We start from the raw sequence: 53,478 nt of genomic DNA, 5'->3' as shown, positions 1-53,478 counted from the left end.
AGGTCGCGCGCACTGCTATCGTTGTCGGTGAGAGAGCGAGACGGGGAGCGACGTCGACCGACGAACCAGTACGTGGACCGCGTTCGCGGCCGCGTCGACCCCCCGGTTCCGCGACCCGCGGGTATTTATCTCGGATACCCCCTTCTCGACCCGTGGAACACGTTCGCATCGACGACGTCGACAACGCCGTCCAGCCCGCGGCGGTGATGCGCAGCCTCACGGACGCGCTCGGCTGTACCGACCTGGCGGTCAACTACTACGAACTCGCCCCCGGCGACTCGTTCGCGTTCGCGTACCACAGCCACGAGGTCCAGGAAGAGGTGTTCCTCGTCCTCTCGGGCACCGCGACGTGGGAGACGGAGGCGGGCGAGGTCGAAGTCGGCCCGATGGAGGCGATTCGCTTCCCGCCCGGGGAGCGCCAGCGCGGGTGGAACCGAGCGCCGTCCGGCGCGGACGGGGACGGGGAGCGGGTGCGCGCGCTGGCGCTCGGCGCGCCGCTCGCGTACGGCGGCGGGGAGAAGTTCGACGACTGTCCCGACTGCGGGGAGACGGTCCACGTCGACGTGACGTCGCCCGACGACGAGGAGGACGCACGCGCGACGGTCTGTGCGGAGTGCGGAACCGAACTCGCCCGCTGGGCGCCGGGTCCCGACGGCGAGAACGAGTGGGTCGACTGAGGCGACGGGGCCCCGCAGCCTCGCGGGGTTCTAGTTCTCGGGCGTCTCACACGTCGACCCACGGCCGGGTTCGGCGTCCCACGTCCGTCTCGGCCAGTCACGCGTCCCGCTCTCGTTCCCGCTCACGGTCGCGCTCTGCCGCCCGCCGCTCGGCGTCCAACCGGGCGTCGTCGGCCGACTCGGTGCGCAGGAGCGCGTCAACTCGGGACTCGAACTCCTCCTCGTCGATGTCGCCGCGCGCGTAGCGGTCCCGCAGGGTCGCGAGCGCCCCGTCGGTCGTCTCGACCGGTGGGACGCGTTCGTGTTCGCCACCCTCCGTCTCCCGTTCGTCGCGCGACTCGTACCACCTCGTCAGGGCGATGGCCGCCGGGAGCACGCCGGCGAACCCGACCGCGAAGACCACCCAGAAGGACTCCACGCCCGCGAACAGCAGTGCGAACGCGACGAGGAGTACGAGCGCGGTGACGACGCCGCCGACGGCCTGCTGGAGCGGCGTCGTCCCGTCGTCCGCGTCGCCGCCGTCGGTCGCGTACGCCGGGTCGCGTTCGTCGCCTCGAGCCGTCGCGTCCATGCGAGGAGGGACGAAGCCGAACGGGAAGAACCTACGCCGCGAGTGCGTCGCGTCCCCGGGGTCGTTCTACCGGGTGGTATAGCAGGGGCTCGGCCGCCGGCAGTCGCGGGGAACGCGTCGCTCGAAACGGCTTCGCCTACGGGCTCAGCCGTTGCCGGTCTCGCGGGAACAGGACGGCCTCGCGGATGTTCTCCAGTCCGAGGACGGTCATGACGAGTCGCTCCGCCCCCATCCCCCAGCCGGCGTGGGGCGGCATGCCGTACCGGAACATCTCCGTGTAGTACTCGAACTCCTCGGGGTCGAGCCCCTGCTGTTCGAACCCCGCGATGAGCCGGTCGTGACGGTGTTCGCGCTGCCCGCCCGAGACGAGTTCCATCCGCGGGTGCATCATGTCGAAGCCGGTGGAGAGTTCCTCGTCGTCGTCGTGGTCCTTGATGTAGAACGGCTTGATCTCGCTGGGCCAGTCGGTGATGAAGTAGTGTTCGCCCACGGACTGACCGAGCGCGTGCTCGGCCTCCGTCGAGAGGTCGTCGCCCCAGACGAGGTGGGTGTCGAGTTCGCCGGTCGCGTTCACCCGTTCGATGGCCTCCTCGTAGCTGAGCCGCGGGAACTCCCCCTCGGGGACGGCGAACTCCTCGGCGAGCCCCAGCGCTTCGAGTTGGTCCGTGCAGTTCTCCGCGACGGTCTCGTAGGCGCTCCTCGTGACGGCCTCGGCGGCGTCCATCGCCTCCGTGTGGTCACAGAACGCCCCCTCGAAGTCGATGGACGTCGCCTCGTTGAGGTGACGCGGCGTGTTGTGCTCTTCGGCGCGGAAGATGGGGCCGATCTCGAACACGCGTTCGAGCCCGGACCCGGCCAGCAGCTGCTTGAACAGCTGCGGGCTCTGGTTCATGAACGCCTCGCGGCCGAAGTAGGTGATGGGGAACAGCTCCGTGCCGCCCTCGGTCCCGGTGGCGACGATCTTCGGCGTGTTGATCTCCGTGCAGTTCAGGTCGCGGAACGTCTCGCGGGCGGCGCGCAGCACCTCCGCACGAATCTCGAAGACGGCCTTCACGTCGTCCTTCCGGAGGTCGAGCGTGCGGTTGTCGAGGCGGGTGGGGAGCTCCGCGTCCACCTTCCCCGAGGGGTCGAGCGGGAGTTCGGGGTCGGCCGCCGCGAGCACCTCGACCGAGTCGGGAACGACCTCGACGCCGGTGGGGGCGCGCGGCTCCTCCGTCACGGACCCGGTCACCGAGAGGACCGACTCGCGGTGGGCGTCGAGCCCCGTCGAGACGAGGTCGTCGTCCATCTCGTCCTTCTCGAACTTCACCTGGATGCGGCCGCTGGTGTCGCGTAGGATGAGGAACGCGATGCCCCCGAGGTCGCGCGTCTCGTGGACCCAGCCGGCGACGGTGACCTCGTCGCCCGGCTCGGCGTCGGCCGTGTACGTTCTGTCTCGCATACGCGACCGGTCCGGGTCGCGGGGCTTAAAGTCGGTCGATTCGCGTTACCGCGGCTCCCGAACGCTTTTGCCGAGCGGGCGGCGGGCGCGCGGAGAGACGGGAGAGGGGGAGTCAGGCGCGAGAGACCGACGGGTCGGCCGCGGCTCGGAGTTACGCGTCTGCCAGTTCCGCGTGGGCGTCCTTCACGCCCTCGACGGTCTCGCGGACCGCCGCGCAGCCCTCGTCGTGGAGCAGGTCACCCACCACGATGGTGTCGGCGTGTCTCCCCATCTCGTGGGCGGAGTCGTAGCCGTGGATGCCGCCGCCGTAGAACAGGGTGGCGTCGTCGAGCGCGTCCTGGGCGGCCTGCACCGTCTCGGTGTCGCCGAACGTGCCCGAGTACTCCACGTAGACTATCTCCTGCCCGAACATCTTCTCGGCGACGCGGGCGTACGCCGCCACGTCGTCGGCCGCGAGGTCGCAGTCCGCCTCCGTCAGAGTGGCCGCGGACGCGTCGGGGTTGAGCACGATGTACGCCTCCGGGTGGGTGCGCTCCCAGTCGAGACCGCCCGCGATGCGGACCCACTCCTTGTGCGCGCCGGTGATCCAGAACTGGTCGCCCGCGTTGAACACCGTGGGGATGAGGTAGCCGTCGAGCGCGTCGTCCTCCACGACCACACCGGGGTTCGACGGCTCCTGGTACAGTGGGACGTCGTGTTCGCGGCAGGCGTCGATGACGCGCTGCATCTTCTCGGCGGTGATGTCGAGGGTGCCACCCACTTCGATGGCGTCCGTGCCCGTCTCACAGACGTCTTCGAACGTCTCGTCCCCGTGCAGGTCCTTGTCCGGGTCCACCTTCAGGATGTGGTCCCACTCCTCCCACGGTGCGCTCATGCGTGGGTACGGTAGGTCAGTGGAATCGTAAAAAGGGCGCGGATTGGGGGTCCGCGGTCGGCGACTGTGCGCCGGAACCCACGGTCCCGGGTACAGACAACGAGGACGGTCGGCCAGCGAGACGCTCAGTCCGCCTTCGCCTGCCAGTCCCGCACCGTATCGGGACCGACGCCGTCCACCTTCCCGGCCACGTCGTCCGGTTCGGCGTCCTTCAGGGAGTCTACGTCATCGATGCCCGCTCCCTTCAGTTTCTCGGCGGTCTTCTCGCCGATGCCCTCGATAGCCTCCAGGTCGGACCCGGCCTGCCGGGCCTGGTACTCCCGGTAGTTACAGATGGGACAGCCGAGTTCCCACGGCTCCTCGTCGTCGCCCGTGTGGACGACGAGGTGGGGCAGGTCGTGCTCCTCGCACGTCTCGTCGGTTATCTCTATCTCGCCGCGCCGGGGGAGCGGGAGCGAGTACTCGCAGTCCGGGTAGCGCGTACAGCCCACGAGCCGCGCGCCCGACCGCAGGTGTTTGATGGCGAGTTCCCCCCCGTGTTCCTCGCCGCACTCGGGACACGCCCCGATGACGACGTCCGCCTCGTCGTCGGCCTCGTCGGCCTTGCACTGCGGACAGCCGTGGACGAACGTCTTGCGCCCGGCGAGCATCTTCACGTGGAGCAGGCCGTGCTCCTCGCACTCCTCTTCGAGCAGGAGCGGCTTGCCCGTCGAGGGGAGCGGCAGGGTGTACTCGCAGTCGGGGTAGCCGTCGCAGCCGACGAAGTACGAGCCGTGGCGGGACTTGCGGACGAGCAGGTCCTCGCCGCACTCGGGGCACGGGCCGAGGCGCTTGTCGGCCTTCAGCGACGTCTGGAGCATGTCGCCCACCTCCTCGCGCGACTCGGTGAGGCCCTCGAAGACGGCGGTCAGCATCTCGCGCGACTCGTCGGCCACCTCGTCGAGCGTCGCCTCTCCGCGCGCGATGGCCTGCATGTCCGCCTCCAGTTGGGCGGTCATCTCGTCGCTCACGATGCGGTCGGCGAACCGCTCGCTCGCCTCGACCACCGCCTCCGCGAGTTTGGTGGGCCGCGGCGGGTCGCTCTCGATGTACCCCCGGTCGTACAGCTTCTGGATGACGTCGTGTCGCGTCGCCTTCGTCCCGATACCCATCTCCTCCATCGTCTCGATGAGCCGCGACTGGCCGTACCGCCGCGGGGGCTGGGTCTGCTTCTCGGCGAGTTCCGTGTCGACGACGGCGAGTTCCTCCCCCTCGTTCACGTCGGGGACGAAGCTCTCGTTGGTCGAGAAGTACGGGTAGACGGCGTGGTACCCCTCCTCGACGAGCCGCTTCCCGTTCGACTTCAGGGTCAGGGATCCGTCGTCGGGACCGGCGCCGTCCGCGGCGACTTCGGTCACGACGCGGAGGTGTTCCCACTCGGCGTCGGGCGCGACCGTCGCGAAGAAGCGCCGCACGACGAGTTCGTACACATCCCACTCGTCCTCCGAGAGGTCCGACGCCGACGGGAGCTCTCCGGTGGGGTGGATGGGCGGGTGGTCGGTCGTCTCCTCGTCGCCCTCCGTGGGGTCGATGTCGTCCAGTTCCAAGAGGGACTCCGCGTCCTCCCCGAACCGCGAGTTCGCCGCGAGGTCCGAGAGCAACTCGCGTTCGTCGAGGTCCTCCGGGTAGACCGTGTTGTCGGTCCGCGGGTAGGTGACGTAGCCCGCGGTGTAGAGGTCCTCCGCGATGCTCATCGCGCGCTGGGCCGAGTACCCCAGCGAGGAGGCCGCGCGGATGAACTGCGTGGTGTTGAACGGCGCGGGCGGTTCGTCCGTCCGGGAGCGCCGTCGGACCGACGAGACGGTGGCGGTCGTCGCCTCCCGCAGAACCGCGTACACGGCGTCGGCGGTGTCGCCGTCCCAGACGCGTTCGGCCTCGGTGCCGTCGTCGTCCTCGTAGAAGTACTGCGCCTCGAACGCGTCCCCGTCGCCGGCACCCGACTTCAGGAGGTCCGCGAACAGCTCCCAGTAGTCCTCGGGGTCGAACGCCTGAATCTCGCGCTCGCGGTCGACGATGAGCTTCAGCGTCGGCCCCTGCACCCGGCCGACGGAGATGAAGTCGTCGCCGAGCTGGCGCGCGGACAGCGAGAGGAACCGCGTGAGCGCCGCGCCCCACACCAGGTCGATTATCTGTCGGGCCTCGCCCGCCGCCGCGAGGTCGAAGTCGATGTCGTCGGGGTTCTCGAACGCCTCGGTCACCTCGCGCTCGGTGATGGAGGAGAAGCGCACCCGCTCGACGGGGACGTCCTCGTTGGCCTCGCGGACGAGTTCGTACGCCTCCTTCCCGATGAGTTCGCCCTCGCGGTCGTAGTCGGTGGCGACGACGACCCGGTCGGCCTCTCGCGCGAGCAGACGGAGGGCGCGGACGATGTTCTCCTGCGTGGGCCGCTTCTGGACCGGCGCGTCGATGAGTTCGACCGGCTCCACGTCGCGCCAGTCGTCGTACTCGGCGGGGAAGTCGACGCCGACGACGTGCCCGGAGAGCCCGATACACCGGGTCCCCCCCAGCGGTAGACGTTGACCCCGGCCCGGCGCTCGGAGTCGTACGACCCGCCCGAGAGGATGTCGGAGATGCGCCGCGCGGCGTTGTCCTTCTCCGTGATGATGAGGTCCATTCGTCGGCAGGTGGTAGGCCGATACTCCATCTAAAGGTTTCGCGCTCGGGCGCCGCTACCCGAACCGCCCGTCCGGATGGATATAGAGCGCTCCGGAGTTAATTTCGAGGCCGAACGACTGATTGCGGCCGGCGCCGAGGCGGCACACATGCCCGACCCGACGACGGCCACGGTGGTGGCCGTCACCGACGGCGACACGCTCGACGTCGAACTCCCGGACGGCCGGACCGAGACGGTGCGCGTGCTCGGCATCGACACGCCCGAGACGACGGACAACGTCGAGGCCGAGCGCCGGCGGGAGTGGGAGGGAATCGAGTCGCTCGACTACCTCGGCCGCTGGGGCGACCGGGCGAGCGAGTTCGCCCGCGAGCGACTCGCCGACGCGACCGTCACGCTGGAGACGGACCCGAACGAGCCGTCGCGCGACCAGTTCGACCGCCTGCTCCGGTACGTGCGCTACGACGCCGAGTCGGGAGGTGAAGGCGGCGAGAGCGGCGGAGGCGACTGCTCGGACGGAACCGGCGGGTCGGGAGGTTCAGGGGAGAGTGAGCGCGACACCGTCTACAACCGACTGGCGGTCGAGGCGGGCTACGCGCGGGTGTACGGCTCCGGGTTCGCCCGCCACGACGACTACCGCGCCGTCGAGACGAGCGCGCGCGCCGCGGGTCGGGGGGTCTGGGCGCGGAGCGACTTCCCGGCGACGCCCGAGATACGCGACCGGCCGGTCGAGCGGCTGTTCGTCCCACGGACGGCGAGCGTCCACACGGCGTCCGGGCCGCTCGCCGCCGATCGCGTCCCGGTGTTCGCCGGACCGGACGCGACGCAAGTGCTGACCGAGGGGACGGCGTACGACGACCGCGTCCCGCTGGTCGGCGTCGACCGGGAGACCCGGGTCGCGGTGGTTGGCGGGCCGCTGGTCGACGAGTCGTACGAGCAGGCGGAGGGGTTCCCGGTCGACACCAGCGGGTTCGGCAACTTTCCGTTCCTCACGAACCTGTTCGCGTCCCTGAGCGACCGCGACGGGCCGGTCGTTGTCGACGGCGGCCACGGCCAGTTCGCCGCCGACTACGCCCTCTCGACGGAGGACATGGCGTACTACCTCCGCTACCTGGCGGGGCAGGACGTCCGACACGAGCAGGTGAACGAGCCCGCGACCGGAGACGGACTGTCCGCGGGACGCGCGCTGGTCGTCACGACCCCGGCCGAGGCGTTCACCGACGCCGAACTGGCGGCCGTCGAGTCGTTCCGGGACGCCGGCGGGGCGGTACTCCTCGTCGGGCACGCCGCCGACGGGATGCCCGATGCGGCGCGCGAGCACCTGAACGCGGTGGCGGCGGCGCTCGGGTCGGACCTCAGACTGAACGGCGACAGCGTGACCGACGAGTCGGACCCGCTCGACGGGGACCCCGCGCTCCCGGTCACGTCGTCGTTCGGCGACGGGTTCGACCTGTTCGGCGCGTACACGCCGGACGAGGGGACCGAGCCGCCGCTCTCCATCGTGGCGGTCGACCCGAGCGCCGAGGAGGGAACGCCGGCGACGGCCGAACGGGTCGTCGTGGCGAACGCCGGCGACCGGCCGCTCGACGTGAGCGGGTGGCGACTCGCGGACGAGGCCGGTCACGAGTACCGCTTCCCGGAGGGGCTGACCCTCCCCGCGGGAGCGCGCACGGCGGTCCACTCGGGGAGCGGCGAGACCGCCGTCGAGGTGTACTGGGGGCGGGACGCGCCCGTCTGGAACGACGCGGGCGACGTCGTCAGCGTGTACGACGACGGCGGGTCGCTCGTCGCAGAGCGGGCGTACGGGGACGCCGAGTGACGGGGAGCGGCGCGCGGGTACGGTCGACCCGACCCGCCGACCGACTCACTCCCGCTGGGGCACCTGGTCGGCGACCTTGTGGAACCGCCAGCGGTCGTAGAGCAGGTCGACGTCGTCGCCGTCCACTCGGAACGTGGCCGGCTCCCGGTTACCCGCGTCGTCGAGCGCGTAGAACGCGTGCGGGTCGTCGTCGGTCGGCACGAGCGGCGTCGCGTCGCCCCCGAGTGCGCCGCCCGTCTCGAGCCGGAGCGTCCCCCCGTCGCGCGCGACGACCGCCCGCTTGATGCCGCGGTAGGCGGCGTACTCGCCGGTCAGACGGTCGAACCGGCGGCGGCGCTCGAAGAACGGCACCGCCTCGAACGGGTCCTCGCCGAGGGCGGCCGCGAACACGCCCTGTCCGAGCGACGCCAGCGGGTAGTCGGGCGAACTGTTCGCCGCGACGGCGACGCCGACCCCCTCGGCCGGACAGAAGCCGGCGTAGGCGCTGGAGACGGCGACCGACCCGGAGTGGCCGACGAGGGAGCGCCCGCACGTCTCGCGGGTACGCCAGCCGTAGCCGTACGGTCCGGCGGGCGTCTCGACGCTGCCCTCGTGCATCTCGTGCGCGGCGGCGGCGCTCACCACCTCGGTTCCCTCGAACCGACCCTCGTTCAGGTGCATCCGGAGGTAGTCGGCGAGGTGTTCGACGGACGCGAGCACGCCCCCCGCGGCGAAGCTCCGCTCGCGGGAGGGGAGCGACGCCGCGACGACGTCCCCCTCCTCGTGGAGGTACGGCGTCATGTGGTCGTCGTCCATCGCGAACCGCGACTCGTCGAACGTCGCGCGGTGCATCCCGAGCGGTTCGAACACGTGTTCGTCGACGTACGCCGCGAACGGCTTGCCCGTACAGCTCTCGACGACGCTCCCGAGCAGGACGTAGCCGGCGTTGCAGTAGGCGAACCGCTCGCCGGGCGGCGCGACCCGTTCGTCGGCGGCGTTCTCGACGTGCGCGCGGAGGTCGGCGTCGCTCGACAGCGCGATGGTGTCCGTCCGGCGACGGAGCCGTCGGCCGATGAGTGCCTCGCTCGACCCGAGCGACGGCAGCCCGGACGAGTGGGTCAGGAGGTGGCGGAGCCGTATCGGCTCGTCGAACCGGTCGTCGCCGAGGTCGAGAGCGAGGTAGTCGGTGACGGGGTCGTCGACCGACAGCATGCCCGCCTCGCGCAACTGCACGATGGCGAGCGCGGTGAACGACTTCGTGACCGAGCCGACGCCGTACAGCGTCTCCGGCGTCGTCGGTCGGTTGCCCGCCAGGTCCCGTGCCCCGAACCCCTCGGCGTACGCGAGGGCGTCGTCTTCGACCACCGCCACGCTCACGCCCGGCAGGCGGTCCCGACGCATCGTCGTCCGCACGAGGTCCCCGACGGTCGCCTCGCTGGTCGCGTCCATGGCGCCCGGACGGACGCCGCCGGGAAGAAGGCACCTGCCGCGCGGTGGCGCCGCGCGTCGCTCGTGCTGTTCGCGGCGCGTCTCGCCGTCTCGTAGCCGCCCGGGTCGTCCGGGTACGGGTGCCGAAACCCCGACCGTTTTACCGTCCGGGACCTCCCCTCGCGTATGCCCGAGACCGACGCCGACCTGTACGGCATGACGTGGGAGGACGCCGGCGAGGAACTCGCCGACGCCGACGCCGCCGTCCTCCCGACCGGGAGCCTCGAACAGCACTCGCTCCACCTGCCGCTGTCGGTGGACACGCTCCGCTCGGACCACCTGACGGCCGAACTCGTGGACGCCGCGCCGGACCACGGCCTCTCGCTCGTCCGCCTGCCCCCGCTCCCGTACGGCTACTCCGAACACCACATGACGTTCCCGGGCACGGTGACACTCTCGCAGGACACGTACAAGGGCGTCCTCGTCGACGTCGGCCAGTCGCTCGCGGCCCACGACGTGGAGCGGCTCGTGTTCGTAAACTGTCACGGCGGGAACACGGACGCGCTCAGCCTCGCCTCGGACCGCCTCAACCGCGACACCGACCTCACGGCGCACGTGGTCCACTGGACGAACTTCGCGCGCGAGGAACTCGAGGATCGGTTCGGCGAGGGGTGGGGCCACGCCGGCGACCACGAGACGAGCGTCGTCGAACTGTTCCGCCCGGACCTCGTGAAGACCGACGAGAAGGAGCCGCAGACGGTGAAAGAGCGGGCGGAGACGCGCTCGTACACGTACTTCAGCGACGTGACCGAACAAGGAGGGCTGGGTGACCCGACCAACTCCGACCCCGAGGCGATGGAGGACATCGTCGAGAGCACCACCGAGCGCATCCTCGACGCGCTGACGAGCGACATCGAGAACGGCTGGTGAGCGGGACGCCGGGTCCGGCGCCGGTTCTACGGGACACCGGGACGCACCCACACACCGGCCCCGACGTTAACCACACGGTCCCCGAGGTGCCCGTATGACCGGCGACCCACACCCGACTCCACCGGAACTGTACGACCTCCGGTACGCGGACGCCGAGCGGGGCGACGCGCCGTTCTACGTGGAACAGGCGCGCGAGGCCGACGGCCCGACGCTCGAACTCGCCTGCGGCACCGGCCGGGTCCACCTCGAACTCCTCCAGGCGGGCGTCGACGCGGACGGCGTGGACGTCGACGCCGACTCGCTCGCCCGCCTGCGCGAGAAGGCGCGAGCGGAGGGGCTGTCGCCCTCGGTGCGCGAGGGCGACATGACCGCCCTCGACGCGGACCGCGCCTACGGGCTCGTACTCTGTCCGTTCAACGCGCTCCAGCACGCGACGACGCTCGCCGACCTGCGCGCGACGCTCGCGGGCGTCCACGACGCGCTGGCGCCCGGGGGCCGGTTCGTCTTCGACACCTTCGTCCCCCGGTTCGACGTGATACGCGAGACGTACGGCGAGTGGGAGGAGGCGGGCGTCGAGTACGAGGGCCGCGAGTGCGCCGTCCGGACCCGGAGCCGCGTCACGAACCAGGTCGAGCAACTGTTCGCCGTCGAGACGGAACTCCGGACGCCCACGGGTGACGTGGTCCGCCGCGAGGAGCACGAACTGGCCATGCTCCCGAGACGGCTGGTCCGCCTGCTCGCGGACGAATCGCCGTTCGCGTCCGCCTCGGTCGCCGGCGGGTTCGACGGACGGCCCATCGAGGCGGGCGACCACACGCAGGTGTGGACGCTGGAGAAGGCGGCGGACGACTGCGAACGTCGGGACCGTCGCGCGTAACCCGGCCGAACGGAGCGGGGAGGACGAACGGGGGACGGGCCGGTGGTCGGCCCGGGGTGGCGTTTTACGTCCTCCCGGGCCGACTCTCACCGCGATGGAGGGCGTCCTCTGGTATCTGTTCGCCAGTTCACGGGGCGGCCCCAGCCGGGTCCGCATCCTGCGCGCCCTCGACGACCGGCCTCGGAACCCGAACGAACTGGCGACGGCCCTGGACCTCGACTACTCGACCGTCCGCCACCACCTGGACGTCCTCCAGCGGAACAACGTCGTCGAACGGAGCGGCGACGAGTACGCGGCGGCCTACCTCGTCACCGACCAGGTGCGCCAGCACTGGGACGTGGTCGAGCGCATCCTCGCCACCGTCGACGTGGACGGACCCTGAGTTGGGACGAACCTTGGAACAGAACTAACCCCACGCGGACGAACTGGAAACGGATGGCGCTGTGGCTCGACGCCGCCCGCGTGGCGGCCGGGGTGAACGTCCTGCTGCTCTTGGCTCTGGGAAGCGTCTGGCTCCGAAGCTACCGCCGCTACGGCGCCCGCCACACGCTGACGCTGCTGGTGGTCGCCGGGTTCCTGCTGGTGGAGAACGCCCTCTGGGTCTACTTCTACGTGTTCCACGAGGCGTTCGTCGGCTGGTTCGTCGCCGCCGGCACCGAGGTACAGGTCGGGCTCACTCTGCTGTGCGGACTGGAACTCGTCGCGCTCGCGTTCCTCTCGTATCTCACCTGGCAGTAGCCTCCCGGACCGTCGGCCCCGCACCGACTGTGTACCCACACCCCGGTTCCGGACGAATTTGGGACGAAGCTCGGAAAACTCTCTTTCCCGCCCCCGAGAAACGTGTTGACATGGCACACACGAGACGCCAGTTCGTCAGAGCGACCGCCGGGGGCGCGTTCGTCGGCGCGCTCGCCGGCGGTAGCGGGTCGGGCGGCGGGTCGACTCCGACGGAGACACCGGAGTCGACGGCCACCGAGACACCGACCGACACGGAGACGGCGACCGACACGGAGACGGCGACGGACGCCGGCACGGAGACGGCGACCGACACGGAGACGGCGACGGACGCCGGCACGGAGACGGCGACGAGCACCGGAACCGACACCGCCGCGACAGTGGCGGTTCGCTCGCTCGACTCCCTCGGCGACGTGCTCGTCGACGCCGAGGGGATGACGCTGTACATGTTCGACAGCGACGAGCGAGGTTCCGGCGCGAGCACCTGCACGGGCGGCTGTCTGGACACCTGGCCGGCGCTCACGGTCGAGGAGGAAGCGACGGCCGGTACCGGCGTGACGGCGTCGCTCTCGACGTTCGAACGCGAGGACGGGACCGTCCAAGTGGCCGCGAACGGCTGGCCGCTGTACTACTACGCCGGCGACCAACAGCCCGGCGACGCGGCCGGCCAGGCGGTCGGCGACGTCTGGTGGGTGGTGCGCCCGGACGGGACGCCGTTCCGGGGTGGGACGGGGACCGACACCGAGACCTCGTCGTACTGAGCCCCGCTGACGCGCCCTCCGAACCGTGTGGCCGTGCGGCGAACCCGGCGGGTCCGACGGGGCCGGAACGCTCGGGCGCGGTCAGACGTGTTCGTCGAGGAACGCCGCGATGGCCTCGAACTCCTCGATGAGGTTCTCGCGCGAGGTGGTGTGGTGGCCCTCGTCGTCGAACACGAGTTGCTCGACGGGGACCCCCCGCTCGCGGACCGCCTCGACCACCTGTTCGGCCTCTCCCACGGGTACCCGCGGGTCGTTCGCGCCGTGTTGGACGAAGAGGGGACACCGGACCTCGTCGATGTGGCTGAGCGGCGACACCTCCTTGAGGAACTCGTAGTCGTCCTCCAGCGAGCCGTACTCCGCCTCGCGGTGGCTACGCCGCCACTCGCCGGTGTTCTCGAGGAAGGTCGTGAAGTCGGCGATGCCCACGAAGTCCACCGCGGCCGCCCAGAGGTCGGGGTACTCGGTGATGGCCGCGAGCACCATGAACCCGCCGTACGAGCGGCCGTACGCGACGGCGCGCCCCTCGTCGACGCCGGGTTCGTCGGCCAGCCACTCGACGGCGGCGGCGATGTCCGCGACGGAGTCCATCCGCCTCTCCACGTCGTCGAGGTGGGCGTACGCCTTGCCGTACCCCGACGACCCCCGCACGTTCGGTTCGAGGACGGCGTACCCCCGGTTCAGGAAGAACTGCTTCGTCGGGTAGAACCACGGCCGGCGCTGGTGTTCGGGACCGCCGTGGATGTCGACGATGACCGGGACTGGGCCTCCGGCGTCCGCGTCCGCCGGGAGCGTCCAGTAGGCGGGTATCTCGCGTCCGTCGAACGTCTCGTAGTGGACGGTCTCGGGCGCGCGGAACGAGTCGGCCGGGAGGCCGTTCGTCCCGACGGGCGTCCACTCCGTCGCGTCGGTGTCGCCGAACGCGCAGACGTGGACGCCGTACGGGTCGGTCGGCGCGGTGTGGGTGTACGCGACCCGCTCGGCGTCCGGACCGAACGCGAACCCCTCGGCGATGCCGTCCACGTCGGGCGCCGGTTCCTCGGTGAATCCGGTACCGTCGAGCGTCCCCGCGGTGACCGACGCGTAGCCGCCCTCGTTGTGCGCGAGGACCGCCCGGCCCGTCGCGCGGTCGGACGCGAACGCGTCGACGTCCCACGCGTCGGTCCCGGGTCGGCCGGGCGCGTCGCCGTCGTCGCCGACGACCGGGTCCAGCGAGCCCGAGTCGAGGTCGAACCGCCCGACGTACGCCGTGTCGCTCCCGCGGTTCGTCACGCAGTACAGCCCGCCGTCGCCGTCGAAGTGGACGTGCGAGTACGTCGCCTCCTCGTCGCCCGAGAGCGTCCGCGCCTCGCCCGAGTCGAGGTCGAACAGCGACAGTTCCACGTCGTAGCTGGAGTGGGGCTTCGAGAGGGCGAGCCGTCGCCCCTCGGGGCCGAACGCCTCGACGTTGAGCCAGCCGCCCGGTCCCTCGCGGACCGGTTCGGGGTCGCCCGGGCCGTCGCCCACCGTCTGGACGTAGACGTCGAAGCGACCACCCTCCTCGCGGTTGGCGGTGTACGCGACGCGCTCTCCTTCGGGTCCCCACGCCCCCCACGCGTGCTTCGAGTCGAGGTCGTTCGTCAGCGGCGTCTCCGAACCCGTCTCGAGGTCGTAGTGGAACAGTTGGTCGCGCTCGTCGCTCCCGCGGTCCATCCCGAAGACGAACGCCTCGTCCGTCGGGGAGGCGGCGACGACCGAGACGCGCTCCTCGTGAGGGGTGAGCCGCTCGGGCCACGCGCCCGCGTCGTCGACCGTCCACACCTGCGGCGTCCCGGAGGTGTCCGCGAGGAACAGGAGGCGGCCGTCGGGCGTGAACGTCGGCGAGTCGACGTGGTCGACCGCGAGGTAGCGGGCCACGCCGTACTCGGTGGTGTCGGTCATGTCCCCACGCGGGGCGGCGCGGGCTAAAGGGTTGGCCACGCGGCGAGGTGCGAGCCGGCGGGCGGGGGACGACAGCGGGCTACGGGTCGGGCGAGGGAGTGGCCGTCTCCGTCGCCGGGGGGAGGAGGGGCCGGAATCACAGCGCCGCGAACCGTTCGAGGAACGCCGCGCTCGTCCGGACGCCGTTCTCGAAGCAGGTCACGTCGAGGTGTTCGTTCGGGGAGTGGTTCCCCTGGTCGGGGTTCGCGTACGGGACGACGAGCACCGGCACGTCCGCGAGCGCCTCGACGTCGCGGAAGAACGCCGCCGGGAGCGACCCCCCCAGCACCGGCAGTTCGACCGGGTCGGCGTCCCACACGGCCGCGAGCGCCTCGCGCACCGGGGCGGCGGCGGGCGCGTCGACGGGCGTCTTCATCGGCGGGAACGTCCCGCCCATCGTCACCTCGACGTCGGGGTGGACGGACGACACGTGTTCGCGGACGCGCTCGAACACCGTCTCGCCGTCCTGCCCGGGGACGAGCCGGCAGTCGCACTTGGCGGTCGCCTCGCAGGGGATGACCGTCTTTCCACCCTCGCCCTGGTAGCCCGAGTCGAGGCCGTTCACCGTGAGCGTCGGTTCGAGCAGGAGCCGCTCGTAGTACGGTCTCTCGGTCGCGAGGTAGGTGAGTCCGAGTTCCTCGCGGACGGCGTCCCCGTCGTCCGGGAGCGCCGCGACCAGGTCGCGGTCCGCGTCGCTCACCGCGACGTCGTCGTGGAAGCCGTCGACGGTCACCTCGCCGCCGTCGACCATCGACGCCAGCACCTCGGCGAGTTCCGTCGCGGCGTTGGGCACCGGCCCACCGAAGTTGCCCGAGTGGAGGTCGGCGTTCGCCGTCCGGAGGTCGAGTTGGAACGAGACGATGCCCCGGTTGCCGTACGCGATGGTCGGCCGCCCGGAGCGGTGCTGCGGTCCGTCGGCGACGTACACCAGGTCCGCGTCGGCCACCTCGGGCGCGCCGCCGTCGAGGTACGCCCGTAGCCCCTGACTCCCGCTCTCCTCGCCCCCCTCGACGAGCGCCTTCACGTTCACCTCGGGGAGCGCGCCGGCGCGCGAGAGCGCGTCGACGGCGAACGCGTGGCAGGCGAACTGGCCCTTGTTGTCGCCCGCGCCGCGGGCGTAGATGGCGCCGTCGCGGACCGTCGGCTCGAACGCCGGCGACGCCCACGCCTCGGTGTCCTCGGCCGGCTGGACGTCGTAGTGGCCGTAGAACACCACCGTCGGGGCCGACTCGGGGTCGGCCGCGAGGCGCTCGGCGTACACCAGCGGGTACCGCTCCGTCTCGATGCGGCGCGCGTCGAGGCCGTGGTCCGCGAAGAAGTCGCGGACCGCGTCGGCGCCTCCCTCCATCCCCTCGCCGGTCGTGCTGACGGTCGGACGGCGCAGCAGGTCGAACAGCGCCTCGCGGTAGTCGTCGATGGCGTCCGAGACGGCCGCGTCGGCGGCGCTCGCGTCGGTGCTCATACTCGTCCGTCGTCGTCCGGGCGCTTCGTCCTTGTGCAGGCGGTACGGCCGGCCGGCTTCGACCGCCCCGAACCACGAGCACCCGCGCGGGGGCGTCACCCGTGTCTCCACTCGGGTCGAATTCGTGTCGACCTGGGGGACCGTTCGGGAAGGGAATAAGACGCTGGGGGGACGCCTCCCTACCGTGAGCGAGCGACGACGGACGCGAGGCGAACGGGTATCGAGGTGGGCGACGCCGCCGGCTCGCGGCGGGTGCGCCCCGGCGACGACCGACCGGGAACGCCCATGAGGCGAGGGGTCGGCGCGGCGGTGGCGGCGCTCGTCCTGCTCTCGTCGGTCGCGGGCGTGGCGGTGGTCGTCGACGCCGCCCAGACGGACATCGCCATCCGCTCGGTGAACGCGTCGGTCGGACAGCCCGCACCCGACGAGCCGTTCGTGCTGTCCGTCGAGGTAGCGAACCTCCCGAACAGTTCCGGCCCGGTCCAGATAACCGACGTGTACGTCCGCTCGGGCCGCACCGAGTACGCCCGCGCGGAGAACCTCGGCTCCGTCTCCGCGGGCGAGTCGCTCACCGTCCCGCTGAGCGTCGAGTTCGACGAGACGGGGCGGAAGCGACTCAGCGTCTACGCGGTCGTCCGCGACTCCGACGGCGACTACACCCGCGTGAGCTACCCCCTGTACGTCGACGTGCAGGAACCCGACGAGGCGGTGGTGTCGTTCGCCGACCTCGACCCGGTCGCGGGCGAGCGGGGCGCGGTGAACGTGACCGTCGCGAACGGCGACGCGGGCACGCTCTCGAACGTCCGTCTCGAACTGGGCGGCGACGCCGTCGTCGAGAACCCCGAGCGCGTCAACGCCTCGCTTCGGGCGGGCACCCAGACGACCTACACCTACCAGGTGACGTTCCCCGAGACCGGCGAGCAGTCGCTGGAGGCGACGCTGACGTACAAGACGAGCGAGGGAGCCACCCGGACGGTCGAGTTCGGGACGACGGCCGACGTGGAGGCGGCAGCCGTCGACGCGGACCTGACGGCGAGCGCGACCGAGGTCAACGGCTCGCCCGTCGTCCGGGCGGCGCTCACGGAGTACGGCAACGTGGAACTGCGGGACGTGCAACTCCGCGCGGTCGTCGACGGCGAGACGGTCGCGCGCGCCCTCCTCGGGGACGTCCCCGAGGCGGGAACGCGGACGGCGACGCTCGACGGGAGCGACGTGCCCGCCGGCGAGGTGACCGTCGTCGCCGAGTACACCGCCGCCGGCGAGGCGGGGACCGCGAACGCGACCCTCCAGTACGCGCCGCGCGAGACGGCGAACGTCACCCTCACGGGGGTCGAAGTCGCCGCGGCGGGGTCGACACTCTCGCTGAGCGGCGACGTCGCCAACCTCGGGAGCGCGGACGCCGACTCCGTGCTCCTCGGCGTCGCCGACGCCGGGAGCGTCGGACCGACGTCGCCGGACGGGGAGTACTTCGTCGGCACCATCGAGTCGAGCGAGTTCGCCACCTTCGAGTTGACCGCGCGGACGGACTCGAACGCCTCCGTCGACAGCGTCCCGGTCCGAATCAGCTACGCCGCGGACGGCGAACGCGTCTCGCGTGTCGTCGAGGTGGACGTGAGCGACGCGTCGGCGGGCGTCGACGGGTCGGGCGCGCCGACCGGCGGAGGGGCCGGCCCGAGCGGCCCGGGCACCGTGGGCGGCCTGCCGCTGTCGGCCGTCGGAATCGTCCTCCTCGTGGTCGTCGCGGCGGTCGTCGGGGTCGGGGTCTACCGATGGCGCCGCCGGTGAGCGACCACGTCATCGAACTGGAGCGGGTCGTGAAACGCTACCGGAGCGGCGAGGAGACCATCGAGGCGCTGAAGGGCGTCGACTTCTACGCCGACCGCGGCGAGATGGTCACCGTCATCGGCCCCTCGGGGTCGGGCAAGAGCACGATGCTCAACATGATCGGCCTGCTGGACACGCCCACGGAGGGGACGGTCCGGCACGACGGCCGCGACGTGAGCGAGTTCACCGAGGACGAGTTGACGGAAGAGCGCCGGTCGGGCATCGGGTTCGTCTTCCAGAGCTTCCACCTGCTGCCGATGCTGACGGCCGTCGAGAACGTCGAACTCCCCTCGATGTGGGACACCTCCGTCGACCGGCACGACCGCGCCATCGACCTGCTCCGCCGGGTCGGCCTCGGCGACCGACTCGACCACACGCCGAAGCAGTTGTCCGGCGGGCAGCAACAGCGGGTCGCCATCGCGCGGGCGCTCATCAACGAACCCCACATCGTGCTGGCGGACGAGCCGACGGGGAACCTCGACCAGGACACCGGGCGGACGATACTCGACGAGTTGACCCGGCTGAAAGAGGAGGAGGACGTCGCCATCGTCGCGGTGACGCACGACGAGCAGATGGTGGGGTACGCCGACCGGGTCGTCCGCATCGTCGACGGGGTGATTCAGGGGGCCGAGGCGGTGACCGACGCGTGAGCGTCTCGGAGTGGCTCTGGCGGTTCCCGAGCGCGCTCATGGGGTGGCGCAACCTCGGCCGGAACCGCGTGCGGACGGCGCTGGCGGCGCTGGGAATCGTCATCGGCGTGGTCGCCATCGCGTCGCTGGGGATGGCCGGCGCGGCGATACAACAGCAGGCGACCGCGGACCTCGGGGGCCTGGCGAACCAGGTGACCGTCTCGGCCGGCGAGGACAGCGACACCGCCGGACTGACCGACGACCAGGTGGAGGAGATACGGAGCGTCGCGGGCGACGCGACGGTGGTCCCCCAGAAGTCGAACGTCACGACGCTCACCGGACGGGGCGGACAGGAGGTGCGCGTGAGCGTGACCGCGCTGACGCAGGCGAGCGCCATGTACGAGGTGTCGGCGGGGGAGGCGCCCGACCGCCTCCAGTCGGGGGCGCTCGTCAGCAACAGCACGGCGACCCGCCTCGGACTGGAACTCGGCGACCCCGTCGAGTACGACGGCCGGCTCTACCGGGTCCAGGGCGTCATCGAGTCCCAGCAGGGCGGGTTCGGCGGCCCGGGGAACACCCTCGTGTTGCCGCTGTCGGCGCTCCGCGGCCAGGAGTACTACACCTCGGTGACCGTCCTCACGGAGAGCGGCGAGGAGGCGACCGCCGTCGCGGACGCGCTGGAAGCGCGGTTCAACGAGGGCGACGACGAGGTGGTGAGCGTCACCAACTTCGGCGACATCCAGGAACAGGTCGACTCGTTCCTCGACACGCTCAACCTCGCGCTGTTGGGTATCGGCTCCATCTCGCTCGTCGTCGCGAGCGTCGCCATCCTCAACGTGATGCTGATGAGCACCATCGAGCGCCGCGGCGAGATCGGCATCCTCCGCGCGGTGGGCATCCGCCGGGGGGAGGTGCTCCGGATGATTCTCACCGAGGCGCTGCTGCTCGGCGTCATCGGCGGGCTGGTCGGCGCACTCGTCTCGCTCGGCGTCGGCCTGCTCATGTTCGACGTGCTGGCGGGCGACGCGACGCTCGTCTTCGGGTGGGCCAGTTCGCGCTACCTCGTCTACGGCTTCGGCTTCGCCGTCGCCGCCAGCCTGCTGAGCGGGCTCTACCCGGCGTGGAAGGCGGCGAACGACCGTCCGGTCGACGCGTTACGGGGGTGACGAGGAACGGCCCCGTGTGCGGGGCTCCCGAGAGGCCGGGGGTCGCCCGGGGCGACGCGCGTCGGGGGGAGAGGGGGTTACCCGTCGAGTTCCGCCCGGAGCCGCTCGTTGACCGTCGCCGGGTCGGCGCTCCCCCCCGTCTTGGCCATCACCTGCCCGACGAGGAAGTTGAGCGCGCCGCCCTCGCCGGCGTGGTAGTCCTCGACCGCGTCGGGGTTCTCCTCGACGGCCTCGCGCACGGCCGTGGCCACGGCGTCGTCGTCGGCCTTCCCCAGTCCCTCGCGCTCGATGATATCGTCGGGACCCAGCCCCTCGTCGAGCATCGTCCGGAGGACGGTCTCCTCGGCGTTCTTGGTCGTGACTTCGTCGGTGGCCACGAGTTCGACCAGCCGCTTGAACTCGTCGAGGCGGCCGGTGACCGACTCGATGGGGGTGTCGCGGTAGTTGAGTTCCCCGAGGAGGTTGTCGGCCACCCACGTCGCCGCGAGGTCGGGGTCGAACTCGGCCGCCACCTCCTCGTAGAAGTCGGCGACCGACTTCCGCGAGGTGAGCTTCGCGGCCGACTCGGCGTCCAGGCCGTACTCCGCGCGGAAGCGCTCGCGCCGGGCGTCGGGCAGTTCCGGGATGGCTATCTCGTCTTTCCACCCCGAGACGCGGAGCGGCGGCAGGTCCGCCTCGCGGAAGTAGCGGTAGTCCTTCTCCTCCTCCTTCGAGCGCATCGACACCGTGTTGCCGTGCGTCTCGTTGAAGTGGCGCGTCTCCTGTGCGACCGCCTTCCCGCGCCGGATGAGGTTCTCCTGCCTGCTCCGCTCGTAGCTCAGCGCGTCCTCCGCGCCGCGGTGGCTGGAGATGTTCTTCACCTCCGTCCGGTTGGCGTCCGCGAGCACCGCCTCGGAGACGGCACCGTCGGCGTCGAACTCGTCGGCGTCGACCATCGAGAGGTTGGCGTCGATGCGGAGGCTCCCGTCGCGCGAGGCGTCGAACACGCCGAGGTACTCCAGCACCTCCTCCAGTTTCTCGAGGAACGCGCGCACCTCGCCGGGGTCGCGGAAGTCGGGTCTCGTCACCACCTCCATCAGCGGCGTGCCCGCGCGGTTGTAGTCGACGAGCGAGTAATCCGCCCGGTCGACGGAGGTGGTCCGCACGTCGAGGTCCCCCGTGCCCTCCCTGACGTGCCGGAGGCTCCCGGGGTCCTCCTCCAGGTGCGCGCGGCGGATGCGCACCTCGTGGCGTTCGCCCTCGTGGGAGAACTCCAGCGTGCCGTCCGCACACAGCGGGGCGTCGTACTGGGTGATCTGGAAGTTCTTCGGCAGGTCGGGGTAGTAGTAGTTCTTCCGGTGGAACCGGGTCTCCTCGGGGATGTCCGCGTCGAGCGCCTTCCCCACCTTGACGGCCGCCTCGACGGCCGCCTCGTTCAAGACGGGGAGCGCACCGGGGAGTCCGAGACAGACGGGACAGACGCGCGTGTTGGGGGCCTCGTCCTCGGCGGCCTCGGTCGAACACCCGCAGAAGATCTTGGTGTCCGTTTCGAGTTGGACGTGGACCTCCAGCCCGATGACGGGCGCGAGGTCGACCCGCTCGGCTGCTCGTGCCATTGGCGCGGGCTTCGAGACGCCGGAGGTAAAGGCTAACGGAGCGGTTCACGCGAGCCGGGCCGGACCCGTCGGCGCACTCGAACTGCGTCAGGAACACGCCGAGCGCGACGAACAGCGCGAACGCCTCGACGGCGTCGCGGACTACGGGGGTGAACCCCGGCCACGCCGGGCCGAACGCGTCGGAGAAGACGCCGGAGAACCCTCCACGGGAGCGGGGTGAGTCGGTCGGGGAGGACGCCGGCGAGCGAGCGGTGGGGAGACACGGCGTCACCGTGGCCAGCACGCGCCACGAGCGACGGGTCCCGTGGGGCCGGGAGTCGACGTCCGGGGCCGGCGGGCGGGCTCACCGCGCGTACAGCGTCGCGCCGAGCAACGCCGGGAGGTCGGCGCGGTCGACCGGGCTGACGGCCACGTACGGCCGCGCGACCGGGCCGAACACGTCGACCACCCGACCGACCGTCGAGAGCGACTCGTCGAGTACCTCGGTGCCGAGGTCCGCGGGGTCGTCCCCCTCCGGGACCCGAACGACTGCCAGTCCGCCCGCCGTCCGGACCACCTCGCCGACGCGCCTCATCACGTCCTCCCGTCAGTCCCCGCGGAGGACGCCGAGGTACGCCCCGACCGCCTGCACGAGGTCGTTCTTCGCCGTCCCCTCGGTGCCCGAGACGAGCACGCGCCCGCGGGGGTCGTACTCGCGGGAGTAGGTGACGTCGCGCTCTATCTTCGCGTCGTAGCCGACCTGCTGGACGGCCTTCGCGATCTCGTCCACCGTCGGCTCCGCGACCGCCATCTCCCGCGGGACGCGCCGTCCCTCGGCGCGCGAGAGCGCCGCGTCGAAGTACGCGGGCCAGAGGACGTTCTCGACCATACCGGGGACGCGCGGCCCGCGCGGAAAAAGGGTGCTATCGCCGCCGACCGGTTCAGTCGGCGTTCGGGGGCGCCGCGCGGGGCGTCGGGTTCTCGTCGCCGCCGACCAGGTGGTCGAACGGGTGCGGCGAGCGGAGGAACGCGATGACGCTCCACATCAGGCCGGTCAGGAGCGACCCCACCGCCGACATCGTCATCCCCAGCGAGAGGAACGTCGTCCCGTAGACGACACCGAGCGTCGCCGAGGGGAGCGACGTCCCCAGCGGAACGTTCGCCATCGAGTCGCGGAGCGTCGGCACCAACACGACCAGCGAGAAGACGCTGCCGCAGAGGAAGATCAGGTCTTGCCACATCATCGGTCCCCTCCCGTGTAGAGGGTGCTTGGAGAGTAGTTCCAGTCCATCGAGTAGAGGGAGGAGACCGGGGTACAAAAATATTACTCGATTATGAGTTAATACTATCGTGAACGACCGGTCTGCGGACGTGATGGACCGTTATAGTGCCGGGATGGGAGTGGAGTGGCACCTCGATAGATACCGGGTCGAACTCGTCGGGTCCTCCTCTACCGCGACGGGTTGAGGCGAGACGAGGACCGATCGGAGACGGCATCGACGGCCCGAGGAGTGTGCCGGGCCCGCGCCGGGCGCGAGCGGACCGCTCGGCACCGCCGGCGGGGGACCGCCGGGGAGCGAGGAGGAGGGCTACGCGGTCCGCTACGAGCGTTCCCGTTCCCGCTCGCGGCGGCGGTCCTCGACGTCCTCGAGCGTCTCGTTCTCGAGCAGGCGGTCGAGTTTCCGCTCGAACTGCTCGTCCGTGAGTTCCCCCCGGGCGTACCGGTCTCTGAGCGTCTCAAGGGCGTCCGGTTCGTCGCCCCCGGCCGGTTCGGTCGCCTCTCGCGTCTCGCTGTCGTCGCCGCCCCGCGCGTCGTCCCACCACTCGTCGGCCTCGTCCCCGTCGCCGAACAGGTACGAGACCACCGGGACGACGACGACGTACCCGAACAGGAGCGCGGCGAGCCACCAGTCGTACCCGAGGATCAGCGCGGCAAGCCAGACGCCGGTCACCACCGTCCCCGCGATCTCGGTCGCGTTCTCGCGGAACCTGCCGCGTGGCGTCGCGGCCATACCGGCTACAGGGTCGGCGAGAGGATAAATCGGGGCGTCGCCCGCTCCCCGCTCACCCGCGCCGCGTCAGCAGCGCGCCCCGAGGAGCGCGAGCACCGCCGGCGCGACCCCGAACCCCGGCGCCGCGCTCTCGGTGGTACCGACCGCCGTTCCGGTGGCCGTCGCGGCGTCGTCCGCGCCCGTGGTCGCCTCGGCCGCGGCGTCCGTCTCGGTCTCCGCCGCGGCGGTCGTGGCCGCGGACGACGCCTCGGTCCCGGCGGCGGCCGTCGCGGTGGCGGTACCCGCGTCGACGCTCACGTCAGCGCGACTCGGGAACGCGACGTCGGCGTCGGGGTGGAACCCACGCGTGAGGTTCCGCACGGCGTACACGACCGAGCGCGGGGCGGGCTGGTTCAGGTAGTTGGCGTCGACCGACACCGTCCTGTTCTCCCGACCGGCGGGCGTGCTCGCGTACGGCTCCTCGGCGACGAGGTACGTCGACGCGTTCGTGAGTAGGAGGTACTCCGGTTCGAGTTCGAGGACGACCTCGGCGCTGACCTGCGGGTACGCGCCCGTGACGTTCGCCTCGGCGAGGGCGTTCTCCGCGCCGGCCGCGCGCACCAGCGCCGAGACGTACGTGCCCTCGTTGGCGACGTAGCCGCCGCCGAGCGGGTAGAGCGCCGTCGGCCGGTCGAGGTCGGCCGTCGCGTTCGCCGCCGCCTCGACGGTCGCCGTCATCCACGCGTTCGCCTCGGCCGCGCCCGCGCAGTTACCCGTGAGCCGTCCGATACGGGTCGTCTTCTCGCGCACGTCCGCGACGCTCGTCGCCGGTCGGGCCTTGTACACAGTCAGCCCGGCGTCGCGGAGTGCCGCCACCGTCTCGTCGCCGATGACGTTCGGCGCGAGGACGAGGTCCGGGTCCGTCCCGACGACCGCCTCCACGCTCGGGCCGAACCCGGCCGCCGAGACGTTCGTGCGCGACTCCGCGCCGTCGAGGTAGAACGCGTGGTGGGAGACGCCGACGACCTGCTCGCGTCCGCCGATCTCCCACACGGTCTGGGCCGCGCTCGGAGCGAGCGTCGTCACGCGCTCCGGGCGCGCCTCCAGCGTGACCTCGGTCCCGGTCGCGTCGGTCGCCGACACGGGGAACGAGCAGTTCGCCTCCCGTATCGCCGCCCTGTCTCCGTCCGCCGGGTCGAAGCCGACGTCGGTCCCGACCGCCGCCGGGGTCGCGGACGTGGTGGACGCGCCGACCGCTCCCGGTCCGACCGCCGCGCCCGCCGCCGGCGCGACGCCCGCGAGGACGAGCAGTGCCGCTGCCGCCGCCGTGAGTGCTCTCATGCTCACAGCCAGTGGTGAAGACAATAAGTATTTACCTAAAGCAACTGCACTTGACCTCGATGCGCGTCTGGGGCCGAGCCGCCGGCTACTCGGCGGTACTCGCGGCCGTGCTGGTCGTCGTGGTGACGGTCAGCGCCGGCGTCGGCCCCGTCGCGGTGCCCGCGCGGGCGGTGGCGGCCGCCATGGCGAACGCCGTGGCCGTACCCGTGGGACTGGACGCCGCCGGCGCCACCGACGCCGCGCGGGCGGGAGTCGGTGGCGGGCTTCGCCTGCGGTACGTCCACCCGTTCTCGTTCCCCGTCTCGGACGTCCACCGGACCATCGTCGTGCGGGTGCGCCTCCCGCGCATCCTGCTCGGCGCGTTCGTCGGAATCGCGCTCGCGAGCGCCGGCACCGTGATGCAGGGGTTCTTCCGGAACCCGATGGCAGACCCCTCCATCGTCGGCGTCTCCTCGGGCGCGGCCGTCGGCGCGGTGTTCGCCATCGTGACGCCGCTCGCGCTCCCGTTCGGACTGGGGCTCCGGGGCGCGGCGTTCGCCGGCGCGCTCGCGGCCGGGTTCGGCGTCTACCTCGTCGCCACGCGCGACGGACGGACGCCGGTGGCGACGCTGCTGCTCGCGGGGGTGGCGGTCCAGACGCTGCTCGGCGCGGCCGTCTCGTTCATGCTGTTGCGCTCGGGCGAGTCGATGCGCCGGGTTGTGTACTGGCTCGTCGGCCACCTCGACGGGGCGACGTGGGGCGACGTGGCCGGGGTCGCGCTGCTCGTCCCGCCGCTCGTCGTCGTGTTGTTCGCGTACGCCCGCGACCTGAACGTGCTCCTGCTCGGCGAGACGGACGCGGGCGCGCTCGGGGTGAACGTCGAACGGAGCAAGCGCGGCCTGCTGGCCGTCTCCTCGGTGCTCACGGCCGCCGCCGTCGCCGTCTCGGGCGTCATCGGGTTCGTCGGCCTCGTGGTCCCGCACGCGCTCAGGCTCGTGGTCGGTCCCGACCACCGAGTCCTGTTGCCGACGAGCGCGCTCGCGGGCGGGTCGTTCCTCGTCGCCGCTGACACGCTCGCGCGGTCGGGCGCCGTCGAGGTGCCCGTCGGTATCGTCACCGCCGCGGCGGGCGCCCCCTTCTTCCTCTACCTGCTCCGGACGCGCGAGGTGTACGAGCTGTGATGGACGCCGCCGACCTCCGGGTTCGGCTGGGCGGCGAGCGCGTGCTCGACGGCGTCTCGCTGTCGGTCGAGTCGGGCGAACTCGTGGGACTGGTCGGCCCGAACGGAGCGGGCAAGACGACGCTGGTGCGGGCGCTCAACGGGACGCTCGACCCCGAGCGGGGGTGGGTCGAACTCGACGGCGAGCGGGTGGCGGACCTCACCCGGCGCGCCGTCGCCCGGCGCGTCGCCACCGTCCCGCAGTCGGCGGCGTTCTCGTTCGAGTTCGGCGTCGAGGCGGCCGTCGAGATGGGCCGCACGCCGTACGTCTCCCGGTTCGGGCGGACCGACGCCGCCGACGCGGCGGCGGTGCGCGACGCGATGGAGCGCGCCGGCGTCGCCGACCTCGCGGAGCGGAGCGTCACCACCCTCTCGGGCGGGGAGCGCCAGCGCGTCCTGTTCGCCCGCGCGCTCGCGCAGACGACGCCCGCGCTGTTGCTCGACGAACCCACCGCGAGCCTCGACATCAACCACCAACTCCGGACCCTGCGGCTGGTGCGCGAGGCGGTGGCCGACGGCAAGGCGGCGCTCGCGGCCATCCACGACCTGAACCTCGCGGCGCGCTTCTGCGACCGACTCGTGCTCCTCGCGGGCGGGACGGTCCGCGCGGAGGGCGACCCGGAGACCGTGTTGCGCGACGACGCGCTGGCGGAGGCGTTCGGCGTCCGGACCGCGCTCAACCGCGACCCGGCCGTCGGCTCACCCCTCGTGACGGCGCTCGAAGCGCGGGACGGGACGGCGGACGACCCGACCGGGAGCGGGCGCACCCGCGACGAGCGCGACCGGTGAGGCTCCCGAACCGGTAGCCCTTTCGCCGCGGGCGGCCGACGCCGCGCCATGAGCGTACCCTGCGTCCGCGTGCCGGTCGAGCGCGGCGAGGAGACCCGACAGGCGCTCGCGGAGCGGGGGCTACTCGCGGGCGACCGCGAGATAGCGGTGGTCGACGGGGACATCTACCTGCCGGTGACGGACGCCGCGGCCGTCTCCGGGGAGTACGAGGTGGTCGAACGCGACGCCGAACCGCGCCGCCAGCACCGGACGCCCGCCGACATCCTGGGGTACGAACCGACGTACGAGCGACTCGGACGGGTCATCATCGTCGACGAGGACGACCCCGACCGGGCGCGGGAACTCGCTGACGCCGTGATGGCGTCGGACGTGCCCTGCGAGACGGTGGTGAACCGCGCCTCGAAGGTACGAGGCGAGTACCGCGTGCGCGACTGGGAGGTGCTCGCCGGGGACGGGACCGAGACGGTCCACCGCGAGTACGGCCACGAGTTCCTGCTCGACATCGCCGAGGTGTACTTCTCGCCGCGACTCGCCACGGAGCGCCACCGCGTGGTCGAACAGGTCGAGGCGGGCGAGCGCGCGTTCGACATGTTCGCCGGCGTCGGGCCGTTCGCCGTCCCGATGGCCGCCCGGGGAGCCGAGGTGGTCGCGTGCGACCTGAACCCCCGCGCCGTCGAGTACCTCCGGGAGAACGCCCGCCGGAACGCGGTGGCGGAGCGCGTCACCGCCGTCGAGGGCGACGTGCGCGAGGTGGCCGCGGAGTACGAGGACTGGGCCGGCCGGGTCGTGATGAACCTCCCGCACTCCGCGTCCGCGTTCCTCGACACGGCGGTGTCGCTCGCGGGCGAGGACTGCGTCCTGCACGTCTACGACATCCAGCACGAGGACGACCCGTTCGGCCCGGCGACGGCGGCGGTACGGGAAGCGGCGGGCGATGAGTACGAGGTGCGCGTGGAGACGGAACGGGTCGTCCGGTCGTACGCGCCCCACGAACTGAACGTCTGTCTCGACGCCCGACTGACGCGGGCCTGACGCGGACTCGACCGGGTGTGAGTGTGACACGGCGCGGACGTTCCGGAATCCTTATTTTCGTCTTCGAGCAATGGGAGAGTGCGCGCCGGTGTAGCTCAGCTGGCAGAGCGATTCCTTCGTAAGGAATAGGCCGAGGGTTCAAATCCCTCCACCGGCTTCTTACGCGCCCAGCGTCTCGCTCGTCGACGCGAGGCAGGTTAGCGGATTCGGCGAGTCCCGTCGGAGGAGCGTGAAACCGGGTGGGGTTCTCGAACGTACGTGTCGATAACGAGTAGCCTGTACGAGGTAACGACCTACGGACGAGTAGCATATATCTGCATCACATGGAAAGTTCTTTTTTTTTAGCGGGACCGAGTAACGCCCCCGATGGACGACCCACCCGACGAGGAGGACGAGGCTCACCTCGACAACGGAGGCTCGACGACGGCGGAGGGAGCGGCGGACTCCGTATCCGTCCTCGAACTGGACGAGGTGTTCACGGCGCTCGGTCACCCGCGTCGGCGGTACCTCCTCTACACGCTCATCAACGGGGGTAACGAAGAGACGCTTCCCGAGTTAGCGACGAAAATCGTCGCGTGGGAACAGGGCAAGCCGACTGACGAGGTGACCGGCGAAGAGCGCCGACAGGTCCACCTGTCACTCTACCACTCGCACGTCCCCAAACTCGCTGACCTCGGTATCGTGGAGTACCAGCAGGGAGCGGACGTCATCGTCCGCGCGCGGAACACCGAACAGGTGCAGGCCGTCCTCGACGGTGCCGGCGCGGAACTCGACCAGCGGCAGGAAGACCACGCCCGTCAGAGAGACGCCACAGAAACCGAGACCGATACGGGAGACGACGATGCCAGCAGGCTCGAATGACGATAGTGCTTCAGCCGAGACTGACGAAACGACCCCCGACGACGTTCCGACGCAGGTCAACGGTAGGAACCCTGACGAGTACGTAGACATCGAAAAGTGGGTACAGGTTCACCAGTCCCACTACGACCCCACGGACGACGGAGAGTTCGTCGCAGCGCTCGTCTCCGCCGTCGCGGACACGAAGGGCGTCGACTCACTCGACTACCACGAGATGCCGCCCTTGTACGACGCCTTCGACACCGAGACGCTCGAAGAGACGTTCTTCAGCTACCCACCGGAAGCGGAGGAAGAGGAAGTCGGGATGATGACGTTCGCGTACAACGACTACAGGGTCGCACTCCGCTCGGACGGCTGGATATTCGTCTACGAACCCCGGTAGGTCGGGGAGTTCTCCCCCCTCCGAGTCTCCCCGAGGAGGCGGCCGACCCTGCTCGACGGACGGGGCTGAACGTTCGACCGTCCCGTTCCGGGCCGCCGTGACGCGGACAGTCACGAGCCACCGCGGCGGTCTCCGTTGCGACGAGGACGTCCCGTTCACCGTTGTCGCGTCCCCGGACGTCCGAACGCCTCCGACCGACTCAGTCGGTCGGCTCCGGCGCCTCGATTTCGCCCTCGTCGACCAACCAGTCCACCGCCTCCCGTAGCGTCTGGAGCGACGAGTACCGGGGTTCGTACCCCAGTCGCTCGCGCGCCTTCTCGATGCTACAGTTAGGACTGTGCCGGATGTGGTCCTCGGTCGCCTGCGCGTCCTCCTCGGACACCGTCTCCCGCCACTCCTCCCACCCCAGGTACGTCAGGTCCGCCTCCCGTCCGAACCAGTCGGCGACGTGTTCCGCGTACCCGCGGAGCGTGAGCGCCTTCGGCGACACCACGTGGAAGCTCTCGCCCACCGCGGCGTTCCAGTTGTCGAGCGCGCGCTCGAACGCCTGCGCCACGTCGTCCGCGTGGACGTGGTGGAGCGTCTCCATCCCGAGGTTCGGCAGGGTGACCTCCTCGCCGGCGGCCAGCCGCTCGAACACCGTCGTGTCGAGGTTCCCCTGCGGGTTGATGGGGACCCAGCCCGGCCCGGAGATGTGCCCCGGGTGGAGCAGGGTGACCGGGAAGTCGTTCCGTCGCGCCTCGTCGAGCAGGTAGCGCTCGATCTCGGCCTTCTTCACGCCGTAGTCGCCGAACGGGCGGCGGGGTTCGTCCTCCGTCGTCGGCACGGCGACGCTCGGGCCGTGCACCCAGACGGTGCCGCAGTGGAGCAGGTGTTGGACCTCCCCGCGGAGCGCCTCGACGAGCGTCCGCGCGCTCTCGGCGTCGAAGCAGATGAGGTCGACCACCGCGTCGGGTTCCGTCTCCACCACCCGCTCGCCGAACGCGCCGCGCTCCTCCGCGTCTTCCCGGTCGAGGGCGACGTGCTCGACGTCGTCCCACCGCGCGTCGTCGTGGTACGGCGTCCGCTCCCCGCGGCTGACGTTGACGACGTCGTGGCCCGCGGCGACCAGTCGGGGGACGAGGTACGTTCCGATGTGACCGGTTCCGCCGATGACAGTGATACGCACACCGGATACGGGGTCGCCGATTACGAGTAGCTGTCGCCCCGGCGTCCCCGGAGCGACGGGGCCGCGGGCCGTCTCCGGAGTCGAGAGGGGCCAGTACGAGTTCGGAGTGTCCGACCCAGAATAGTCCAGTTGTTTGCGCTATAGATACGAGCCGTGTTTTTCGATTGATAGACGGGCGCGTACACTTTTCACTCGGTAGTTCGTCGTCACGGATGGCGACCCGGTGGGGTCACGATGGGGTCGCCACAGGGGGGAGTCACGCACGACTCCGGGCACGCCCGCCCCTTTTCTGGGCGGGTGTCCGCCATCGGCAACGGTCTCCGACACCGGCCCTCCGGACGCGCCGGGGGAACGACTCGAACGCCGGAGAGCGAGGAGTAGTCTGCGCGTCGCTCCGCCGAGACGACACACGGCCGACGCGGAGCAGTCGGTGTCTACGGGGAAGGACGACGGAGTTCCGCCCCGAAAAATGCGGCCCCGCCCGAGCGGACGACGAGCGGGAGACCAGTGTGAGCCGGTCAGGGTGTCATACCGGGGTAGCTCAACGGCGACCGGCTCGAGAGAACTACTCCCGCTGGGAGAATAAGCGTATCTACGGTGGAGACCGGTCGTGGAGACGGCGGCGTCGTCTCGATGCGAACCGGGGGGCGTCTCGGGAGCGGAGCCGCCCGGCCGAACCCGTGTCACACCGCCGCTGGAGCCACCGGCGTGAGCAATGGGCCAACGTCTGTTCCCGTTCCGGAAGCGAACCGGTGTGAGGGCGTGCGTCGACCGTCGCAACCGGAGACACACGAACCGGTCGACCGGTACGTTATTGCGTCGAGCGACGAACCCGGCGGGGTGATGACAGACGCCCTCCACCTGTTCGTCCGCCTCGTCCACCTCCTCGGGATGGTCGGTCTCGTCGCCGGTCCCGCGGGAGCGTGGTACGCGCTCCGCGCGACTCGACTTCCGGCCGACGCGGTCGCTCCGGCCCTCGTTCGGTTCGAGTGCGCGTTCTGGGGCGCGATGGGGGTGATGGTCGTCACGGGGGTCGGCAACCTCGGTGCCCTCGGCGCTCCGGGCCCGGACACCCGCTGGGGAGCGATACTCACGGTCAAACTGCTCGTCGTCCTCGCCGTCGTCGCCGGGTCGATGATTCGGACCCTCGCGGTCCTTCGAACGGGTGAGCGGGTCTCCCGCAAGCGGTGGCGCCGCGTGGAGAGAATCTACGCGGCGACGGCGGCGGCGTTCCTCGTCGTGGTCGCGCTCGCGGAGGTGCTCGCACATGGGTGAACGCCCCCCGTCCGAGCCCGGAAGGCGCGCCACCACCGCCGAGACGTGGACCGTCGCCACGTTCAACCTCGTCGGCTTCAGCCTCCTCCTCCTCGTCGCTGGTCACACGAGCGGCGCGCTTGAGGGCGCGCTCTCCGGGTTCGGGACGCTCCCCGGCGTCGCGCTGTTCGCGTACCTCTGGGCGCTCGTTGTCCTCGCGACGCGCTGGGTGTTCGCCGCCGGCGGCCTGCGCCGGAGCCGCGAGGGCGCGCTCGGGCGGATGCTGGGCCGGGGCGCGCTCGGAGGCGCGCTCGTCGGGATGGGATTCGTCGTCGGCATCGCGCTCGTCGTCGCGGCCGTCAACGCGCTCTCCGGCATGGTCGACGCCACCGCGTCCGTCTTCCTCCTGACGCTCGGCGCGGCCGCCGGCGCCGTCGTCGGGAGCGTCGTGGGCACGGCGTTCGCGCTCGTCGACCTCGCGCTCTACCGCGCGTCGTCGCTGCTCGTCCCCCGCGGGGAGTGAGGCCCCGCCCGGACCGTCACCCCGACTCGGAGCGAAACCGGGAAACGCCGCCGCGCCGCACCGTCGTGCATGCTCACGTTCATCGGCCTCGGCCTGTACGACGAGCGCTCGGTCACCGTCGAGGGCCGCGACGCGCTCCGGGCGGCCGACCGCGTCTTTGCGGAGTTCTACACCAGTCGGCTCGTCGGCGCGGGCGTCGCGGACCTCGAAGCGTACCACGACGTCGACATCGAGGTGCGCGACCGGACCGGGGTCGAACAGCGCCCGGAGCCGATGCTCGACGCGGCCGAGGGGAGCGACGTCGCGTTCCTCACGGCGGGCGACACGATGATATCGACGACCCACGTCGACCTCAGAGTCCGGGCCGCCGAGCGGGGCGTCGACACGCGCGTGATTCACGGGGTGACGGCGCAGTCGGCCGCCTCCTCGCTCACGGGACTGCAGAACTACCGGTTCGGGAAGGCGGTCACGCTTCCCTTCCCGTACGCGCACGGCGCGGACGGCGTCCCGTCGAGCGTCCTCGACGGTATCGAGGCGAACCGGGAACGCGGCCTCCACACGCTCGTCTACCTCGACATCAAGGTCGCCGGCTCCTCCCCGGCCGGGCCGCAGACGGGCGAACCGGACGAGTTCATGACCGCCGACGAGGCGGCCGGGATGCTCGCGGCCGACTGGGAGCCGGACGCGCTCGGCGTCGTCGTCGCGCGCGCCGGTAGCCCGGCCCCGGTGGTCGCCGCGGACACGCTGGCCGCGCTCGCGGACCGGGCGTTCGGCGACCCGCTCCACATGCTCGTCGTGCCGGGCGAACTCCACCACCTCGAAGCCGAGGCGCTCGAACACCTCGCGGGCTGTCCGAGCGACGCGCTGCCGGACCGGTGAGACGGTCCACGAGAGCGAGAAGAGGGAGGCGGAAGAGCCGGGGAGACCCGGAGCCGAGGGTCGGGTTACGCGCCGCCCGACCCCGACCCGCTCCGCGGCTCGCGCGGCAGGTCGAGCGAGCCGGCGAGGTCGTACTCCTCGTCGGTCACCAGGTAGAGGACGTCCTCGACGACGGTCAGCAGCTCGGGGAGCTGTCTGACCACGAGGTACGTGACGCCAACGAGCGCGACGACGGCGAGCACCTGGCTCAGGATGCGGTCCGAGACGAAGAACGACACCATGTACGGGTCGGACGACCCGAAGAGGAACAGCACCTCGTCGACGAACACCTGGAGGTACTGGTTGCCGAAGGTGACGCCGATGAACGTGGTCCGCACCAGGTTCAGACACCAGATGACCGGCACCGACACCGCGAGCGCACGGAGCTTCCGGTCGAGCGGCGCGCGGACCGCCGCGATGAGGCCGGCGAAGATGGCGATGCTCCCGAGACCGGTACACGCCAGCAGGATTTCGAAGAGGAGTTTGTGGCCGCCGGCCGTGGTGAACTGGAACGCGTTGTCGTAGCCGAGGACCGGCCCCTCGACGAGCGTCGGGTCGTACCCGAGCAGGCGGATGAGCACGCCGGTCTGGACCGTCACCGTCCGGATGAGCACGCGCTGTGGCGCCGGGAACTCCAGGCCGAAGAGGACGAACGCCGGGATTGTCTCGAACGGGAGGTAGACGACTCCCATAACGCCGATGGCGCGCGAGAGGACGAACAGCGAGTCGCGGCCGTTCCACAGCAGCCAGCCCGCGTACAGGCAGGCCGGGATGGCGACGAGCGAGAGGACTCCCTCGACGTAACTCTTCTGCGTGAACGCGAAGTGAGGGAACAGCCAGAGCCAGAACGCGGCGAACAGGCCCCACGCGCCGGCCATGATGGCGCGGGCTGTCGGCTCGTGAGTCGCGCCGAGCCGTCCCGTTCTGGCGGCCCACTCGACGCCGGCGCCGGCGAGGAACGTCACGACTACGACCCACGCGAACAGGTCGGAGTAGAGGTTCGGCGCGCCGAGAACGACGTCCGCCACGCTGAGGAGGGCGCGCTGCATGGAGGTATCGAAGAATCGGGACGGTAAAGCCCTTGTCGTCCACGACCGGTGGGAGGCGCATCAGCACCACCGCTAACGGTGAAGTACGTCGAAAGAAGGTCCGCTCGGTGCGGAAAGTGACCGGTATCGCCGGTCAGTCGTGGTCGTCGTTAGTTGTCGCGACGAGCGGCGACGAGCGCGGCGCCGATGAGCGCGAGGACCGCGAGGACGCTCGTGAAGCCGGGCGTCGTCGTGGTCGTCGTCTCACCGGACGGCTCGGTCGTCTCCTCGGCCGTGGTTTCCATAGCCGTGGTCTCCTCGGCCGTGGTCTCCTCGGCCGTGGTCTCCTCGGCCGTGGTCTCCTCGGCCGTGGTCCTCGGCCGTGGTCGTCTCGTTGGCCGTCGTCTCGTTGCCGGTCGTCGTCTCGTTGCTCTCTACGACCTCACCGTCGGCGGTGACCTCGTCGCCACCGTAGCCGCGGATGGTGGCCTCGAACAGGTCACCGACTGCCGCGTCCTCGGTGAAGTCGAAGGCGGCGGCGAACGTGCCGTCCGGACGGACGAGAACGCTCTCGTTCGTCTTGATGAAGCGAGCCTCGGAGTCCGTGCTCTGCACGCGGACCGTGATCTCGCTACCGGGGGCGACGTTCGTCGTGCCCGAGATGGTCGCGTTGGCCGACGCCGGGACCGTGACCGGGTCCTCGTCGAACTCGGCCTCGGGCTCGGCGTGCGTGAAGTCGGTCTCGACCGACTGGTGGTCGTCCTCGTCGTCGGAGTCGAGCAGGCGGTCGTCGGCGACCGTGAAGTTCGCGGTCAGCTCTTCGTCGCCGCTGATCGTGTTACCGTTCTCCCACGACAGACCGTCGGAGGGAGTGTCGGCGACGATGAAGACCTGGTTCGAGTCGGTCGTGACGACGCGCAGGTCGCTCGCACTGCTCAGGTCAATCTGCCGCTCGTCCTGGTTGGGCCGGTCCTGGGCCTCCTCGATGATCAGCGAGAGACCCTCCTCGTCCTGGAGGAGCGCGAGGTCGTCGCTGCTGTTCGCGAAGACGCCAGTGATACCCGACGCCTGGACCTGGAAGACCGCGACGTCACCGAAGGCGACCGTGTCGGCCTCGGTGAGTTCGCCGGCCTCGATCTGTGCGGTCAGTTCCTCTTCGTCCTCGAGGTCACCGAACGTGCCGGTCGGCGCGGTCCACGTGGTGATGTTGTCCGTGCTGCGCTCGTTGAGGAACAGCGTACCCAGCTCGTCAGGGTCGTCGAGGGTGTCGGCGAACTCCTCGTCGCCACCCTGCTGGACTGCGATCTGGTAGCCGTCGTCGGTCGTGTCGAGGAGGCTACCGATGTTCTGCACATCGTCGCCCTTGTTGACGAGCTCGGCCGTGTCGTCGCTGTCGTTGGCCTCGACGATGGTCACGTTCTCACCGGACAGACCGGCGGTGTACGTGTTGAACTCGACCTCGACGTAGCCGTCGTCGTTGCCGTCCTCGAGGGTGATGTTCGCCTGGTAACCGGACTCTTCGAAGTCACCGATGACCATGTTCCCCTCCGTGGTGGCGCCGATGAAGGAGACGTTGATGGTCGCGACGTCACCCTGCTCCTCCTCGATGGTGGACTGGTTGAAGGCGAGTTCGCCCTCGTCGCTCTCGGTCACTTCGATGGAGTCGCTGTCCTGGACTTCCGTGTCGACGACTTCGAAGGTGAAGTTGTACTCACCCGCGTCGATGTCGTCGAAGTCGACGTCGGCTTCGGTGCCGTCCTCGACGTTGTCGAGGCGGACACCGTCGTCGTCGTCGATGTCGTCGTCGTCGTCGACGTCAGCGTCGACGGAGTTGTTGAAGATGTCGAGGAGTTCGTCGTCGTCGAGTTCCTCGTCAGCGTCCGACACGTAGACGTCGAACTCGTTCGCGCGGTTGTCTGAGGAGAACTCGACGAACGTCTCGGCGTCCGAGCCGAGGTTACCGACGGAGTCCTCGTCGAACTCGGCGCTGAAGTCCTGCACGATGACCTCGAACGAGAGGTCAGAGCGGGCGGAACCCTGGTTCGTGATGTAGTAGCTGCCGGTGTCGAGGCTGCCGGAGTCGATGGAGATGAGTCCGTCGTCACCGACGTTGAGCGTCCGGACCGGACCCTCGTCGTCCTCGCCGGGCGTCCCCTCGCGGAGGACGTAGTCGCCCGTGCCGTCGTCGTCGTCGTTCGTGTTGTAGACGACTTCCTGACCGGCGAACAGCAGCGTGTTGTTCGCCGTGTACACGGTGAAGTTGGCCGTGCCGTTCTCGACTACCTCAACACGCGTGTTGGTGTTGTAGTTGTAGTCGACCGTGCGAATGGACGCCTCGTAGGTGCCCGCTTCGGTCGGGTTCTGAACGCCGGCAATTTCGACGCTGAAGTCGCCCGAAACGTCACCGAGGCTGCTGAGACCGATTGAAACGGTCTCACCCGACGTGGAGACGTTGTTCACGGTTGCGGCGCCGGTAAAGGTCACGTCACTTGCCGTGACATCGTCGACGTCCGAACCGTTGAACGTGAGGTTGATGGTGTTTGCCTGGCCGGTCTCTTCAAACGTACCCGTGTAGGTGTACGTTGTGGTCTCACCCGCGACGGTGTTTCCGAGGCTGATGGATGCGCCCGAGACGGCGGCCGCGGACCCGGTGAAGGCCACGGCGCCCGCGAACACGGACAGCACCAGCAGCGCGGAGAGAACGACCGCGCGGATCTTGTCTGAGTTTCCTGTCATGGTTGGTTGGAACCGCAATCGGCGACGAGGGTCTTCTTCCAAGCCTGAGCCAGAACGCCCGCGAAGCGGACTCGGCGAGGGGTACTAACTGCTGTCACCATGGGTAGGGGTACGGTGAACACCAACATCGCTCGTTATAAATGTCTTGTGGTGAAGCGTGTATCGAGCCAACCCGTCACACACCCGAAAACGGCCGGGAGACGGCTTCTTGCCCGAACAGGGGTTAAGTATTTTGTGGACAGCCGTGCTAGCACGCCACAAGATAAAAGAAATCGGAGAGGTCGGAGAACGGGTGAATTCGGCCGGTATTCGGCGGCGGTACGCTCGCGCGCGCTCGTAACTCGGACGGCGCCGTGGAGACGGCCTACCGCGTGACGAGTTCGATCTCGTGTCCGTCGGCGTCCTTCGTGAACGCGTAGTTGTAGTCGCACGACTCCGGGTCGCGGTAGTCCTCCGACTCGCGTTCCAGCACCGTCTCCCAGTCGTCCTCTAGGTCGTCCACGCGCACGGCCACGTGCCCCCACGCGTCGCCCATCTCGTACGACCGACCGTCGTAGTTGTACGTGAGTTCCACCGCCATCTCCTCGGCGGCGGCCCCCTCGGGTTTCATGAAGTAGTTCGCGAAGGTGTCCGCCTCCCAGCGACCGGTGTGTTCGTACTCGAACGTGCGTAGCCAGTAGCCGAGCGCCTCGGTCGCGTCCTCGACGCGGACCATCGTGTGGTCGATGGACCAGCGCGCGCCGTAGTCCCGCTCGACGATCTCGATCTCGTGACCGTCCGGGTCCTTCACGAACGCGTACGACCCGCCGCAGGAGTCGGGGTCGCGGTAGTCGTCGACGCCCGCGTCCATCAGTTCCTCGTAGGCGTCGTACACGTCGTCGACGCGGACCGCGATGTGCCCCCACGCGTCGCCCACCTCGTACGACCGGCCGTCGTGGTTGTACGTGAGTTCGAGGACCGCCCCGTCGTCGTGGGCGTCCCCGGGCGCGAGAAAGTAGTTGGTGAACGTGTCGGCCTCCATCTCGTGTTTCACCTCGTAGTCGAGGTGGTCCGTGTACCAGTCGATCGCCGCCTCGTCGTCCTCTACCCGCATCATCACGTGGTCGAACGTGTACGCCATACGGGACGCACGTCGGTCGCTCGCTCGAAAAGGCTACCGGCATCGAGGGTGACGTGACGGCGCCGTGTGACGACCACCATCGGGCCGGCGCGTCGCCCGCACGCTCGTCTCGCGTCCGCGACGGACGGAAGATGTTTCCGACCCGTCGTCGACCCAGTCGTGTATGTACTCGCGTCACCACCTCGTCGTCTCGGCGGTCGTCGCCGGCGTCCTCGTCGCCGTGCTCCCGCTGGGAACCACGCTCGTTCAGACGGCCGTCGCGTGGGGAGTGCTCACGGCGGCCGGCGTGCTCATCGACGTCGACCACTTCCTCGTCGCCAGACTCGTTCGGGGCGACTGGGAGAACACGCGCCGCTGTCTCGCCGACCCCACACTGGTACTCCTCGACCAGTCGCGTATCTTCGACCGCGGCGACCTGTGGCCGATTCAGCGGCTCCTCAGTCACGTCGTCATCGCCCCGGTCGCCGTGGCCGCCGCCTGGGCCGTCTCGTGGGCCGCCGCGCTGGCCCTCGCGGTGGTCCTCTACGTCCACCTGCTCACCGACCTGGTGTGGGACGTGTGGCGGCAGGACCGATACCACGAGGACGTCGTCGCCGAGGCGGACGCCGGGGGAGCCGGCGCCGGCGAGTGACGGGAGTCGGACCGGCGCAGTGGCCGGGTCACGGGTCGGTCGCGACCGCCACCCGGTAGCGCCACGCCGCGACGCCCCAGAGGACGAGCGAGCCGACTGGGTAGGCCGTCCGCGACGGCTGGACGCCGAACGACAGCGCCACGGACGCGTTGAGCAGGCCCGCGAGCACGAGCAGTCCGACGGTGACGGCGGGGTTCTCCCGGTCGCGCCACCCCAGCGCCGCCGACCCGAGCGCGAGGAGCCAGCAGGTCGACGCGAGCAGCCACCGCCCGAGCAGCGGCGACCCCGACAGCCCGAGATACGTCGGAAGGAGGCGAACGAACGGCGCGGGTTCGAGGCTCACTCCGGCCCACGCGAACCGGAGGAACGGGAGGCTCCCAGGGGACGTCTGGACGGACCAGGGAACGAGACCCGCGAGGAGGACGGCGGCCACGACCCGCCCGGGCCGCGGGAGGCTGGTCGTCACTTCCGGGCGACGATACGGAGCACGTCCTCGTCGGCGAGTTCGTGCCCCTTCCCCACCTGCTGTTCGTCGTGTTTGGCGCTCTCGCCGGTGACGCGGGCGAACTTGAAGCGTTCTTCGAGATTCGCGCCGAGCTTCCGGCAGGCGTCGCCCACGGTGTCGCCTCGCCGGACGATGAGGGGCTCCTCGTAGTCGACCCCGCGGCCCGGCTTGTCCATGTACACTCGAATCAGGCCGAGCCGGTCCCAGATTCGGTCGCGGAGACCGTCCAGCCCCTTCTCCTCGACGGCGGAGATGAACGTCACCTCCGCGGGGTCGAGCCCGTGGTCACGGAGGTCCGCCTCGACGGTCGGCAGGTAGTCCTCGTCGATGAGGTCGGCCTTGTTGACCGTGACGATGGAGGGGAGGTACACCCGGTTGTCCATCACGCCGTCGATGAGTTCGTCGATGGTGAGGTCGTGCGGGATGGTGACCTGGGCGTTGACGAACCCGTGTTCCCGGAGGACGCTCTTGACCGTCGCCTCGTCGAGCGAGACGTCGTCGCTCATCGTCACGCGGATGCCGTCCTTGTGCGTCTTCCGGACGGAGATGTTCGGCGGCTCGGTGTCGAGGCGTATCTTGTTGTTGTACAGTTCGGTCTTGAGCCGCTCATACTGGTCGATCTCGAACACCGACAGCATGAACACCACCAGGTCGGCGGTCCGGACGACCGACAGCACCTCCTTCCCGCCACCGCGCCCGCCGGCCGCGCCCTCGATGAGCCCCGGTACGTCGAGTATCTGGATGTTCGCGCCGCGGTACTGCAACATTCCGGGGTTGACGTTCAGCGTCGTGAACTCGTACTCGCCGGTCTCGCTGTCGGCGTTGGTGACGGCGTTGATGAGCGTCGACTTGCCGACGGAGGGAAACCCGACGAGCGCGACGGTGGCGTCGCCGGTCTTCTCGACCGCGTAGCCGTGACCGCCGCCGGAGGAGGACTGGTTCTCCAGCTTCTCCTTCTTCGCCGCGAGCTTCGCCTTCAGCCGGCCGACGTGCTCCTCGGTGGCCTTGTTGTACGGCGTCTCGGCGATCTCCTCGCGGAGGTCCTCGATCTCCTCCTCCAGTCCCATCACCACGGACTCCGCCGTGCGGCCGCCTAAACGCTTTCCTTCCGAACGGTGCCCGCCCGACGTGTCATATTTCCCGTGCGGTACCCCGGCTGACGAAGCGTCGAGACCGGCGAGATACCGACGTACGGCGGCCGAGTGGGACTTCGATACGGTTATACGTCGTGGTGGTCACGGGTCGCGTACACACGAGATGCCGGATCCGTCGCGTCTCCGAGACAGCACGCAGATCGTCCTCCCGTGCGACGCCATCGCCGGCGTCAAATCCGAGCTGGAAGCGGAGTTCACCGTCACCGTCTTTTCGACCGAGGGAATCGAGTGCCGTATCATCGGCAGTCCGGTGGAGATCAAGGCCGTCTCGGAGTACCTCACGCGCCACGGCGTGACCGTCCCCTGACCGCACCGGGGCGACACCGACAGTCTTTGATGGACCGGGCCGGTACGTGCCCCATGGACGAGAACCCGGGGCTGAGCGACCAGTACCGCATGGCCAGTCCGTGGCCGCTGTTCGTGGCGCTCGGGCTGCCCATCGCGGAGCTGGGACTGCTGTTCGGACTCGTGCCGCTGGCGGTCGGGGGGCTGCTGCTCTTCGGCGGGAGCATCGCGGGGATGCTCCGGGAGTCGGGGTACGCGCGGACGCCGTGGCGGGCGCTCGTCGCCGTCTCCGTGCTCACGGGGGCGCTCGGCGGCGCGCTGTTGTACGCCGAACCGCTGACCGCGGTGAGCCTGACGCTGCGGGGGTACGCGACGCTCGCCGCGGGAGTCATCATGCTGGTCGTCGGCGTCGGCGGCGAACTGTTCGCGTTCGACGCCGACCTGCCGGCGTGACCGCGCGAGGGGGGGCCGGGCGAATCAACAAGGTATTTGCCCGCGCCGTCCGACGGTGAAGTATGGCAACCATCTTCGACAGGGAGACGCTCCTCGACTTGACGGTCAACGTCATCCCGTTGGGGATTATCCTGTTCTTCGTCGGCGTCTTCGTCCTCGCGAACCCCTTCCCCGAACTCGACACGCTGGGCCTGTTGCTCATGCTCGGTCTCCACCTGATGCCGTTCGTCGGACTGGCCGTCCTGACGTACGTCTCCGGGAAGGCCATCGCGGGCGACGAGAAGCGCTCCGAGGTGTTCTTCCAGGGGCAGGCGACGCTCGACAACGCACCGACCCGGGAGGAAGCGCGGTCGAGTTTCGACCGGCACGCGCGCGAGGAGAACCGCGAGGATGAACCCGCCGAGGAGACGGTGGAAACCGACGAGTCGGCGACCGCCGAGCAGGAAGAAGAGCCCGCGCACGCGGAGTCGACTCCCCCCGAAGAGCGCGAGCAGACCGAGGGGACCGAGGCGACCGAGGGGACCGACGAGGGACCGGTGGCCGAGCCGGACGAGAGCGGCGACGAAAGCCGCGCCCAGTAGCGGTTTCGTCCGACGGACAACCCGAATCTTTCTTGTGCGTCCGCCCCCGAGCGATTCGCATGCAGATCACCGGTCAACTACTGCTGACGGTGCTCATGGGCGCGCTCCTCGTGGGCGTGGCCGCCTTCCTCGCGCGGGTCGAGGACTGGCGGTCGTACACCCCGCTGGGCGCCGGGGGGACCGTCGGGGAGTCCGGCTACGTCTCGGAGGAGAAGCCGGCCGGACTCATCCGCTGGCTCACGACGGTCGACCACAAGGACATCGGCCTCCTGTACGGGCTGTACGCCGTCATCGCCTTCCTCGTCGGCGGCGGGATGGTGATGCTGATGCGTGCGGAACTGTGGACGCCGAGCAACGACGCGGGGCTCAGCCTCCTCGGCTCCGCGACGTTCTACAACTCGCTCCTGACGAGCCACGGCATCACGATGCTGTTCCTGTTCGGGACGCCTATCATCGCGGCGTTCGCGAACTACCTCGTCCCGCTCATCATCGGGGCGGACGACATGGCGTTCCCCCGCATCAACGCCATCGCGTTCTGGCTGTTGCCGCCCGGAGCGCTGCTCATCTGGGCCGGCTTCTTCCCCATCCCGGAGGTCATCCCAGCCCAGACGGCGTGGACGATGTACACCCCGCTGTCGGCCGGTGTCGGCAACGGGAACCAGGCGAACGTCGGCGTCGACCTGATGCTGCTCGGACTGCACCTCACCGGCGTCTCGGCGACGATGGGCGCCATCAACTTCATCGCGACCATCTTCACCGAACGCGCGGAGGAGGTCACGTGGGCGAACCTCGACATCTTCTCGTGGACCATCCTCACCCAGTCGGGGCTCATCCTGTTCGCGTTCCCGCTGCTCGGGAGCGCGCTGGTGATGCTGCTGCTCGACCGGAACTTCGGCACGACGTTCTTCGCCGTCGGCGGCGGTGACCCCATCCTCTGGCAGCACCTGTTCTGGTTCTTCGGCCACCCCGAGGTGTACATCCTCGTCCTCCCGCCGATGGGCATCATCAGCTACGTGTTGCCGCGGTTCGCCGGCCGGAAGCTGTTCGGGTTCAAGTTCGTCGTCTACTCGACGCTCGCCATCGGCGTGCTCTCGTTCGGCGTCTGGGCGCACCACATGTTCTCGACGGGTATCGACCCGCGTCTGCGCGCCAGCTTCATGGCCGTCTCGATGGCCATCGCCATCCCGAGCGCGGTGAAGACGTTCAACTGGATAACGACGATGTGGAACGGCCGGCTCCGGCTCACCACGCCGATGCTGTTCTGCATCGGCTTCGTCTCCAACTTCATCATCGGGGGCGTGACCGGCGTGTTCCTCGCGTCCATCCCCGTCGACCTAGTGCTCCACGACACGTACTACGTCGTCGGACACTTCCACTACATCGTGATGGGCGCCATCACGTTCGCCGGCATGGCGGGCATCTACTACTGGTTCCCGCTCGTCACCGGCCGCTGGTACCAGCGCAGCCTCGGGAAGGCGCACTTCTGGCTGTGGATGGTCGGCACCAACGTCACCTTCTTCGCCATGGTGCTGCTCGGCTACGGCGGCATGCCTCGGCGGTACGCGACCTACCTGCCGCAGTTCGTCACGCTCCACCAGATAGCCACGGTCGGCGCGTTCCTCCTGTTCGTCGGCGGGTTCGTCTGGCTGTACAACATCGCCGTCTCCTGGATGGAGGGCACCCACGTCGCCTCGGGCGACCCGTGGAACCTCGCCGAGAAGAACCTCAACACCGCCGAGTGGGACTGGTTCGACCGCAAGCGCGAGACGGCGCTGGCGGACGGCGGCGAGGAGGAGTCGGTCGCGACCGACGGCGGTCACGAGACCGAACCGACCGACGAGTAAGCCGACCGGGGGAGCGTTCCGACCGACTCTCGACCCGGCTCGAGAACCCGTCGCTGGCGTCGAACCACCGCTCTCGTCCGACTCCGTCGGCGATGCCTCTCCGACGGCGAGCGGTTACTGGATGACGAGGACGAGTCCGGTCGCGAACATGAGGAACGCGATACCCCCGAGAATGACCCCGAGGAGGTCCTTATCGCTCATACATAGGCCGACGGTTCCGAGCGGCAAAGGCCCGTCGTTCCCCTTCCCGTCCCCGACCCGGTCGAGAGCGGAAGCCATATTCGCGAACCGTTCCAAGCGACGGCGTGAGCCAACGGGACGAGAGACGCGGGTTCGACGGGCCGCGACTCGTGGTGGCGCTGTACCTCATCCTGGTCGGCGTCGGCGCCGTCGGGGGCGCGCTGGTCGGGGTGTTCGTCAGGGACCTCACCGCCCCGCACCTGTTCGGCGTCGTCCCGCTCCCCCCGACTCCCCTCGGCTTCGCCCTCTACGGGACGGTGACGGTCGGGCTGGCGCTCGGCGTCCCGCTCGCGCTCGTGGTGTACGTCTCGCGCCGGGTCGACGACCCGCACGCGGTCGAGGAGTGAGCCGGCGAGTAGCGAGTCGAGGAGTCGACCGGCGGTAGGACGCCGAATCGACCTCGCACTACGCGTCGTAGACCCGTTCGGCCAGCGCGGCGACCTCGGCGGGACGCTGGCGACCGCCCGCCACCTCGGCGAGTTCGCCGTCGCGAAACGCGAGGACCGACGGCGCGTCCCGCACCTCGAACGTCTCGCGGAACCGCCCCGAGAGTTGGCCGTCGATGCCGGCGACGTCGTGGTCCTCGGGGAGCGCGGCGAGGACGTCGTCGAGTTCGGCCTTCATCGCGTCGCAGGGCGCGCAGTTCCGCCGCCAGACGAGGACGACGGCGTCCGGGTGGGCGTCGAGGTACGGCTCGTACGCCTCGTCGTCGAGTTCGGTCAGTGCGTCCGGGACGGACGAGGGCGGGTTCGCGTCGGCGACGACGGTGGCCATCACGGCCAGGTCGACGGTGTCGGGTTCCTCGTCGAGGAACGACCGGAGCGCGAGAAACGCCGCGAGTTCCTCGCGCGTGACGCCGTGCTCCTCGATGCGGGCGGCCGCCTCGTCCGGGTCCAGCCAGAACGCGTCCGCGACGGCGCCGCGGAACGTCTCGTCGTCGGCGTCGAGGTACGTGTCGAGGTACACCTGGTGAGTGCGCTGGAAGTCGGGCCGGACGACCAGTTGGCCGTCCGCGCGCTCGCGGAGTACCTCCGCCTCGACCAGACGGTCGACGAGCACGGTCGGGTCGTCCGGTACGGTCCGGTCGGCGTCGGGGTCGCCGCTCATACTACCCGTACTGGCCCCCCCGCTCTTCGGTGTGACGGCGCGACCCGCGAGCGCCGTCGGTCCGGGAAGGACTCACGCGAGTTCGTCCGCGACGCCCGCGAGGCGGTCGACCTCGAGCGAGGGGTCGCCGCCGACCCGCTCGAACGGGTCGTTGCCGCGGTTCACCCACGCGGTCGCCATCCCGGCGTTGCTCGCGCCCGCGACGTCCCACGCGTTCCCCGAGACGAGCCGGCACTCCGCGATGGGCCGACCGGCGCGCTCGGCCGCGTTCTCGTACACCGCGGGGTTCGGCTTGAACGTCGACACCTCGTCGGCGCTGACGACGTCGTCGAGGTGGGTCGCCAGCCCCGCGTTCGCCGCGAGCGTCGTCAGCATCTCCGGGTCGCCGTTCGAGAGCACCGTCACGGTGTGACCCGCCGCCGAGAGCCGCGTCAGCGTCTCCACCGCGTCCGGAAACGGGTCGAGTTCGTCGTACGCGCCGAGCAGCGTCGTCCGCGTCGGCTCGTCCGTGTCGACGCCCCACCGGTCGAGCGCGTACGCGAGCGCGTCCGCAGTCACCTCCCGGAACGGCCGGTACGCGTCCATGAGCGCCGTCTGGTAGGAGTACTGGAGCTGTTTGCGCCGCCACGTCTCGTCGAGTTCCGCGACGAGCGCCTCGGAGACGTCGAGTTCGCGCACGAGCGTCTCCCGCACGGCGCTCGTGTCGCACAGCGTCCCGTACATGTCGAAACAGAGCGTCTCGGCCATGAGGGGGCTTCGCGGCCGCAACACAAATCGTCACGGCTGTCACGTGTGAACGGACCGCACGATTTAGGCTCCTCGCCACCAAGAGACCGCATGGACCTGCGAGCGGCCACGGCCGAGGACGTACCCGAGATTCGCCAGGTAGCGCGCGCGTCGCTCGACGCGTCGTACGGACACGCGCTCTCCCCCGACCTCATCGACGACGCCGTCGAGACGTGGTACGGCGCGGACGGACTCGCCGACGAACTCGACGACGAGGACGCCGTGTTCGTCGTCGCGGCCGACGACGGCGAGGTGGTCGGCTTCGTCCAGAGCTACTACGTCCCGGGCCAACCCCCGGTCGGCGAGATCGACTGGCTCCACGTTGCACCCGACTACCGCGGGCGCGGCATCGGGACGGACCTGCTCCGCCGGGCCGAGTCGACGCTGCTCGACCGGGGGGCCGAGCGCGTCGAGGGACGCGTGCTCGTGGCGAACGAGGCGGGAACCGAGTTCTACGAGGAGGAGGGGTTCTCGCCGGCGAGCGAGCGACGCGTCGACATCGGCGGGGAACCGTTCCGCGAGCGCACCTACAGCAAGGTCCCCGGCGGCGACGCAGACCGGGCGCTCGTCGACTCGCGGACGACCCCCGACGGGACGGCCGTGTACGTCGCGTACGACGAGAGCGAGCGCGCGTCGTTCGCGCCGTTCTACGCGACGTACTTCGACGCCGACCGCGCGGAGCGGCACGGCTACGTCTGCGGCAACTGCGAGTCGTTCGCGGTCAGCGTGGACTCGATGGACCGCGTGGAGTGCGAGTCGTGCGGCAACCGGCGCAAGCCGACCCGGTGGGACGCGGCGTACCTCTAGACCGCTGACGCCGACCGTCGGCCGTCGACCGAAAACGCTCGGTGGGTTACTGGACTACTCGTTCCCGACCTTCGTCTTGATGTCCTCCACCACGTCGGGGTTGCGGAGCGTCGAGGTGTCGCCGAGGTCGTCCCCGTTGGCGATGTCCTCGAGCAGGCGACGCATGATCTTCCCCGAGCGGGTCTTCGGGAGTTCGGGGGTGAACACGACGGCCTCCGGGCGCGCGATGGGACCGATGGCGTCCTCGACGGCGCCGACTATCTCCTCGCGGAACGCGTCGGACTCCTCCTGCCCCTCCTCGACGATGACGTACGCGTACACCGCCTCGCCTTTCACCTCGTGGTCGCCGCCGACGACCGCCGCCTCGGCGACGCCCTCGACGCCGACGATGGCGCTCTCGATCTCCATCGTCCCGAGGCGGTGCCCCGAGACGTTGATGACGTCGTCGACGCGCCCGAGGACGGTGATGTAGCCGTCCTCGTCGATCTTCGCGCCGTCCTCCGGGAAGTACACCCAGTCGTCCATGTCGTCGGAGTCGGTGTCGGAGTACTCCGCCCAGTACTCCTCGATGAACCGCTCGTCGTTGCGGTACAGCGTGCGGAGCATCCCCGGCCACGGCCGGTTCACCGTGAGGTAGCCCGCGCGACCCGGCTGGACCTCCTCGCCCTCGGTGTCGACGATGCGGACGTCCAGCCCCGGGAGCGGCGGGCCGGCCGACCCGGGTTTCATCGGGCTGATGCCGGGGAGCGTCGTCACCATCATCCCGCCGGTCTCCGTCTGCCACCAGGTGTCGACGACCGGGCACTCCTCGTTCCCGACGTGCTGGTAGTACCACTTCCACGCGCGGGGGTTGATCGGTTCGCCGACCGTCCCGAGCAGACGGAGGCTGGACAGGTCGTGGCCGTCGGGGAACTGCGACCCCCACTTCATGAACGAGCGGATGGCGGTCGGCGCGGTGTACAACTGGTTGGCCTCGTACTCCTCGATGATCTCCCACAGCCGGTTCCGGTCGGGGTAGTCCGGCGTCCCCTCGTACATCATCGTCGTCGTCCCGAGCGCGAGCGGCCCGTAGACGATGTAGCTGTGCCCCGTTATCCAGCCGATGTCGGCCGCACAGAAGTAGGTGTCCTCGGGTTTCACGTCGAGCACCGCGTGGGAGGTCCACGTCACCCACGAGAGGTAGCCGCCCGTGGTGTGTTTCACCCCCTTCGGCTGGCCGGTGGTCCCCGAGGTGTACATCAGGAACAGCATGTCCTCCGCGTCGCGTTCGACCGGGTCAACCGTCGCGCCCTCGTTGTCGGCCAGCAGGTCGTCCCAGTCGTGTTGGTTCTCGCGCAGGTCGTGGCCGTGGCCGTCGTCGCCGAGGCGGTCCACGACGAGCGTGGTGGTGTCGTGGTCCACGGAGCCGAGCCCCTCGTTGGCCTTCGCGAGGTGGTCGAGCGGGTCGCCGCGGCGGTAGTAGCCGTCGCAGGTGACGAGGTACTCGGAGTCGGCCGCGTTCATCCGGGTGGCGAGCGCCTCCGCCGAGAACCCCGCGAACACCACCGAGTGGGGGGCGCCGATGCGCGCGCACGCCAGCATCGCCACCGGGAGCTGGGGTATCATCGGCATGTACATCGTGACGACGTCGTCCTCGCCGACGCCCAGTTCGCGCAGTCCGGCCGCGCACTCGTTCACGCGCTCGTGGAGTTCCGCGTAGGTGAGCGTCACGTTCTCCTCGTCGGTGGGTTCGCCCACCCACTCGATAGCGGCCTCGTCGCCGCGCTCGTCGAGGTGGCGGTCGAGACAGTTGGCCGAGGCGTTCAGCTTCCCGTCCGTGAACCACTGGTAGAACGGCGGGTTCGAGGCGTCGAGCACCTCGTCGTACGACTCGTCCCAGTCGAGCATCGCCGCGGCGGCCTCCCAGCACTCGGGCCAGTTCTCCTCGAACTCCTCGTACACGTCCGGATCGGAGACGTTGGCCTGCTCGGTGAACGCCGCCGGCGGCTCGAACTCCTCCTGTTCCTCGAGCCGCGCTTCCAGTTCCCCGTCAGCATCTGACATAGTCACCTGTACAGTCCGAATCGACCGTGATAAAACCTCCCTCGCGAGTCACGGGGTCGCCTGCTTGCGGTTTCACCGTGTGCGAACGCGAGTCGGCGCGGTCGGTGGCCACACCGCTCGTGGGGGGGCGCCGGGTCAGTCCCACGTCACCCAGACGAGGAACACCAGCGCGACGAGTTCGATGAGACGGAGGCCGCCGATGGCGAGGTGGGCGATGGGGGCCTGGTTCGCTATCCAGGCGCTGATCTGCGGGTGCCAGTAGAACAGGTAGAGCGCGAGGGCGTTCTCCGCGAGGAGGCTGACGGCGAACGCGGCCAGCCCGAGCGTGTGCTTCGAGTGGAACTGGAGCCAGTTGCGGCCCCAGACGTACGTGAGACTCACGAGGAGGGCGACGTTGATCGCCGCGGCCGACCACGTCACGTAGAGCCACGTACTCACTGCCATTCGTCCGTCCCCCCGTACTCGTCGGCTGCGCTTATACCCTTTCCAAACTCTCTCCGAACTTCGGCGTGCCCGGTCATTCTATCTGCTCCATTATCTCTTCGACCGTCTCCCAGTTCTGTCGCGCCCGGTCCGTCGGCAGGTAGACCGCGCCGTAGTCGTCCCCCTGTTTCCGGAGAACCCCGTTGTCACAGAGGACGTCGAGGTGGTGTCGGACCGTCGTGTAGTCCAGTTCGAGCGCGTCCGCGAGTTTGTTCGCGTTCCGCGGGCGCTCGTCGATGGCACGGAGGATGCGAACCCGATTGGCTCCGCCCCGGGTTCCGGTGAGCACGTACCACAACACCCCGTCCATCGTCACCCGGTACACACCCACCAGGCAGGTAAGTCCACCGGGAACCGACGGCCCGCGTCGCGTCGCACGCCGGGGTCACGACGAGAGTCCGACCGTCTCGCGGTAGGTGCCGAACTCGGACTCGAACACGTCCATGATCTCGCCCATCGTGGCGTACGTCTTCACCGCGTCGACGACGGACGGCATCACGTTCTCGTCGGCCTCCACCGCGTCGGAGAGCGCCGCGAGCGCCGTCTCGACCGCCTCGTCGTCCCGTCCGTCCTTCACGTCGGCGAGGCGGGCGCGCTGTCGGTCCTGGACCTCCTCGTCGACGTGGAGCAGGTCCGGGTCGGGGTCGTCCTCGACGGTGTACCGGTTGACGCCGACGACCACCTCCTCGCCCGACTCGACGCGCTCCTGGTACTCGTAGGCGGCGTCCTGTATCTCGCGGTGGAAGTACCCCTCCTCGATGCCGCGCAGGACGCCGTCGCGGACGGAGCCGCCGCCCATCTCGCGGATCTCCTCGAGGTACGCCGTCACCTTCTCGTCCGTCTCGTCCGTCAGGCTCTCGACCATGAACGACCCCGCGAGCGGGTCGACCGAGTCGGCCGCGCCCGACTCCTCGGCGATGATCTGCTGGGTGCGCAGCGCCACCCGGACCGCCTCCTCGCTCGGGAGCGCGAGCGCCTCGTCGAAGGAGTTGGTGTGGAGCGACTGGCTCCCCCCGAGTACGCCCGCGAGCGCCTGAACGGTCACGCGGACGACGTTGTTCAGCGGCTGCTGGGCCGTCAGCGACTGGCCCGCCGTCTGGGTGTGGAACTTCAGCCGCTTGGACGCCGCCTCGTCCGCGTCGTACCACTCGTCCATGAGCCGCGCGTAGACGCGCCGCCCGGCGCGGAACTTCGCCACCTCCTCGAAGATGGAGTTGTGCGAGTTGAAGAAGAACGACAGCTGAGGGGCCACCTCGTCGACGTCCAGTCCACGCTCGCGCGCGTCCTCGACGTACGCGAACCCGTCCGCGAGCGTGAACGCGAGCTCCTGAATCGCCGTCGACCCCGCCTCGCGGATGTGGTAGCCCGAGACGGAGATGGGGTAGATGCCCGGCGTCTCCTCGATGGCGAACTCGACCGTGTCGGTCACCAGGTCGAGCGACGGCTCCGGGGGAACGACCCACTCCTTCTGTGCGATGAACTCCTTGAGCATGTCGTTCTGGAAGGTGCCCCGCAACTGGTCGCGCGGGACGCCCTTCTCGTCGGCGAGCGCGACGTACATCGCGTAGACGACGGGCGCGCTCGGGTTGATGGTGAACGACGTGGACACCTCGCCGATGTCGATACCGTCGAACAGGATCTCCATGTCGCGCAGCGTGTCGACGGCGACTCCCTCCTTGCCGACCTCGCCGTCCGCGAGCGGGTCGTCGGAGTCCTTCCCCATCAGGCTCGGCATGTCGAACGCCGTCGAGAGGCCGGTCTGCCCGTTGTCGATGAGGTAGCGGAACCGCTCGTTCGTCTCCTCGGCGGTGCCGAAGCCGGCGAACTGGCGCATCGTCCACGTCCGCCCGCGGTACATCGTCGGGTACGGCCCGCGCGTGTACGGCTCCTCGCCCGGGAACCCGAGGTCGGTCTCGTAGTCGAGGTCCGCCACGTCCTCGGGCGTGTACAGTCGGTCGACTTCGAGGTTCGAGACGGTGGCGAAGCGGTCCTTCCGCTCGCCGTGCGCGTCGAGCGCGGGGTCGAGGGTCTCGGCCTCCCACTCCTCGCGCGCCTCGCGGATGGCCGCGAGGTCGTCCTCGTCGTACATGGACGTGAACTGTTTGGAACGACCATTAACGGTTCGGGTAGGCCCGGCGCGCGGTTCGCGAGGGCCCTGGTCGGCCGGCGGCGCGACGGACGGACGGAGTCGTCAGAAGGCGAATCCGAACTGGACGCCGCCCGAGTGGGTCTCGCGTCCACCCTCCGTCTCCAGACTGTGGAGGTAGTCGAACCGGTAGAAGGGGCTGACTCGTAGCGAACTGATGTCGAATCCGAGATTGGCCTGGAAGTAAGCGCCGACCAGTGCGTCGAGCGCGCCGGTTTCGACGTTCGACTCGAACCCGGCAGTCGCGCCGCCCGACAGGCGCAGATGGGTCGGTGCGAGCGGCGTGGTCGGGAGGTTCACCAGTGGGACCTCCACTCCCAGCCCCGCGCTCCCGAGGAAACCCGAGGTGAACGTGTAGTCCGCGCCGAGGACGAGCGGGAACGATATCCCGTGTGTCTCGAAGAGGTCGATGTCGTAGCCGAGACCCAGGGCGGCCAAGTCCTCGCTCCCGCGGATCGCGAACAGCAGACGGTGTCTCCGGTCGCCGAGGCCCGGCGTGCTCACCGGCCCCACGTCGGTCAGCGCCGTGTCGAAGCCGGGCGCGACCACGTTCGGTTTCTCCAGCGGCAGTCCGGCGCGACGCAGCATGGAAGCGACGACCGAGTTACTGTTCGGCCCGTTCGGCGAGTACGGGACGTTCCATCCGGGGATTTCGTTCAGGTGACTCTTCATCGTACGGACCTTCGTGCACGCGTCTTCACCCTCGTAGACGGTGACCGAAGGCGCGCTCTCGTCGTAGTCGATGAATTCGGGCTGGTAGAGCCCACAGAGGGTATCGATCGTCCCGTAACCGCCGTCGGGAGCGCCGCTCGGGCCCCCGCGCAGGCCGTACGCCGTACCGGAGCTATCGGTGTACACCACGAAGAGGTGAAACAGGGAGACGTTCGGGAGGGAGATTTCCCCGGCCCGGACGTCGATGCGGCCGGAACACGCCCGTCCTGTCGGTTGGGGTATCGGGATGTCACAGCTGCGCTGGAGTACGTCACTGCCGTGACCCGCCTGCTGTAGAACGTGCGTGAGTTCGTGAGCCAGCAACCACCGCCCCGACCGGGTCTCGGGCGCGTAGTTCCCGGCACCGAACACGACGTGCGAGCCGACGGTGTACGCCTGTGCGTTCACGGCCCTCGCCGATTCGGCTCCCTTCGCGTCTGTGTGTATTCGGACGTGGCCGAAGTCGCGACCGAACCGGTCCTCGACCACGCGACGCGTCGCGTAATCGAGCGGTCGGCCGGGTGACTGTACCACCTCGCTGACCGAGGGGGAGATACCGCTCGGGACGTCGGGAGTCGGTCCCCGGAGTCCGGTCTCGCGACGACGAGTGAGACGGTTCTCCGAGGAGGGATGGTCGTCACGGGTCCGACCGGAAGACGCGTGCAGGAAGCGGGGTCGACCCGGCAGCGAACGGGCGCGAACACCGACCACCTCACCACTCCCGACTCCGGTCACCGACGGGCTCGGTCCCCGAACGACTCGTTCGGCTACCCGCTCGGCCTCGTGCTCGTACGCGTCGTTCGGCGGTGCCACGTCGACCCCAGCGTGAGTCGACCCGCTCAGCAGTTGCTGGACCGCCCGGTTCCCGTAACTCCGCTGTATCTCCACTATCGAGTGACCCGCCGCACCGGAACCGGACCGTTCGCCGAGCCGCTGGGACCGGGGCGACGTACGCTCGGCTTCGTTCGTCTGCTTCTCCCGCACTGCCATCCGAGCCAGGGTCGTCATACGGATACGTAGCGCGCCCGGTCGTACGACCGCTCGACTCCGGTGGAAGCCACCGTCCGAGCGGGCACCGCGGATGCTACTATTTCAGTGTACGACGGGACAGATATTAACTGTTGACTCGGACCGGCGACGTTCTGACCGGAAAGGGCGGGTGGTCGCCGGCGAAGGAGCAAAGACGACGACGCGCCTACTTCGGACCCAGTGAGAGAGTACCAGCGCAAACAGCTCCTGGAACGCGTCAACAAGGAGGGCGCGACCATCGGCGCGGACATCCCCGACCGCATCGAGGTGCAGGGCGAGGAGATCGACCTCCGGGAGTTCGTCTTCGAGATCAAGCGCCGCGACACCGTCCCCGAGGGCGAGCGCGAGCGCGTCGAGCGGGCGAAACGGAACCTCCGGCGCGAGCGGCGCGAGCGCCTGCGGCGCATCGAGGAGAACGAGGTGAGCTTCGAGGCGGGCGAACGGCTGGCCGAGAGCATCATCGGCATCGACCGGGCGCTCGACGCGCTCGAACAGCTTCGGCCCGCGAGCATCGAAGAGGAGGCCTCCCGGCAGGAGGCGATGGACCAGAAGCGCTGGATGAGCTTCCTGAAGAAGGCGCTCGGACGCGACGACGGCGGTGGTCGTCGGGGTGGCCTCTAGGGAGAGAGCGGAGCGACCGCTCGGAGCCAGCCGACCGGAGCGGTCACGACGTCGGTCCGATGTCGAGGACGGCCCCGCAGCCGGGACACTCCATCACCACGAGCGGGTCGTCGGTGGGGAGCGCGTTCGCCATGTCCCCGAGCGACCGGCGCCGCCGGCAGTGTGGACACCAGAGTTCGACGGGCAGGTCGCGAGAGCCGACGTGGCCGTTCAGTCGTGAATTCACGCGAGAGATTCGCTCGCAGAGATATTAACGTAGAACGGTCGCCAGCCGACGAGCGGGCGGACGGCCCGAATCGGGCCGCGACACCGTGGTCCGACCGTTCTAAGTCGACGGCGGCCCTCGGAGCGACCGATGAGG

Annotated in this window: 55 protein-coding genes, 1 tRNA gene and 1 pseudogene (1 of these 57 running past the window's edge); 28 read left to right on the top strand and 29 right to left on the bottom strand. The window is 69.8% G+C overall.

Annotated features, from left to right (window positions below; translation table 11 throughout):
• Positions 1 to 152: 152 nt before the first annotated feature.
• Positions 153 to 677: a cupin domain-containing protein gene (locus tag AC6RUA_RS10715; RefSeq protein ID WP_499813004.1), complete on the top strand. Its 525-nt coding sequence runs from the start codon at positions 153 to 155 to the stop codon at positions 675 to 677.
• A 97-nt stretch (positions 678 to 774) separates the two neighbouring features.
• Here the strand turns inward: AC6RUA_RS10715 and AC6RUA_RS10710 are convergent, their stop codons facing one another.
• From AC6RUA_RS10710 to AC6RUA_RS10695, 4 genes and pseudogenes are all read right to left on the bottom strand, one after another.
• Positions 775 to 1,248 (bottom strand): SHOCT domain-containing protein, encoded by a 474-nt coding sequence (locus tag AC6RUA_RS10710; protein ID WP_499813003.1) that lies wholly within the window; start codon positions 1,246 to 1,248, stop codon positions 775 to 777.
• Positions 1,249 to 1,384: 136 nt separating this feature from the next.
• On the bottom strand, positions 1,385 to 2,689 hold the full coding sequence (aspS, locus tag AC6RUA_RS10705) for an aspartate--tRNA(Asn) ligase (RefSeq protein WP_499813002.1): 1,305 nt from the start codon (positions 2,687 to 2,689) through the stop codon (positions 1,385 to 1,387).
• Between the two features lie 151 nt (positions 2,690 to 2,840).
• Positions 2,841 to 3,563 (bottom strand): phosphoglycerol geranylgeranyltransferase, encoded by a 723-nt coding sequence (locus tag AC6RUA_RS10700; protein ID WP_499813001.1) that lies wholly within the window; start codon positions 3,561 to 3,563, stop codon positions 2,841 to 2,843.
• A 125-nt stretch (positions 3,564 to 3,688) separates the two neighbouring features.
• Positions 3,689 to 6,216 (bottom strand): annotated as a pseudogene (locus tag AC6RUA_RS10695) (DNA topoisomerase I).
• Positions 6,217 to 6,364: 148 nt separating this feature from the next.
• Between AC6RUA_RS10695 and AC6RUA_RS10690 the strand changes: the two are divergent.
• On the top strand, positions 6,365 to 8,032 hold the full coding sequence (locus tag AC6RUA_RS10690) for a lamin tail domain-containing protein (protein WP_499813000.1): 1,668 nt from the start codon (positions 6,365 to 6,367) through the stop codon (positions 8,030 to 8,032).
• 45 nt (positions 8,033 to 8,077) lie between these two features.
• Here the strand turns inward: AC6RUA_RS10690 and AC6RUA_RS10685 are convergent, their stop codons facing one another.
• Complete coding sequence (locus AC6RUA_RS10685; protein WP_499812999.1) at positions 8,078 to 9,460, bottom strand: serine hydrolase domain-containing protein; 1,383 nt, start codon at positions 9,458 to 9,460, stop codon at positions 8,078 to 8,080.
• Between the two features lie 165 nt (positions 9,461 to 9,625).
• On the opposite strand from AC6RUA_RS10685, the gene AC6RUA_RS10680 reads away from it, so the two are divergent.
• The 5 genes from AC6RUA_RS10680 (at position 9,626) to AC6RUA_RS10660 (ending at position 12,742) form a co-directional block, all read left to right on the top strand.
• Positions 9,626 to 10,369 (top strand): creatininase family protein, encoded by a 744-nt coding sequence (locus AC6RUA_RS10680; RefSeq protein WP_499812998.1) that lies wholly within the window; start codon positions 9,626 to 9,628, stop codon positions 10,367 to 10,369.
• 94 nt (positions 10,370 to 10,463) lie between these two features.
• The gene (locus AC6RUA_RS10675; protein WP_499812997.1) at positions 10,464 to 11,246 is read left to right on the top strand and encodes a class I SAM-dependent methyltransferase; all 783 of its coding nucleotides are present in this window, start codon (positions 10,464 to 10,466) and stop codon (positions 11,244 to 11,246) included.
• Between the two features lie 94 nt (positions 11,247 to 11,340).
• Positions 11,341 to 11,628: a winged helix-turn-helix domain-containing protein gene (locus AC6RUA_RS10670; protein ID WP_499812996.1), complete on the top strand. Its 288-nt coding sequence runs from the start codon at positions 11,341 to 11,343 to the stop codon at positions 11,626 to 11,628.
• Positions 11,629 to 11,681: 53 nt separating this feature from the next.
• On the top strand, positions 11,682 to 11,984 hold the full coding sequence (locus AC6RUA_RS10665) for a DUF8036 family membrane protein (RefSeq protein WP_499812995.1): 303 nt from the start codon (positions 11,682 to 11,684) through the stop codon (positions 11,982 to 11,984).
• 110 nt (positions 11,985 to 12,094) lie between these two features.
• A complete protein-coding gene (locus AC6RUA_RS10660; RefSeq protein ID WP_499812994.1) occupies positions 12,095 to 12,742 on the top strand; it encodes a COG4315 family predicted lipoprotein in 648 nt (215 codons plus the stop codon).
• 81 nt (positions 12,743 to 12,823) lie between these two features.
• On the opposite strand, the gene AC6RUA_RS10655 is transcribed toward AC6RUA_RS10660, so the two are convergent.
• Both AC6RUA_RS10655 and AC6RUA_RS10650 read right to left on the bottom strand, forming a co-directional pair.
• A complete protein-coding gene (locus AC6RUA_RS10655; RefSeq protein WP_499812993.1) occupies positions 12,824 to 14,659 on the bottom strand; it encodes a S9 family peptidase in 1,836 nt (611 codons plus the stop codon).
• Positions 14,660 to 14,795: 136 nt separating this feature from the next.
• Positions 14,796 to 16,160, bottom strand: coding sequence for a M20/M25/M40 family metallo-hydrolase (locus AC6RUA_RS10650; protein WP_499812992.1), 1,365 nt, complete (start codon positions 16,158 to 16,160; stop codon positions 14,796 to 14,798).
• 225 nt (positions 16,161 to 16,385) lie between these two features.
• Here AC6RUA_RS10650 and AC6RUA_RS10645 point away from each other — a divergent pair, with 225 nt between their 5' ends.
• Genes AC6RUA_RS10645 through AC6RUA_RS10635 form a run of 3 tightly spaced genes read left to right on the top strand, consistent with a single transcriptional unit; the run spans position 16,386 to position 19,779 of the window.
• Positions 16,386 to 17,945: a COG1361 family protein gene (locus AC6RUA_RS10645; protein WP_499812991.1), complete on the top strand. Its 1,560-nt coding sequence runs from the start codon at positions 16,386 to 16,388 to the stop codon at positions 17,943 to 17,945.
• Positions 17,930 to 18,634 (top strand): ABC transporter ATP-binding protein, encoded by a 705-nt coding sequence (locus AC6RUA_RS10640; RefSeq protein WP_499812990.1) that lies wholly within the window; start codon positions 17,930 to 17,932, stop codon positions 18,632 to 18,634. Before AC6RUA_RS10645 ends, AC6RUA_RS10640 begins: the two co-directional genes overlap by 16 nt.
• On the top strand, positions 18,631 to 19,779 hold the full coding sequence (locus AC6RUA_RS10635) for an ABC transporter permease (protein WP_499812989.1): 1,149 nt from the start codon (positions 18,631 to 18,633) through the stop codon (positions 19,777 to 19,779). The genes AC6RUA_RS10640 and AC6RUA_RS10635 overlap by 4 nt, the downstream gene beginning before the upstream one ends.
• 77 nt (positions 19,780 to 19,856) lie before the next feature.
• Here the strand turns inward: AC6RUA_RS10635 and gatB are convergent, their stop codons facing one another.
• The 6 genes from gatB to AC6RUA_RS10605 form a co-directional block, all read right to left on the bottom strand.
• Positions 19,857 to 21,374 (bottom strand): Asp-tRNA(Asn)/Glu-tRNA(Gln) amidotransferase subunit GatB, encoded by a 1,518-nt coding sequence (gene gatB, locus AC6RUA_RS10630; protein WP_499812988.1) that lies wholly within the window; start codon positions 21,372 to 21,374, stop codon positions 19,857 to 19,859.
• A gap of 343 nt (positions 21,375 to 21,717) precedes the next feature.
• Complete coding sequence (locus tag AC6RUA_RS10625; RefSeq protein ID WP_499812987.1) at positions 21,718 to 21,948, bottom strand: H/ACA ribonucleoprotein complex subunit GAR1; 231 nt, start codon at positions 21,946 to 21,948, stop codon at positions 21,718 to 21,720.
• A gap of 12 nt (positions 21,949 to 21,960) precedes the next feature.
• Complete coding sequence (srp19, locus tag AC6RUA_RS10620; protein ID WP_499812986.1) at positions 21,961 to 22,242, bottom strand: signal recognition particle subunit SRP19; 282 nt, start codon at positions 22,240 to 22,242, stop codon at positions 21,961 to 21,963.
• A 52-nt stretch (positions 22,243 to 22,294) separates the two neighbouring features.
• Entirely contained in the window at positions 22,295 to 22,597 is a 303-nt protein-coding gene (locus AC6RUA_RS10615; RefSeq protein WP_499812985.1) for a hypothetical protein, read from the bottom strand.
• Positions 22,598 to 22,954: 357 nt separating this feature from the next.
• The gene (locus AC6RUA_RS10610) at positions 22,955 to 23,365 is read right to left on the bottom strand and encodes an SHOCT domain-containing protein (RefSeq protein ID WP_499812984.1); all 411 of its coding nucleotides are present in this window, start codon (positions 23,363 to 23,365) and stop codon (positions 22,955 to 22,957) included.
• A 66-nt stretch (positions 23,366 to 23,431) separates the two neighbouring features.
• Positions 23,432 to 24,685: a PGF-CTERM-anchored ABC transporter substrate-binding protein gene (locus tag AC6RUA_RS10605; protein WP_499812983.1), complete on the bottom strand. Its 1,254-nt coding sequence runs from the start codon at positions 24,683 to 24,685 to the stop codon at positions 23,432 to 23,434.
• A gap of 59 nt (positions 24,686 to 24,744) precedes the next feature.
• On the opposite strand from AC6RUA_RS10605, the gene btuC reads away from it, so the two are divergent.
• From btuC to AC6RUA_RS10575, 6 genes are all read left to right on the top strand, one after another.
• Positions 24,745 to 25,845, top strand: coding sequence for a vitamin B12 ABC transporter permease BtuC (gene btuC, locus AC6RUA_RS10600; RefSeq protein WP_499812982.1), 1,101 nt, complete (start codon positions 24,745 to 24,747; stop codon positions 25,843 to 25,845).
• Entirely contained in the window at positions 25,845 to 26,672 is an 828-nt protein-coding gene (locus AC6RUA_RS10595) for a heme ABC transporter ATP-binding protein (RefSeq protein WP_499812981.1), read from the top strand. Before btuC ends, AC6RUA_RS10595 begins: the two co-directional genes overlap by 1 nt.
• A 48-nt stretch (positions 26,673 to 26,720) precedes the next feature.
• Positions 26,721 to 27,704, top strand: a complete 984-nt coding sequence (locus AC6RUA_RS10590; protein ID WP_499812980.1) for a class I SAM-dependent methyltransferase — start codon at positions 26,721 to 26,723, stop codon at positions 27,702 to 27,704.
• Between the two features lie 84 nt (positions 27,705 to 27,788).
• A tRNA-Thr gene (locus AC6RUA_RS10585) sits at positions 27,789 to 27,861 on the top strand.
• Between the two features lie 209 nt (positions 27,862 to 28,070).
• Positions 28,071 to 28,565, top strand: a complete 495-nt coding sequence (locus AC6RUA_RS10580; protein WP_499812979.1) for a DUF7344 domain-containing protein — start codon at positions 28,071 to 28,073, stop codon at positions 28,563 to 28,565.
• On the top strand, positions 28,546 to 28,944 hold the full coding sequence (locus tag AC6RUA_RS10575; RefSeq protein ID WP_499812978.1) for a HalOD1 output domain-containing protein: 399 nt from the start codon (positions 28,546 to 28,548) through the stop codon (positions 28,942 to 28,944). Before AC6RUA_RS10580 ends, AC6RUA_RS10575 begins: the two co-directional genes overlap by 20 nt.
• Before the next feature lie 199 nt (positions 28,945 to 29,143).
• Here the strand turns inward: AC6RUA_RS10575 and AC6RUA_RS10570 are convergent, their stop codons facing one another.
• Positions 29,144 to 30,112 (bottom strand): NAD-dependent epimerase/dehydratase family protein, encoded by a 969-nt coding sequence (locus AC6RUA_RS10570; RefSeq protein WP_499812977.1) that lies wholly within the window; start codon positions 30,110 to 30,112, stop codon positions 29,144 to 29,146.
• An 843-nt stretch (positions 30,113 to 30,955) separates the two neighbouring features.
• On the opposite strand from AC6RUA_RS10570, the gene AC6RUA_RS10565 reads away from it, so the two are divergent.
• The 3 genes from AC6RUA_RS10565 to dph5 all read left to right on the top strand — a co-directional run bounded on the left by AC6RUA_RS10565 (position 30,956) and on the right by dph5 (position 32,768).
• Positions 30,956 to 31,387: a hypothetical protein gene (locus AC6RUA_RS10565; RefSeq protein ID WP_499812976.1), complete on the top strand. Its 432-nt coding sequence runs from the start codon at positions 30,956 to 30,958 to the stop codon at positions 31,385 to 31,387.
• Entirely contained in the window at positions 31,380 to 31,889 is a 510-nt protein-coding gene (locus AC6RUA_RS10560) for a DUF7965 family protein (protein WP_499812975.1), read from the top strand. The genes AC6RUA_RS10565 and AC6RUA_RS10560 overlap by 8 nt, the downstream gene beginning before the upstream one ends.
• Before the next feature lie 69 nt (positions 31,890 to 31,958).
• A complete protein-coding gene (gene dph5 / locus AC6RUA_RS10555) occupies positions 31,959 to 32,768 on the top strand; it encodes a diphthine synthase (protein ID WP_499812974.1) in 810 nt (269 codons plus the stop codon).
• A gap of 65 nt (positions 32,769 to 32,833) precedes the next feature.
• On the opposite strand, the gene artA is transcribed toward dph5, so the two are convergent.
• The 4 genes from artA to AC6RUA_RS10535 form a co-directional block, all read right to left on the bottom strand.
• A complete protein-coding gene (artA, locus tag AC6RUA_RS10550) occupies positions 32,834 to 33,856 on the bottom strand; it encodes an archaeosortase A (protein ID WP_499812973.1) in 1,023 nt (340 codons plus the stop codon).
• A 149-nt stretch (positions 33,857 to 34,005) separates the two neighbouring features.
• On the bottom strand, positions 34,006 to 34,140 hold the full coding sequence (locus AC6RUA_RS10545) for a PGF-CTERM sorting domain-containing protein (RefSeq protein WP_499812972.1): 135 nt from the start codon (positions 34,138 to 34,140) through the stop codon (positions 34,006 to 34,008).
• Positions 34,100 to 36,571 carry a DUF7827 domain-containing protein gene (locus AC6RUA_RS10540; RefSeq protein ID WP_499812971.1) on the bottom strand — a complete coding sequence of 824 codons (2,472 nt, stop codon included), beginning with the start codon at positions 36,569 to 36,571 and terminating at the stop codon, positions 34,100 to 34,102. The genes AC6RUA_RS10545 and AC6RUA_RS10540 overlap by 41 nt, the downstream gene beginning before the upstream one ends.
• Before the next feature lie 364 nt (positions 36,572 to 36,935).
• Positions 36,936 to 37,691 (bottom strand): VOC family protein, encoded by a 756-nt coding sequence (locus AC6RUA_RS10535; RefSeq protein ID WP_499812970.1) that lies wholly within the window; start codon positions 37,689 to 37,691, stop codon positions 36,936 to 36,938.
• Between the two features lie 163 nt (positions 37,692 to 37,854).
• Between AC6RUA_RS10535 and AC6RUA_RS10530 the strand changes: the two genes are divergently transcribed.
• Positions 37,855 to 38,322, top strand: a complete 468-nt coding sequence (locus AC6RUA_RS10530) for a hypothetical protein (RefSeq protein WP_499812969.1) — start codon at positions 37,855 to 37,857, stop codon at positions 38,320 to 38,322.
• Between the two features lie 28 nt (positions 38,323 to 38,350).
• Here the strand turns inward: AC6RUA_RS10530 and AC6RUA_RS10525 are convergent, their stop codons facing one another.
• The gene (locus AC6RUA_RS10525; RefSeq protein WP_499812968.1) at positions 38,351 to 38,788 is read right to left on the bottom strand and encodes a DUF8050 family protein; all 438 of its coding nucleotides are present in this window, start codon (positions 38,786 to 38,788) and stop codon (positions 38,351 to 38,353) included.
• Complete coding sequence (locus AC6RUA_RS10520; RefSeq protein WP_499812967.1) at positions 38,785 to 39,894, bottom strand: OBG GTPase family GTP-binding protein; 1,110 nt, start codon at positions 39,892 to 39,894, stop codon at positions 38,785 to 38,787. The genes AC6RUA_RS10525 and AC6RUA_RS10520 overlap by 4 nt, the downstream gene beginning before the upstream one ends.
• 190 nt (positions 39,895 to 40,084) lie before the next feature.
• Here AC6RUA_RS10520 and AC6RUA_RS10515 point away from each other — a divergent pair, with 190 nt between their 5' ends.
• The 4 genes from AC6RUA_RS10515 (at position 40,085) to AC6RUA_RS10500 (ending at position 43,144) form a co-directional block, all read left to right on the top strand.
• Entirely contained in the window at positions 40,085 to 40,288 is a 204-nt protein-coding gene (locus AC6RUA_RS10515) for a VNG_1110C family protein (RefSeq protein ID WP_499812966.1), read from the top strand.
• 53 nt (positions 40,289 to 40,341) lie between these two features.
• Positions 40,342 to 40,719, top strand: a complete 378-nt coding sequence (locus tag AC6RUA_RS10510; protein ID WP_499812965.1) for a DUF7541 family protein — start codon at positions 40,342 to 40,344, stop codon at positions 40,717 to 40,719.
• A gap of 62 nt (positions 40,720 to 40,781) precedes the next feature.
• A complete protein-coding gene (locus tag AC6RUA_RS10505) occupies positions 40,782 to 41,300 on the top strand; it encodes a DUF6684 family protein (protein WP_499812964.1) in 519 nt (172 codons plus the stop codon).
• Between the two features lie 95 nt (positions 41,301 to 41,395).
• Positions 41,396 to 43,144 (top strand): cbb3-type cytochrome c oxidase subunit I, encoded by a 1,749-nt coding sequence (locus tag AC6RUA_RS10500; protein WP_499815438.1) that lies wholly within the window; start codon positions 41,396 to 41,398, stop codon positions 43,142 to 43,144.
• A 114-nt stretch (positions 43,145 to 43,258) separates the two neighbouring features.
• On the opposite strand, the gene AC6RUA_RS10495 is transcribed toward AC6RUA_RS10500, so the two are convergent.
• Positions 43,259 to 43,423: a hypothetical protein gene (locus AC6RUA_RS10495; protein ID WP_499812963.1), complete on the bottom strand. Its 165-nt coding sequence runs from the start codon at positions 43,421 to 43,423 to the stop codon at positions 43,259 to 43,261.
• A gap of 26 nt (positions 43,424 to 43,449) precedes the next feature.
• On the opposite strand from AC6RUA_RS10495, the gene AC6RUA_RS10490 reads away from it, so the two are divergent.
• Entirely contained in the window at positions 43,450 to 43,731 is a 282-nt protein-coding gene (locus AC6RUA_RS10490) for a DUF7520 family protein (protein ID WP_499812962.1), read from the top strand.
• A gap of 58 nt (positions 43,732 to 43,789) precedes the next feature.
• Here the strand turns inward: AC6RUA_RS10490 and AC6RUA_RS10485 are convergent, their stop codons facing one another.
• Together AC6RUA_RS10485 and AC6RUA_RS10480 are read right to left on the bottom strand one after the other, a co-directional pair.
• Positions 43,790 to 44,491, bottom strand: a complete 702-nt coding sequence (locus AC6RUA_RS10485; protein ID WP_499812961.1) for a thioredoxin family protein — start codon at positions 44,489 to 44,491, stop codon at positions 43,790 to 43,792.
• A gap of 72 nt (positions 44,492 to 44,563) precedes the next feature.
• The gene (locus AC6RUA_RS10480; RefSeq protein ID WP_499812960.1) at positions 44,564 to 45,238 is read right to left on the bottom strand and encodes a haloacid dehalogenase type II; all 675 of its coding nucleotides are present in this window, start codon (positions 45,236 to 45,238) and stop codon (positions 44,564 to 44,566) included.
• 90 nt (positions 45,239 to 45,328) lie between these two features.
• Here AC6RUA_RS10480 and AC6RUA_RS10475 point away from each other — a divergent pair, with 90 nt between their 5' ends.
• Positions 45,329 to 46,084: a GNAT family N-acetyltransferase gene (locus tag AC6RUA_RS10475; protein WP_499812959.1), complete on the top strand. Its 756-nt coding sequence runs from the start codon at positions 45,329 to 45,331 to the stop codon at positions 46,082 to 46,084.
• 54 nt (positions 46,085 to 46,138) lie between these two features.
• Here AC6RUA_RS10475 and acs read toward each other — a convergent pair whose 3' ends face one another.
• The 5 genes from acs to AC6RUA_RS10450 form a co-directional block, all read right to left on the bottom strand.
• Positions 46,139 to 48,127 (bottom strand): acetate--CoA ligase, encoded by a 1,989-nt coding sequence (gene acs, locus AC6RUA_RS10470; protein ID WP_499812958.1) that lies wholly within the window; start codon positions 48,125 to 48,127, stop codon positions 46,139 to 46,141.
• A 135-nt stretch (positions 48,128 to 48,262) separates the two neighbouring features.
• A complete protein-coding gene (locus tag AC6RUA_RS10465) occupies positions 48,263 to 48,565 on the bottom strand; it encodes a DUF8036 family membrane protein (protein WP_499812957.1) in 303 nt (100 codons plus the stop codon).
• A gap of 79 nt (positions 48,566 to 48,644) precedes the next feature.
• A complete protein-coding gene (locus tag AC6RUA_RS10460; RefSeq protein ID WP_499815437.1) occupies positions 48,645 to 48,920 on the bottom strand; it encodes a winged helix-turn-helix domain-containing protein in 276 nt (91 codons plus the stop codon).
• 75 nt (positions 48,921 to 48,995) lie between these two features.
• Positions 48,996 to 50,699, bottom strand: coding sequence for an acyl-CoA mutase large subunit family protein (locus AC6RUA_RS10455; RefSeq protein WP_499812956.1), 1,704 nt, complete (start codon positions 50,697 to 50,699; stop codon positions 48,996 to 48,998).
• Positions 50,700 to 50,801: 102 nt separating this feature from the next.
• Positions 50,802 to 51,956, bottom strand: a complete 1,155-nt coding sequence (locus AC6RUA_RS10450; protein WP_499812955.1) for an eCIS core domain-containing protein — start codon at positions 51,954 to 51,956, stop codon at positions 50,802 to 50,804.
• A 720-nt stretch (positions 51,957 to 52,676) separates the two neighbouring features.
• Here AC6RUA_RS10450 and AC6RUA_RS10445 point away from each other — a divergent pair.
• Positions 52,677 to 53,117: a DUF5788 family protein gene (locus AC6RUA_RS10445; protein ID WP_499812954.1), complete on the top strand. Its 441-nt coding sequence runs from the start codon at positions 52,677 to 52,679 to the stop codon at positions 53,115 to 53,117.
• Between the two features lie 43 nt (positions 53,118 to 53,160).
• Here the strand turns inward: AC6RUA_RS10445 and AC6RUA_RS10440 are convergent, their stop codons facing one another.
• Positions 53,161 to 53,343 (bottom strand): hypothetical protein, encoded by a 183-nt coding sequence (locus AC6RUA_RS10440; protein ID WP_499812953.1) that lies wholly within the window; start codon positions 53,341 to 53,343, stop codon positions 53,161 to 53,163.
• Between the two features lie 129 nt (positions 53,344 to 53,472).
• Between AC6RUA_RS10440 and polX the strand changes: the two genes are divergently transcribed.
• Positions 53,473 to 53,478 carry the 5' end (the start) of a DNA polymerase/3'-5' exonuclease PolX gene (polX, locus tag AC6RUA_RS10435; RefSeq protein WP_499812952.1) on the top strand. The gene runs 1,740 nt beyond the window's last position, so the window shows 6 of its 1,746 coding nt (coding positions 1-6); the start codon lies at positions 53,473 to 53,475; its stop codon lies beyond the right edge, outside the window.

This window comes from Halorarum sp. SLYT50, assembly GCF_059821265.1.
The sequence above is the reverse complement of the archived record's forward strand: the minus strand, read 5'-3'. Positions and strand labels throughout refer to the sequence as shown.

What these genes read in the sequence shown, in the direction of transcription:
- AC6RUA_RS10710 (WP_499813003.1), bottom strand. Translation starts at nt 1,248, where the DNA reads ATGGACGCGACGGCTCGAGGCGACGAACGCGACCCGGCGTACGCGACC.
- aspS (WP_499813002.1), bottom strand. Translation starts at nt 2,689, where the DNA reads ATGCGAGACAGAACGTACACGGCCGACGCCGAGCCGGGCGACGAGGTC.
- AC6RUA_RS10700 (WP_499813001.1), bottom strand. Translation starts at nt 3,563, where the DNA reads ATGAGCGCACCGTGGGAGGAGTGGGACCACATCCTGAAGGTGGACCCG.
- AC6RUA_RS10690 (WP_499813000.1), top strand. Translation starts at nt 6,365, where the DNA reads ATGCCCGACCCGACGACGGCCACGGTGGTGGCCGTCACCGACGGCGAC.
- AC6RUA_RS10685 (WP_499812999.1), bottom strand. Translation starts at nt 9,460, where the DNA reads ATGGACGCGACCAGCGAGGCGACCGTCGGGGACCTCGTGCGGACGACG.
- AC6RUA_RS10680 (WP_499812998.1), top strand. Translation starts at nt 9,626, where the DNA reads ATGCCCGAGACCGACGCCGACCTGTACGGCATGACGTGGGAGGACGCC.
- AC6RUA_RS10675 (WP_499812997.1), top strand. Translation starts at nt 10,464, where the DNA reads ATGACCGGCGACCCACACCCGACTCCACCGGAACTGTACGACCTCCGG.
- AC6RUA_RS10670 (WP_499812996.1), top strand. Translation starts at nt 11,341, where the DNA reads ATGGAGGGCGTCCTCTGGTATCTGTTCGCCAGTTCACGGGGCGGCCCC.
- AC6RUA_RS10665 (WP_499812995.1), top strand. Translation starts at nt 11,682, where the DNA reads ATGGCGCTGTGGCTCGACGCCGCCCGCGTGGCGGCCGGGGTGAACGTC.
- AC6RUA_RS10660 (WP_499812994.1), top strand. Translation starts at nt 12,095, where the DNA reads ATGGCACACACGAGACGCCAGTTCGTCAGAGCGACCGCCGGGGGCGCG.
- AC6RUA_RS10655 (WP_499812993.1), bottom strand. Translation starts at nt 14,659, where the DNA reads ATGACCGACACCACCGAGTACGGCGTGGCCCGCTACCTCGCGGTCGAC.
- AC6RUA_RS10650 (WP_499812992.1), bottom strand. Translation starts at nt 16,160, where the DNA reads ATGAGCACCGACGCGAGCGCCGCCGACGCGGCCGTCTCGGACGCCATC.
- AC6RUA_RS10640 (WP_499812990.1), top strand. Translation starts at nt 17,930, where the DNA reads ATGGCGCCGCCGGTGAGCGACCACGTCATCGAACTGGAGCGGGTCGTG.
- gatB (WP_499812988.1), bottom strand. Translation starts at nt 21,374, where the DNA reads ATGGCACGAGCAGCCGAGCGGGTCGACCTCGCGCCCGTCATCGGGCTG.
- AC6RUA_RS10625 (WP_499812987.1), bottom strand. Translation starts at nt 21,948, where the DNA reads ATGAGGCGCGTCGGCGAGGTGGTCCGGACGGCGGGCGGACTGGCAGTC.
- srp19 (WP_499812986.1), bottom strand. Translation starts at nt 22,242, where the DNA reads ATGGTCGAGAACGTCCTCTGGCCCGCGTACTTCGACGCGGCGCTCTCG.
- AC6RUA_RS10615 (WP_499812985.1), bottom strand. Translation starts at nt 22,597, where the DNA reads ATGATGTGGCAAGACCTGATCTTCCTCTGCGGCAGCGTCTTCTCGCTG.
- AC6RUA_RS10610 (WP_499812984.1), bottom strand. Translation starts at nt 23,365, where the DNA reads ATGGCCGCGACGCCACGCGGCAGGTTCCGCGAGAACGCGACCGAGATC.
- AC6RUA_RS10605 (WP_499812983.1), bottom strand. Translation starts at nt 24,685, where the DNA reads ATGAGAGCACTCACGGCGGCGGCAGCGGCACTGCTCGTCCTCGCGGGC.
- btuC (WP_499812982.1), top strand. Translation starts at nt 24,745, where the DNA reads ATGCGCGTCTGGGGCCGAGCCGCCGGCTACTCGGCGGTACTCGCGGCC.
- AC6RUA_RS10595 (WP_499812981.1), top strand. Translation starts at nt 25,845, where the DNA reads ATGGACGCCGCCGACCTCCGGGTTCGGCTGGGCGGCGAGCGCGTGCTC.
- AC6RUA_RS10590 (WP_499812980.1), top strand. Translation starts at nt 26,721, where the DNA reads ATGAGCGTACCCTGCGTCCGCGTGCCGGTCGAGCGCGGCGAGGAGACC.
- AC6RUA_RS10580 (WP_499812979.1), top strand. Translation starts at nt 28,071, where the DNA reads ATGGACGACCCACCCGACGAGGAGGACGAGGCTCACCTCGACAACGGA.
- AC6RUA_RS10575 (WP_499812978.1), top strand. Translation starts at nt 28,546, where the DNA reads ATGCCAGCAGGCTCGAATGACGATAGTGCTTCAGCCGAGACTGACGAA.
- AC6RUA_RS10565 (WP_499812976.1), top strand. Translation starts at nt 30,956, where the DNA reads ATGACAGACGCCCTCCACCTGTTCGTCCGCCTCGTCCACCTCCTCGGG.
- AC6RUA_RS10560 (WP_499812975.1), top strand. Translation starts at nt 31,380, where the DNA reads ATGGGTGAACGCCCCCCGTCCGAGCCCGGAAGGCGCGCCACCACCGCC.
- dph5 (WP_499812974.1), top strand. Translation starts at nt 31,959, where the DNA reads ATGCTCACGTTCATCGGCCTCGGCCTGTACGACGAGCGCTCGGTCACC.
- artA (WP_499812973.1), bottom strand. Translation starts at nt 33,856, where the DNA reads ATGCAGCGCGCCCTCCTCAGCGTGGCGGACGTCGTTCTCGGCGCGCCG.
- AC6RUA_RS10545 (WP_499812972.1), bottom strand. Translation starts at nt 34,140, where the DNA reads ATGGAAACCACGGCCGAGGAGACGACCGAGCCGTCCGGTGAGACGACG.
- AC6RUA_RS10540 (WP_499812971.1), bottom strand. Translation starts at nt 36,571, where the DNA reads ATGACAGGAAACTCAGACAAGATCCGCGCGGTCGTTCTCTCCGCGCTG.
- AC6RUA_RS10535 (WP_499812970.1), bottom strand. Translation starts at nt 37,691, where the DNA reads ATGGCGTACACGTTCGACCACGTGATGATGCGGGTAGAGGACGACGAG.
- AC6RUA_RS10530 (WP_499812969.1), top strand. Translation starts at nt 37,855, where the DNA reads ATGTACTCGCGTCACCACCTCGTCGTCTCGGCGGTCGTCGCCGGCGTC.
- AC6RUA_RS10520 (WP_499812967.1), bottom strand. Translation starts at nt 39,894, where the DNA reads ATGGGACTGGAGGAGGAGATCGAGGACCTCCGCGAGGAGATCGCCGAG.
- AC6RUA_RS10515 (WP_499812966.1), top strand. Translation starts at nt 40,085, where the DNA reads ATGCCGGATCCGTCGCGTCTCCGAGACAGCACGCAGATCGTCCTCCCG.
- AC6RUA_RS10510 (WP_499812965.1), top strand. Translation starts at nt 40,342, where the DNA reads ATGGACGAGAACCCGGGGCTGAGCGACCAGTACCGCATGGCCAGTCCG.
- AC6RUA_RS10505 (WP_499812964.1), top strand. Translation starts at nt 40,782, where the DNA reads ATGGCAACCATCTTCGACAGGGAGACGCTCCTCGACTTGACGGTCAAC.
- AC6RUA_RS10500 (WP_499815438.1), top strand. Translation starts at nt 41,396, where the DNA reads ATGGGCGCGCTCCTCGTGGGCGTGGCCGCCTTCCTCGCGCGGGTCGAG.
- AC6RUA_RS10495 (WP_499812963.1), bottom strand. Translation starts at nt 43,423, where the DNA reads ATGGCTTCCGCTCTCGACCGGGTCGGGGACGGGAAGGGGAACGACGGG.
- AC6RUA_RS10485 (WP_499812961.1), bottom strand. Translation starts at nt 44,491, where the DNA reads ATGAGCGGCGACCCCGACGCCGACCGGACCGTACCGGACGACCCGACC.
- AC6RUA_RS10480 (WP_499812960.1), bottom strand. Translation starts at nt 45,238, where the DNA reads ATGGCCGAGACGCTCTGTTTCGACATGTACGGGACGCTGTGCGACACG.
- AC6RUA_RS10475 (WP_499812959.1), top strand. Translation starts at nt 45,329, where the DNA reads ATGGACCTGCGAGCGGCCACGGCCGAGGACGTACCCGAGATTCGCCAG.
- acs (WP_499812958.1), bottom strand. Translation starts at nt 48,127, where the DNA reads ATGTCAGATGCTGACGGGGAACTGGAAGCGCGGCTCGAGGAACAGGAG.
- AC6RUA_RS10460 (WP_499815437.1), bottom strand. Translation starts at nt 48,920, where the DNA reads ATGGACGGGGTGTTGTGGTACGTGCTCACCGGAACCCGGGGCGGAGCC.
- AC6RUA_RS10455 (WP_499812956.1), bottom strand. Translation starts at nt 50,699, where the DNA reads ATGTACGACGAGGACGACCTCGCGGCCATCCGCGAGGCGCGCGAGGAG.